This is a genomic window from Mesorhizobium sp. B3-1-9 (genome assembly GCF_006439595.1).
GTDB lineage: Bacteria > Pseudomonadota > Alphaproteobacteria > Rhizobiales > Rhizobiaceae > Mesorhizobium.
The window spans coordinates 169,081-223,794 of record NZ_VFTJ01000002.1 but is presented as its reverse complement, the minus strand read 5'-3'; the positions used below and the strand labels follow the sequence as shown (position 1 = coordinate 223,794).

The 54,714-nt window shown below is 64.4% G+C and carries 58 protein-coding genes (1 of these 58 only partly in view); 30 read left to right on the top strand and 28 right to left on the bottom strand.

The window, feature by feature from the left end; all coding sequences use genetic code 11:
* Positions 1-275: 275 nt before the first annotated feature.
* A complete protein-coding gene (locus FJW07_RS04415; protein ID WP_140854722.1) occupies positions 276-806 on the bottom strand; it encodes a DinB family protein in 531 nt (176 codons plus the stop codon).
* A gap of 102 nt (positions 807-908) precedes the next feature.
* Between FJW07_RS04415 and FJW07_RS04410 the strand changes: the two genes are divergently transcribed.
* The 3 genes from FJW07_RS04410 (at position 909) to FJW07_RS04400 (ending at position 3,296) form a co-directional block, all read left to right on the top strand.
* Positions 909-1,499: a TetR/AcrR family transcriptional regulator gene (locus FJW07_RS04410; protein ID WP_140855151.1), complete on the top strand. Its 591-nt coding sequence runs from the start codon at positions 909-911 to the stop codon at positions 1,497-1,499.
* 145 nt (positions 1,500-1,644) lie between these two features.
* The gene (locus FJW07_RS04405; protein ID WP_140854720.1) at positions 1,645-2,049 is read left to right on the top strand and encodes a YciI family protein; all 405 of its coding nucleotides are present in this window, start codon (positions 1,645-1,647) and stop codon (positions 2,047-2,049) included.
* On the top strand, positions 2,046-3,296 hold the full coding sequence (locus tag FJW07_RS04400; protein ID WP_140854719.1) for an RNA polymerase sigma factor: 1,251 nt from the start codon (positions 2,046-2,048) through the stop codon (positions 3,294-3,296). Before FJW07_RS04405 ends, FJW07_RS04400 begins: the two co-directional genes overlap by 4 nt.
* 61 nt (positions 3,297-3,357) lie before the next feature.
* Here FJW07_RS04400 and FJW07_RS04395 read toward each other — a convergent pair whose 3' ends face one another.
* The 3 genes from FJW07_RS04395 to FJW07_RS04385 all read right to left on the bottom strand — a co-directional run bounded on the left by FJW07_RS04395 (position 3,358) and on the right by FJW07_RS04385 (position 4,740).
* On the bottom strand, positions 3,358-3,810 hold the full coding sequence (locus FJW07_RS04395) for a hypothetical protein (protein ID WP_140644515.1): 453 nt from the start codon (positions 3,808-3,810) through the stop codon (positions 3,358-3,360).
* Positions 3,811-3,917: 107 nt separating this feature from the next.
* Positions 3,918-4,283 (bottom strand): DoxX family protein, encoded by a 366-nt coding sequence (locus FJW07_RS04390; RefSeq protein WP_140644514.1) that lies wholly within the window; start codon positions 4,281-4,283, stop codon positions 3,918-3,920.
* Positions 4,284-4,317: 34 nt separating this feature from the next.
* A complete protein-coding gene (locus tag FJW07_RS04385; protein ID WP_140854717.1) occupies positions 4,318-4,740 on the bottom strand; it encodes a VOC family protein in 423 nt (140 codons plus the stop codon).
* A 181-nt stretch (positions 4,741-4,921) separates the two neighbouring features.
* On the opposite strand from FJW07_RS04385, the gene FJW07_RS04380 reads away from it, so the two are divergent.
* Entirely contained in the window at positions 4,922-5,677 is a 756-nt protein-coding gene (locus FJW07_RS04380; RefSeq protein WP_140644512.1) for a helix-turn-helix domain-containing protein, read from the top strand.
* A gap of 13 nt (positions 5,678-5,690) precedes the next feature.
* Here the strand turns inward: FJW07_RS04380 and FJW07_RS04375 are convergent, their stop codons facing one another.
* Genes FJW07_RS04375 through FJW07_RS04365 form a run of 3 tightly spaced genes read right to left on the bottom strand, consistent with a single transcriptional unit; the run spans position 5,691 to position 7,880 of the window.
* Entirely contained in the window at positions 5,691-6,539 is an 849-nt protein-coding gene (locus tag FJW07_RS04375) for a 23S rRNA (adenine(2030)-N(6))-methyltransferase RlmJ (protein ID WP_140854715.1), read from the bottom strand.
* A 58-nt stretch (positions 6,540-6,597) separates the two neighbouring features.
* Positions 6,598-7,227: a hypothetical protein gene (locus tag FJW07_RS04370; RefSeq protein ID WP_140854713.1), complete on the bottom strand. Its 630-nt coding sequence runs from the start codon at positions 7,225-7,227 to the stop codon at positions 6,598-6,600.
* Positions 7,228-7,259: 32 nt separating this feature from the next.
* The gene (locus FJW07_RS04365) at positions 7,260-7,880 is read right to left on the bottom strand and encodes a TetR/AcrR family transcriptional regulator (protein ID WP_246680653.1); all 621 of its coding nucleotides are present in this window, start codon (positions 7,878-7,880) and stop codon (positions 7,260-7,262) included.
* Positions 7,881-8,015: 135 nt separating this feature from the next.
* On the opposite strand from FJW07_RS04365, the gene FJW07_RS04360 reads away from it, so the two are divergent.
* The 4 genes from FJW07_RS04360 (at position 8,016) to FJW07_RS04345 (ending at position 11,990) form a co-directional block, all read left to right on the top strand.
* Complete coding sequence (locus tag FJW07_RS04360) at positions 8,016-8,489, top strand: carboxymuconolactone decarboxylase family protein (protein WP_140854710.1); 474 nt, start codon at positions 8,016-8,018, stop codon at positions 8,487-8,489.
* 252 nt (positions 8,490-8,741) lie between these two features.
* Positions 8,742-9,659: a lysylphosphatidylglycerol synthase domain-containing protein gene (locus FJW07_RS04355; protein WP_140854708.1), complete on the top strand. Its 918-nt coding sequence runs from the start codon at positions 8,742-8,744 to the stop codon at positions 9,657-9,659.
* Between the two features lie 5 nt (positions 9,660-9,664).
* Positions 9,665-10,744 (top strand): glycosyltransferase family 2 protein, encoded by a 1,080-nt coding sequence (locus FJW07_RS04350; RefSeq protein WP_140644506.1) that lies wholly within the window; start codon positions 9,665-9,667, stop codon positions 10,742-10,744.
* A gap of 88 nt (positions 10,745-10,832) precedes the next feature.
* Positions 10,833-11,990 (top strand): hypothetical protein, encoded by a 1,158-nt coding sequence (locus tag FJW07_RS04345; protein WP_140854706.1) that lies wholly within the window; start codon positions 10,833-10,835, stop codon positions 11,988-11,990.
* A gap of 6 nt (positions 11,991-11,996) precedes the next feature.
* Here FJW07_RS04345 and FJW07_RS04340 read toward each other — a convergent pair whose 3' ends face one another.
* The 8 genes from FJW07_RS04340 to FJW07_RS04305 are packed head-to-tail and all read right to left on the bottom strand — an operon-like array spanning position 11,997 to position 18,829.
* A complete protein-coding gene (locus tag FJW07_RS04340; RefSeq protein ID WP_140854704.1) occupies positions 11,997-12,302 on the bottom strand; it encodes an addiction module antidote protein in 306 nt (101 codons plus the stop codon).
* A 2-nt stretch (positions 12,303-12,304) separates the two neighbouring features.
* Positions 12,305-12,592, bottom strand: coding sequence for a type II toxin-antitoxin system RelE/ParE family toxin (locus FJW07_RS04335; RefSeq protein WP_095767029.1), 288 nt, complete (start codon positions 12,590-12,592; stop codon positions 12,305-12,307).
* Positions 12,593-12,644: 52 nt separating this feature from the next.
* Entirely contained in the window at positions 12,645-13,640 is a 996-nt protein-coding gene (locus FJW07_RS04330) for a Rieske 2Fe-2S domain-containing protein (RefSeq protein ID WP_140854702.1), read from the bottom strand.
* A complete protein-coding gene (locus FJW07_RS04325; RefSeq protein ID WP_246680652.1) occupies positions 13,637-14,782 on the bottom strand; it encodes a GNAT family N-acetyltransferase in 1,146 nt (381 codons plus the stop codon). Before FJW07_RS04325 ends, FJW07_RS04330 begins: the two co-directional genes overlap by 4 nt.
* A complete protein-coding gene (locus tag FJW07_RS04320) occupies positions 14,779-16,035 on the bottom strand; it encodes a F390 synthetase-related protein (RefSeq protein ID WP_140854698.1) in 1,257 nt (418 codons plus the stop codon). Before FJW07_RS04320 ends, FJW07_RS04325 begins: the two co-directional genes overlap by 4 nt.
* Positions 16,032-16,856 (bottom strand): MBL fold metallo-hydrolase, encoded by an 825-nt coding sequence (locus FJW07_RS04315; protein WP_140854696.1) that lies wholly within the window; start codon positions 16,854-16,856, stop codon positions 16,032-16,034. The genes FJW07_RS04320 and FJW07_RS04315 overlap by 4 nt, the downstream gene beginning before the upstream one ends.
* On the bottom strand, positions 16,853-17,836 hold the full coding sequence (locus tag FJW07_RS04310) for an NAD(P)-dependent oxidoreductase (RefSeq protein ID WP_140854694.1): 984 nt from the start codon (positions 17,834-17,836) through the stop codon (positions 16,853-16,855). The genes FJW07_RS04315 and FJW07_RS04310 overlap by 4 nt, the downstream gene beginning before the upstream one ends.
* 3 nt (positions 17,837-17,839) lie before the next feature.
* Positions 17,840-18,829, bottom strand: a complete 990-nt coding sequence (locus tag FJW07_RS04305; protein WP_140854692.1) for a 3-oxoacyl-[acyl-carrier-protein] synthase III C-terminal domain-containing protein — start codon at positions 18,827-18,829, stop codon at positions 17,840-17,842.
* A 138-nt stretch (positions 18,830-18,967) separates the two neighbouring features.
* Between FJW07_RS04305 and FJW07_RS04300 the strand changes: the two genes are divergently transcribed.
* Complete coding sequence (locus FJW07_RS04300) at positions 18,968-19,534, top strand: T6SS immunity protein Tdi1 domain-containing protein (RefSeq protein WP_140703192.1); 567 nt, start codon at positions 18,968-18,970, stop codon at positions 19,532-19,534.
* Positions 19,535-19,539: 5 nt separating this feature from the next.
* Here FJW07_RS04300 and FJW07_RS04295 read toward each other — a convergent pair whose 3' ends face one another.
* Together FJW07_RS04295 and FJW07_RS04290 are read right to left on the bottom strand one after the other, a co-directional pair.
* Positions 19,540-19,989 (bottom strand): DNA polymerase III subunit chi, encoded by a 450-nt coding sequence (locus FJW07_RS04295; protein WP_140703190.1) that lies wholly within the window; start codon positions 19,987-19,989, stop codon positions 19,540-19,542.
* Positions 19,990-19,992: 3 nt separating this feature from the next.
* Complete coding sequence (locus tag FJW07_RS04290; protein ID WP_140854690.1) at positions 19,993-21,513, bottom strand: leucyl aminopeptidase; 1,521 nt, start codon at positions 21,511-21,513, stop codon at positions 19,993-19,995.
* A 378-nt stretch (positions 21,514-21,891) separates the two neighbouring features.
* Here FJW07_RS04290 and lptF point away from each other — a divergent pair, with 378 nt between their 5' ends.
* The 8 genes from lptF to FJW07_RS04250 all read left to right on the top strand — a co-directional run bounded on the left by lptF (position 21,892) and on the right by FJW07_RS04250 (position 30,383).
* Positions 21,892-23,088 carry an LPS export ABC transporter permease LptF gene (lptF, locus tag FJW07_RS04285; protein ID WP_140703184.1) on the top strand — a complete coding sequence of 399 codons (1,197 nt, stop codon included), beginning with the start codon at positions 21,892-21,894 and terminating at the stop codon, positions 23,086-23,088.
* Positions 23,089-23,090: 2 nt separating this feature from the next.
* Positions 23,091-24,173 (top strand): LPS export ABC transporter permease LptG, encoded by a 1,083-nt coding sequence (lptG, locus tag FJW07_RS04280; protein ID WP_140644493.1) that lies wholly within the window; start codon positions 23,091-23,093, stop codon positions 24,171-24,173.
* A complete protein-coding gene (locus FJW07_RS04275) occupies positions 24,173-26,584 on the top strand; it encodes an LPS-assembly protein LptD (RefSeq protein ID WP_181182560.1) in 2,412 nt (803 codons plus the stop codon). The genes lptG and FJW07_RS04275 overlap by 1 nt, the downstream gene beginning before the upstream one ends.
* Positions 26,585-26,798: 214 nt before the next feature.
* Positions 26,799-27,719: a peptidylprolyl isomerase gene (locus tag FJW07_RS04270; RefSeq protein WP_140854688.1), complete on the top strand. Its 921-nt coding sequence runs from the start codon at positions 26,799-26,801 to the stop codon at positions 27,717-27,719.
* A gap of 36 nt (positions 27,720-27,755) precedes the next feature.
* Positions 27,756-28,787, top strand: coding sequence for a 4-hydroxythreonine-4-phosphate dehydrogenase PdxA (gene pdxA / locus FJW07_RS04265; RefSeq protein ID WP_140854686.1), 1,032 nt, complete (start codon positions 27,756-27,758; stop codon positions 28,785-28,787).
* Positions 28,788-28,794: 7 nt separating this feature from the next.
* A complete protein-coding gene (gene rsmA, locus FJW07_RS04260) occupies positions 28,795-29,640 on the top strand; it encodes a 16S rRNA (adenine(1518)-N(6)/adenine(1519)-N(6))-dimethyltransferase RsmA (RefSeq protein WP_140854684.1) in 846 nt (281 codons plus the stop codon).
* 144 nt (positions 29,641-29,784) lie between these two features.
* Positions 29,785-30,093, top strand: coding sequence for a type II toxin-antitoxin system RelB/DinJ family antitoxin (locus tag FJW07_RS04255; protein ID WP_140651811.1), 309 nt, complete (start codon positions 29,785-29,787; stop codon positions 30,091-30,093).
* Positions 30,090-30,383 (top strand): type II toxin-antitoxin system RelE/ParE family toxin, encoded by a 294-nt coding sequence (locus FJW07_RS04250; protein WP_140651809.1) that lies wholly within the window; start codon positions 30,090-30,092, stop codon positions 30,381-30,383. The genes FJW07_RS04255 and FJW07_RS04250 overlap by 4 nt, the downstream gene beginning before the upstream one ends.
* Before the next feature lie 28 nt (positions 30,384-30,411).
* Here the strand turns inward: FJW07_RS04250 and gmk are convergent, their stop codons facing one another.
* The 8 genes from gmk to fabD form a co-directional block, all read right to left on the bottom strand.
* Positions 30,412-31,086, bottom strand: coding sequence for a guanylate kinase (gmk, locus tag FJW07_RS04245; protein ID WP_140651807.1), 675 nt, complete (start codon positions 31,084-31,086; stop codon positions 30,412-30,414).
* Between the two features lie 5 nt (positions 31,087-31,091).
* Positions 31,092-31,982, bottom strand: a complete 891-nt coding sequence (locus tag FJW07_RS04240; RefSeq protein ID WP_140651805.1) for a YicC/YloC family endoribonuclease — start codon at positions 31,980-31,982, stop codon at positions 31,092-31,094.
* Between the two features lie 190 nt (positions 31,983-32,172).
* Entirely contained in the window at positions 32,173-33,447 is a 1,275-nt protein-coding gene (mltG, locus tag FJW07_RS04235; RefSeq protein ID WP_140854682.1) for an endolytic transglycosylase MltG, read from the bottom strand.
* 168 nt (positions 33,448-33,615) lie between these two features.
* Positions 33,616-34,878 (bottom strand): beta-ketoacyl-ACP synthase II, encoded by a 1,263-nt coding sequence (gene fabF / locus FJW07_RS04230; protein WP_140651801.1) that lies wholly within the window; start codon positions 34,876-34,878, stop codon positions 33,616-33,618.
* A gap of 34 nt (positions 34,879-34,912) precedes the next feature.
* Positions 34,913-35,149, bottom strand: a complete 237-nt coding sequence (locus FJW07_RS04225; protein WP_006203723.1) for an acyl carrier protein — start codon at positions 35,147-35,149, stop codon at positions 34,913-34,915.
* Positions 35,150-35,347: 198 nt separating this feature from the next.
* Positions 35,348-36,085 carry a 3-oxoacyl-[acyl-carrier-protein] reductase gene (fabG, locus tag FJW07_RS04220; RefSeq protein ID WP_140703172.1) on the bottom strand — a complete coding sequence of 246 codons (738 nt, stop codon included), beginning with the start codon at positions 36,083-36,085 and terminating at the stop codon, positions 35,348-35,350.
* Between the two features lie 10 nt (positions 36,086-36,095).
* Positions 36,096-36,284, bottom strand: a complete 189-nt coding sequence (locus FJW07_RS04215; protein WP_140854680.1) for a hypothetical protein — start codon at positions 36,282-36,284, stop codon at positions 36,096-36,098.
* A gap of 30 nt (positions 36,285-36,314) precedes the next feature.
* Complete coding sequence (gene fabD, locus FJW07_RS04210; RefSeq protein WP_140854678.1) at positions 36,315-37,256, bottom strand: ACP S-malonyltransferase; 942 nt, start codon at positions 37,254-37,256, stop codon at positions 36,315-36,317.
* A gap of 277 nt (positions 37,257-37,533) precedes the next feature.
* Here fabD and FJW07_RS04205 point away from each other — a divergent pair, with 277 nt between their 5' ends.
* Positions 37,534-39,462 carry an LTA synthase family protein gene (locus FJW07_RS04205; protein WP_140703167.1) on the top strand — a complete coding sequence of 643 codons (1,929 nt, stop codon included), beginning with the start codon at positions 37,534-37,536 and terminating at the stop codon, positions 39,460-39,462.
* A gap of 101 nt (positions 39,463-39,563) precedes the next feature.
* Here the strand turns inward: FJW07_RS04205 and FJW07_RS04200 are convergent, their stop codons facing one another.
* Both FJW07_RS04200 and FJW07_RS04195 read right to left on the bottom strand, forming a co-directional pair.
* Positions 39,564-40,733 carry an NAD(P)/FAD-dependent oxidoreductase gene (locus tag FJW07_RS04200; RefSeq protein ID WP_246680651.1) on the bottom strand — a complete coding sequence of 390 codons (1,170 nt, stop codon included), beginning with the start codon at positions 40,731-40,733 and terminating at the stop codon, positions 39,564-39,566.
* Positions 40,733-41,437 (bottom strand): class I SAM-dependent methyltransferase, encoded by a 705-nt coding sequence (locus tag FJW07_RS04195; RefSeq protein ID WP_140644480.1) that lies wholly within the window; start codon positions 41,435-41,437, stop codon positions 40,733-40,735. Before FJW07_RS04195 ends, FJW07_RS04200 begins: the two co-directional genes overlap by 1 nt.
* Before the next feature lie 343 nt (positions 41,438-41,780).
* Between FJW07_RS04195 and FJW07_RS04190 the strand changes: the two genes are divergently transcribed.
* From FJW07_RS04190 to FJW07_RS04170, 5 genes are read left to right on the top strand one after another with little or no spacing between them, the layout of a single operon-like run.
* The gene (locus tag FJW07_RS04190) at positions 41,781-42,797 is read left to right on the top strand and encodes a type III polyketide synthase (RefSeq protein ID WP_246680650.1); all 1,017 of its coding nucleotides are present in this window, start codon (positions 41,781-41,783) and stop codon (positions 42,795-42,797) included.
* A complete protein-coding gene (locus tag FJW07_RS04185) occupies positions 42,797-44,014 on the top strand; it encodes a sulfotransferase (protein WP_140854672.1) in 1,218 nt (405 codons plus the stop codon). Before FJW07_RS04190 ends, FJW07_RS04185 begins: the two co-directional genes overlap by 1 nt.
* A gap of 6 nt (positions 44,015-44,020) precedes the next feature.
* Positions 44,021-44,638, top strand: coding sequence for an ABC transporter substrate-binding protein (locus tag FJW07_RS04180; protein ID WP_140854670.1), 618 nt, complete (start codon positions 44,021-44,023; stop codon positions 44,636-44,638).
* 16 nt (positions 44,639-44,654) lie between these two features.
* The gene (locus tag FJW07_RS04175) at positions 44,655-45,368 is read left to right on the top strand and encodes an ABC transporter ATP-binding protein (RefSeq protein ID WP_140644548.1); all 714 of its coding nucleotides are present in this window, start codon (positions 44,655-44,657) and stop codon (positions 45,366-45,368) included.
* Positions 45,369-45,371: 3 nt separating this feature from the next.
* Positions 45,372-46,493: an ABC transporter permease gene (locus tag FJW07_RS04170; protein ID WP_140854668.1), complete on the top strand. Its 1,122-nt coding sequence runs from the start codon at positions 45,372-45,374 to the stop codon at positions 46,491-46,493.
* A 153-nt stretch (positions 46,494-46,646) separates the two neighbouring features.
* Here FJW07_RS04170 and FJW07_RS04165 read toward each other — a convergent pair whose 3' ends face one another.
* Complete coding sequence (locus tag FJW07_RS04165) at positions 46,647-48,275, bottom strand: pilus assembly protein (protein WP_140854666.1); 1,629 nt, start codon at positions 48,273-48,275, stop codon at positions 46,647-46,649.
* Positions 48,276-49,301: 1,026 nt separating this feature from the next.
* Here FJW07_RS04165 and rpsF point away from each other — a divergent pair.
* The 7 genes from rpsF to FJW07_RS04130 form a co-directional block, all read left to right on the top strand.
* The gene (gene rpsF / locus FJW07_RS04160) at positions 49,302-49,799 is read left to right on the top strand and encodes a 30S ribosomal protein S6 (protein WP_140644474.1); all 498 of its coding nucleotides are present in this window, start codon (positions 49,302-49,304) and stop codon (positions 49,797-49,799) included.
* Entirely contained in the window at positions 49,799-50,047 is a 249-nt protein-coding gene (rpsR, locus tag FJW07_RS04155; protein ID WP_006203718.1) for a 30S ribosomal protein S18, read from the top strand. Before rpsF ends, rpsR begins: the two co-directional genes overlap by 1 nt.
* Before the next feature lie 211 nt (positions 50,048-50,258).
* Positions 50,259-50,843 (top strand): 50S ribosomal protein L9, encoded by a 585-nt coding sequence (rplI, locus tag FJW07_RS04150; protein WP_140651782.1) that lies wholly within the window; start codon positions 50,259-50,261, stop codon positions 50,841-50,843.
* Between the two features lie 244 nt (positions 50,844-51,087).
* Positions 51,088-52,374 (top strand): cyclopropane-fatty-acyl-phospholipid synthase family protein, encoded by a 1,287-nt coding sequence (locus tag FJW07_RS04145; RefSeq protein ID WP_140651780.1) that lies wholly within the window; start codon positions 51,088-51,090, stop codon positions 52,372-52,374.
* A gap of 67 nt (positions 52,375-52,441) precedes the next feature.
* Positions 52,442-52,765: a YnfA family protein gene (locus FJW07_RS04140; RefSeq protein WP_140854665.1), complete on the top strand. Its 324-nt coding sequence runs from the start codon at positions 52,442-52,444 to the stop codon at positions 52,763-52,765.
* A gap of 1 nt (position 52,766) precedes the next feature.
* Positions 52,767-53,732, top strand: coding sequence for a small ribosomal subunit Rsm22 family protein (locus tag FJW07_RS04135; protein ID WP_140854663.1), 966 nt, complete (start codon positions 52,767-52,769; stop codon positions 53,730-53,732).
* 293 nt (positions 53,733-54,025) lie between these two features.
* On the top strand, positions 54,026-54,714 hold the 5' end (the start) of the coding sequence (locus FJW07_RS04130) for a replicative DNA helicase (protein ID WP_140644469.1). The gene runs 802 nt beyond the window's last position; 689 of the gene's 1,491 nt are visible here — the first part of the coding sequence; its start codon is at positions 54,026-54,028; the stop codon falls past the right edge of the window.

Genomic DNA, 54,714 nt, shown 5'->3' with positions numbered 1-54,714 from the left:
ATGCATCTCATTGAAAAATTGTGAGCGAATCTGTCACTTTCGAAGTGACGGCCCGGCCCACAGATTTTCGCGCGGCTTCTATCGCACGATCCTCCACCGACCGGCGGCATAACCTTGCATCACAATGTGAGCAGAGTGCTCATAATAGACAAGAGGCCGTCGGACGTCGACTTTATCTTGTCCAGCAGAAACATCTACAGATGAACCGGCCATGCGCGACGACCAAAGCTTGAGCGCTTTAAAGTGAGCTTAAGGCTCATATTCAGGCACCACAATCAAGCGCCAGCCGGTTGGCGTCCGTGCAGCAGGCGGCGCGCCGGCTCGACCCGGTGCAGATGGACGGCGTAGGTGTCCCAGGGCGGCGAGTGCGCGATCTTGGCCAGCATCCGGCCGATCTCGCCGCGATGGTAGCTGCCGTGCAAGATGATATGGGTCAGCATCTCCTGCCTCGTCATGCAGCCCCTGTCGCCGTCGGTGAAGGTGAAGGCGACCGGGTCGGCAAGCTCTTGCTCTGCAACGGTTTCAAGATAGTCGAGATACCAGCCGTCGATCTCGGCCAAGGCGACGCGCAACGCGCGCGGTTCGGGCGTGTCCGGGGTATTGTCGCTCGCATAGCCATGGGCGACGCCCCTCAGATGCGCGGCAAAAATCCGCGACACGACATGGATATGGTTCATCAGGTGGATCGCGGCGCGCCGCTCCTCCGGATCGCGGGACGGATCCATCCCCGCAAGCTTTCCCGCGAGCTCATCATTCGCCCAGGCCTGATAGACAAGCAGGCTCTTCAGCAAGGTCTTGGCGCTCATGTTCCGGCCCATTTGCGTTGGTGAAATGAATGTGAGTATCCTGTTTATATTCTCGGGAGACGGGCCAGCATGTCTACTCGCATTGCAAAGCCGGCCGCGCGCATGCGCAAGCAGCCGCGCCAGGCGCGTTCGATCGCCACCGTCGAGGCGATCATCGAAGCCGGTGCTCGCGTTCTTAGCGAGCTCGGCTGGGCGGGCTTTTCCACGAACAAGGTGGCAGAGGCCGCAGGCGTCAGCATCGGCTCGCTCTATCAATATTTCCCCGACAAGCTCGCTCTGGTCGAAGCGATCCGGCGCCGTCACTTCGATCATGTGCTGTCGGTGATTCGCGAAGCGGCGGCCGACGAGAAGCCGCTGAGGCAATTCGCGCGCGAGCTGGTGCGCGGCATGATCGGCGCCCACTCGATCCATCCGACGTTGCACCAGGTGCTGCTCGACGAGGCGCCCGGCGACCGCGGCTCGCGTGCCGCGCATGCCTCGTTCCAGACGCGCTATCTCGAACATTACGCGGCGGCCGTCGCGCAGTACCGCAAGCGCCGCAAGGATACCGAGACGATGGCGCGCGTGCTCTCGTCAGCGATCGAAGGCGTGATCCACAACGCGGCACGGCGCAACATGCTCGACGCGCCGGAATTGCAGAAACAAATGGTCGAGCTGATCGAGGCTTACGTATCGGGCGGCAGGGCAACCTGAGGCAGCGACGGCTGAGAGGCTGGCGCCGGCCGCGTGCCCGCGCCTCCTCGGTTACCGGCATCGCAATTAAATTCATATCGCCTGTCGATTCCGACGATCGCCGTTCGTCGTATCATCGCATTCTGCAAACCGAAGGAACACAAAGATGCGTTTCATGATGCTGATGATCCCCGGCGGCTACGCGACCGCGGCTCCCGACGTCAGGCCCGAGGCCGAGACCGTGGCGACGATGATGAAATACAATGAAGAGCTGAAGCGGGCCGGCGTGCTGCTTGCGCTCGATGGGCTGCATCCGCCGTCCTCGGGCGCGCGGGTTTCCTTCAAGGGCGGCAAGCCAGCCGTCACCGACGGCCCGTTCGCCGAGGTCAAGGAAGTGCTCGGCGGCTATTGGATGATCGACGTGCGCTCGCCCGAGGAAGCCATCGAATGGGCATGCCGCTGCCCCGCGGGGGAAAACGACGTCATCGAGGTCCGGCGCGTTTTCGAGATGAACGATTTTCCCGAGGACGTCCAGAAGGTCGTCGACGGGTTCGACGAGCTCAAGGATTGACCGCGACTGCAACGATCGAAGCGGTCTGGCGGATCGAGCAGCCGAAACTCGCCGCCAGGCTCACCCGCACCCTGCGCGATGTCGGGCTGGCCGAGGAGGTGGTGCAGGATGCCTTTGTCGAGGCGCTGGAGCGCTGGCCCGGCGACGGCATTCCGCACAACCCGGCCGCCTGGCTGACCAGGGTCGCCATGAACCGGGCGCTCGACCGGCTGCGCCGCACCGTGCTGATCGACGGCAAGCATCGGCAGCTGGCCGTCGATCTCGCCGAGCTGGAATGCGCCATGCCCGACATCGAGGCGGCGCTCGACGAGGATATCGACGACGATCTGTTGCGACTGATCTTCTCCTCTTGCCATCCGGTGCTGCCGGCAGAGCAGCGCGCGGCGCTTGCGCTGCGGATGCTGGGCGGACTGTCGACGCCGGAGATCGCGCGCGCCTTCCTGGTGCCCGAGGCCACCGTCGCCCAGCGGATCGTGCGCGCCAAGCGGACCTTGCGCGACGCCGGCATCGCCTTCGAGACGCCGCGCGGGCAAGAGCGGCGCGAGCGCCTGACTGCTGTGCTGGAGGTGATCTACCTGATCTTCAACGAAGGCTACGTCACGTCCTCCGGACCGGACTGGCTGCGCGCCGATCTCGGCAACGAGGCACTGCGCCTCGGTCGCCTGCTGGCGACGCTGATGCCGGAGCAACCGGAGGCGATCGGACTGCTGTCGCTGATGGAACTCGGCGCCGCGCGCTTCGGCGCCCGCACCGACGGAGCCGGCAATCCGATCCTGCTGCTCGACCAGAACCGCGGCCGCTGGGACTGGTCGCTGATCCGGCGCGGCCTCGACCGATTGAAATGCGCGATGGCGCTCACGCCGACGCCCGGTCCCTATCAGCTGCAGGCGATGATCGCCGCCTGCCATGCCCGCGCGGTGAGCGCGGCCGACACCGACTGGATCGCCATTGCCGCCTATTACCAGGCGCTCGCGCTGGCGGCGCCCTCGCCCATCGTCGAGGTCAATCGGGCGGTCGCCGCCGGCATGGCGTTCGGTCCGGCGCAAGGGCTGGCCATCGCCGATGCGCTGCGGGACGAACTGCGGCTGAAAGAGTCGCACCTCTTGCCCACGGTGCGCGGCGACCTTCTGGCGAGGCTCGGACGGATGGAGGAGGCCCGCGCCGAATTCCGCCGCGCCGCCGAGCTGACAGCAAATGAGCGGGAGCGCGCGCTGCTGCTGGCGCGGGCTGGTGATGGAGACGGTTGAGAGAAAGAAAGGATAGGCCGGCGGGACAGCGCCCCTCCGGCCTGCCTATCAGCCGGAAAATTTACCTAAGCACGCGGCAGCGGCCGTTATAAACCAGCCAGCGGTCGAAGCCTGAGACGCAGAATTCGACATTGTCGCCGATCGAGGCAAAGCCTTGGCCTTCCTCGATCAGGTAGAAGATCGAGCGGTCGCGACCGTCCGACAGGTTGACGGTGGCGCGGCAATAGTGGCGGCCGATCGGCCATTCGTCGCTCGCCGGCTCGTAGCGGTGCTGGCGGATGTTGCGGAAATCTGTGATCGCGACATCCGGCAGGTGCGGCACGTGATGCACTTGGTAGGAGAAGCGGTCGGTGATCTTGCTCAGCACCCAGCTTTCGCCGCAGACGCTGCCATCGTCGCCGCTGTAGACGGAAAGGTCTGCGGCCTGCGCCGCCTGGGTGAAGCCCAGCGGAGCGGCAAAGGGAGTGGACAGCGCAACCAGCGCGGCAAGGGCGGAATGGGCGAAGCGAGTCATGACAGCCTCTCAAGGTCGGTTCCGCGCACTGTGCGGATTCGCTTGGCGGCGGTCAAGCGGTCGCGAAAACAATGGTTTCCGCAAAACTTCGTTCCAGACTTCACCAGCTAACCAAGAGTGCCGGCAAGCAGCAGCCCGCCGATGACCGCGATGTTGATCAGGAACGCGTTGCGCAGCACCTGGCGCTCCGGTTCCTCGCTGGCCCAGAAACGCAGCAGCATCGCGTTCGTCGCCAGCGTGAAGATGACCAGCGCGCCGGCGGCGAAGGGCCGGGCCATGCCAACGGCAAGCAGGAAACCCGCAACGATCTCGACCGCCGAACCGGCGGCCAGCATCAAGGCCGGAGCCGGAAATTTCTGCGCGGCCAGATAGCCGCGCATCGCCCCGAATTTCAGGAAATGTTCGATGCCGGCGAAGACGAACACGCCACCGATGAGGAGAGCGCCAAGCGCTTGAACGGTTTGACCAGGCATGGCGGCCTCCTCTCGATGATCTGCTTCGCTCCGCTCAGTCCTCGGGGACGAAGGCCGGGTTGTGGACGACCTCCCACAGGTGATCGTCGGGATCCTGGAAATAGCCGGCATAGCCGCCCCAGAAGGTTTTCTGCGCCGGCTTGACCACGCGCGCCCCGGCCTTGACGGCCTCGGCCATTACCGCGTCGACCTCGGCCTCGCTGCCGACATTGTGGCCGATGGTGAGCTCGGTCGGGCTGCGGCCGCTCTGCGGCACCGTGGCATCCCAGGCGATGTTGGCGCGTTCGTAGATGGCGAATTTCAGGCCGCCGGCGAGCTCGAAGAAGACGACGGCGCCATGCTCGAATTCCCGGCCGATGATGCCTTCGGTCGGCAGGCCGAGGCCGTCGCGATAGAATTTGAGCGACGCTTCCAGATCGTCGACGCCGAGCGTCAATACGGTGATGCGAGCTTTCATTTCTCTCACTCCTTTCTATATTCGAAACCAACATCCGAAATCGGATGTGGTTGGCAAATGCGCCGATGGGCGCCGTCAGGCTGCGTCTGTTCTGCCATGGATGAAGTGGCCGGCCTTGAAGATTTCGGCCAAATTGACCGTCGCACCGATCCGGCATCCGCCGGAGCAGATCGGAGAAGAGATGGAACCGGTCCTGGCGCAGACAACCGGCTTCTTCCGGGAACGGCCCGCTGGCAAAGGCCTGGCCGATGCCTTCTGTGCGATCTGGGTCCACCGCATGGACGAGCGCGCCGCTCCGCCCATCGTCATCACGCCTGACGCGACGATCGACCTGCAATGGATCGACGGCCGCTTCCGCGTTGCCGGGCCGGACAGGGAGCCACAGATCGAGACGCCTGCCGCCGGCGCGGTGATCGTCGGCTTCCGCTTCCGGCCGGGCGCGGCCGCCGGCTGGCTCGGCGTGCCGGCCAGCGAAATCGTCGGCGGGCGGCTGGACCTCCAGGAGTTATGGGGCATGCGTGCCCGCGAACTGTCGGATCGCATCAAGGCTGCGACCGATCTGCCGGCCATGCTGCGGCAGTTGGAAGAGACGGTCGGCATGCACACCGAAGGCCGCGATGCGCTGGACCCGCGGATGGGCCGGGCCTTTGGTGTCCTCGACGAGGGCCTGTCGCCGGAGACGCCGCTGGTTCCCTTCCTGCAACGCCATTTGCATATGAGCGAACGGACGCTGCGACGCCGCTTCGAGGACGCCTTCGGCTACGGCCCGAAGACGCTCGACCGCATCCTGCGCTTCCACCGGTTCCGGCGCCTGCAACGGCAGCAGGGCGAAGCTTCGACCGCGCTGCTCGCCATCGAGGCCGGCTATGCCGACCAGGCGCATCTGATCCGCGAAAGCCGGCGGCTGACCGGTGTGACGCCTACGGCGCTGGCTTAGGCGCGCGGTCGCCCTACTCGCCCGCCAGCCAATCAAGCGTCCATCGCGACGGCTGCCGGACTGCGAGCGCCTTGTGAAGGGCGGGCAACAGCACCTTCAATTCGCCTTCCAGCGTGTAGGGCGGATTGACCACCACCATCCCGCTGCCGTCGAGGCTGGGTTCGTTCGAGGCAGGCCGGATCTCAAAGGCAATGTCGAGCAGTTTTGGAATGCCGGTCTCCCTCAGCGCCGCGCGGAAAGCGGTCACCGCCCTGCGATCCTTGATCGGGTACCAGAGCGCATAGATGCCGCCCGGCCAGCGCCGATGCGCCTTCAGCAGGCCATCGACGAGCCTGGAGAACTCGCCCTCCTCCTCGAAGGGCGGATCGATGAGGACGAGGCCGCGCTTCTCCTTCGGCGGCAGTTGCGCGCCCAGCGCCAGCCAGCCGTCGAGCTCGATCACCCTCGCCTGGAAATCGCCGGCGAGGACGGATTTCAGCCGCGCGGCATCCTCTGGGTGTAGTTCGACCGCCGTCAACCGGTCTTGGTTGCGCAGGAGATGGCGCACGATCAGCGGCGAGCCGGGATAGTGCTTGAGGCCGCCGTCGGGATTTTGCGCGCGCACCGCCTCCAGATAGGGCTGAAGCAGTGCCGCCGCCCGCGGCTCGAGCATGGCCCCGGCCAGCCGGCCGATACCGCCCTGCCATTCGCCTGTCTTGCCTGCCTCGATCGAGGCGAGGTCGTAGCGGCCGATGCCGGCATGGGTGTCGATGACGCGGAAAGCCTTGTCCTTCTGCTTGAGGTATTCGACGAGGCGCGCGAGCACGGCATGCTTGACGACATCGGCGAAATTGCCGGCGTGGTAGGCGTGGCGATAATTCATGCGCGCCTACCTCTAGAGAGCATGATGTCGACCGAAAACCGCTTCACACTTTTCGGCATCATGCTCGTGGCGAGCCGTTGCGGCCCCAGCGTGGCGGTGGCGGCTGCGAATTGGGATTCTGCGGATCGCCTCCGCCGCGGCGCCCGAAGACCAGCGACAGCGCCAGTCCGGCAAGGCCGACGCCCATCAGCGTATAGCCGGCCGGCTGCGCGCGTTCGTCGATCGAGCCAGTGCCGGCGCGCAGGATGAGATCGACCGCGCGCATGTCGATGCCGTCGGCATCGCCGGGGCCGACGGTGAACACATAAGGACCGGGCGTGACCCTATCGATGACGCCGGCCTCGTCGCGAAAGATCTTGTCGGGCAGTTGCGGGCTCGCCTGGCGGGGATTGTCGGTGTGGTTGAAGGAGAGCGCCGACGCCAGGACTGTGCGGCCGCCGTTCGCCGCGGTCAGCGTCAGCACCGTGCGCTGCTGGCCCGCGACCCGTTCGGCCCGCGCGGTCAAGTCGACCAGCACCCGCACCGGCGCGTCGCTTGCGGCGAGTTGCACGGTGACCGGCCGGAAGCGGCCTCCCTCATAGACGCGGTAAGTACCGATCGCATGGCCGGAAAAATTGCTCATCGCCCAGGGATAGAAGATGCCGATGGCGGCACCGGCGATGAGGAGAAGGACAAAGAGGAAGCGCATTCAGAGCCTTGGTTTTCTGGGCGAGATCGCCGCTATTTCTTGGCGGGTTCGTTTCGGGCAGCTTCGCGGACCCGCTCCATCTCGTCCAGAAACATTTCCAGGCCAAGCTCGAAAGTCTTGTCGAAGCCGCCGGCGCCGAAATAGGCGCCGGCCTTAATGACGCTTGGATAGTCGCGCGCCAGTTCCTCGTCGCTGACGGTGGTGACCGCCGAAGGCCCCTTGGCGTAGCCGGCCGTCTCGTCGAGGATCGCGCCCATCAGATAATAGCCGGCGGCGCGGAACAGGCGGGCGCTGAGCTCGGGGCCGAAACCGCCATCCTCGAACAGGCCGATGATGGCGTTGAGCTTGGCGAGGCAGGGCGGCGAGTTCATGCGATAGACGACGATGAAGGGCGCGAAGGCCGGGTGCTCGGTGGCGACGCGGCGGAACTCCAGCATGCCGACGCGCGCCCGCTCGCGCCACGGCAGGCTGTTGTCAGGGATGACAAGCCTACTCATCTGCCGGTCGACCAGCGCCTCGTACAGATGCGCCTGCGAGGGGAAGTGGTGGTAGATGCTCATCGCCTCGCAGCCGAGCCTGGCGGCGAGCTTGCGCATCGAAAAGCCGGACAGCCCTTCCCGCTCGATCACCTCGAAGGCGGCGTCCTCGATCATCTCGCGGGAGAGCTTTCCGCGGGGTCGCTTTTTTTTGCTCTGTGCATCCATGGCGGCGCTTGACAACTTACACTGTAAGGTTCATCTTCCACATACCTTACAACGTAAGGCTAACAAAAACCAGAGGAGAAGATCATGTCAGTCATTCGCATCGTCTCAACCGCGCATTCCTGCCTTCGTTCCGCCTCGCTCATCGCCGCCGCGAGCGTGTTTGCCACTGCCCTGGCTTCCGCGCCCGCCCGGGCCGATGACTACGACGCCGCCCTCAAGGACATCCAGTCGACGATGGGCGGCGTGCCGAGCTTCGTGAAACAGTTCCCGAAAGCCGGTCTGCCCGGCGCGTGGGCCGAGGTCAAGGCCATCGAGCTCAGCGACAAAACGGCGCTGACACCGAAGGAGAAGTCGCTGATCTCGCTGGCGGTCGCCGCGCAAATTCCGTGCAGCTACTGTATCTGGTCGGACACCGAGAACGCCAAGCACGCCGGCGCCACCGACGAGGAGATCCAGGAAGCCGTCGCGATGGCCGCGCTGACACGCCACTGGAGCACCATCTTCAACGGCATGCAGGTCGATTTCGACCAGTTCAAGAAAGAGATGGCCGGGCAGTAAGACTTATCCCGGCATAGCTTACCCGGCAAAGCGGGCGGGCGCGAACCCCGCCCGCCTTTCGCCGCCTCGATCGACGCTCCAACCAAGCTTGTGGATTCGCCGCCGCCGCTGCTCTATAGGAACAGCGCCTTGAAAAAGCCGGCACGGATCCGATATCGGACCGCCGCCGGCCGGGCCGACATTCGAGAGTTGCCGCTTTGCAGGCCCTCGGATAGCACTTCCGCCCGGCCGTGCGGCCCATTGGAGACTTGATTGAAGCGAGCGATATCGATAATCGTCACTCTGGCGCTGCTGGCATGGCTTGCCAGCGACCAGCGCTGGAAGATGGTGGGCGATGCTTTCGCCTCCATCACGCCCGGCGCTTTCGTGGCGGTGGCGGCGGCGCTGTTCGTCACCTATGTGCTCAGGGCGCTGCGTGTCTGCGACGAGTTTCGCGACGATGTGAACGGCCGCTTCGGCGCCGTGCTTCGCGTCATCCTGATCCACAATGCGATGATCAACGTGGTGCCGTTCCGTGGCGGCGAGACGGCCTTCCCGATCCTCTTGCGCCAGGTGTTCGGCGTCTCGATCGTGCACGCCAGCGCTTCGCTGCTTTGGTTTCGGCTGCAGGACGCTTTCGTCGTCGGCGTGCTGGCCTGCCTGGTCTGGCCGGGCCTGCATCCGGCGCTCAGGGCCGCCGGCATCGCGGCGCTGATCGCCGCCGCATGGTATCTGCCGCGCTGGGCGCGCGCGCCGCATAACTGGACCACTGGCGGCAGGATCGTCTCGAAGCTCGGCAAATTGCGCGATATCTTCACCGAAGCGACGGGACGCTCACGCTATGGCTGGTGGTGGACGATCGCCAACTGGGCGCTGAAGCTCGGCGTGCAGGGATGGCTGCTCGCAATGCTGCTCAACATCTCCTTCCAGACCGCCTTTCCGGGCGCCGTCGGCGCGGAAGCCGCGGCCATCCTGCCGGTGCAGGGCGTCGCCGGCTTCGGCACCTATGAGGCGGGCGCCGCAGCCGCGTTGCTCTATTCCGGCATTGCCATGAAGGATGGCCTGCAGGCGGCGCTGGCGCTGCATCTCTTCATCCTCTGCTCGGCGGTCGCAACCGGTGCGATCGCCTGGCTGTTCCCCTCGAAATCGACGCTGCCGGAAACCCCGACGGCAGGACCGGCAAGGAAATGACCGCCATGAACGTGCTTCCCATTCCCGCATCGGGACTGCCCGAGGGCGCCGTCATGCCCGAGCACAAGCTCTCCATCGTCATCCCGATGTATAACGAGGCTGACAATGTCGAGCCGCTGCTCGTCCGCATCCATCAGGCGATGGAGAATTACAGCCAGCCCTGGGAAGTGGTGCTGGTCGACGACGGCAGCACCGACGCCACACCCGCCGAGATCCGCCGGCTGGCGGCTCAATACGGGCCGCATGTGCATGGCGTGGAACTGGTGCGCAACTACAAGCAGACCGCGGCCATGCAGGCCGGTCTCGACGCCGCGCGCGGCGACGTCATCGCGACACTCGACGGCGACCTGCAGAACGACCCGTTCGACATTCCACGCATGGTCTACCGCCTGCTGACCGAGGATCTCGACCTCGTCGCCGGCTGGCGCAAGGATCGCAAGGAAGGTTTCTGGATGCGCCGCTTGCCCTCGCGCATCGCCAACAGGCTGATCGCGCGCGTCACCGGCGTGCAGCTCAAGGACTATGGCTGCAGCCTGAAAGTGTTTCGTGGCAGCGTCATCCGCAGCGTGCGGCTCTATGGCGAGATGCACCGCTTCATACCGGCGTGGCTGGCGACGGTGACGACGCCGCGCCGCATCGCCCAGGAAGTGGTGACGCATCACGCACGCATCCACGGCCAGTCGAAATATGGCATCTCGCGCACCTTCCGCGTGGTGCTCGATCTCGTCTTCATGTTCTTCTTCCTGCGCTACCGCACGCGGCCCGGACATTTCTTCGGCGGCATCGGCATCGTGCTCGGCGTGCTCGGCTCGCTGATTCTTGCCTATCTCTTTGCGATCAAGGTTTTCTTGGGACAGGATATCGGCACCAGGCCGATGCTGATCACCGGCTTCTTCCTGGTGATCGCCGGGCTGCAGGCGGTGACGTCGGGCGTGCTCGCCGAGATGCTTTCGCGCGTCTATCTCGAGGCCAATGGCGCGCTCGCCTATGTCGCGCGGCCGCAGCCCGCGCATGGCGAGGGCGACGGCTGGCACTGGCCGAGCAAGCCGGCGGCTGTGGAAAAGCCGAAGGCGCGCCGGAAGTGATCGGGCAGACTGGCCGGCACCAGCTGCATTGCCAATCGCCTTGATTTCGCGCATCGGTCCCCGCGACGGGAACGACCGCGAATGACCGATGCCGAGGGCTGACAGATCCATCCTGATTACAGGGGCACGCGCGCCGGTGGCGCTGCATCTGGCGCGCCTTCTCCATGGCGCCGGGAAAAGGGTGATCCTGGCCGACACGCCGGCGCGGCTCATCGCGGCGGCGAGCAAGGCCTGCGCGCGCTATTGCCGGCTGCCGCCGCCGCGCTTCGAGCCGCAGGCTTATGCGGATGCGGTGGAGGCGCTGGTCCGAGCGGAAGGCGTCGAGATGGTCGTCCCGACCTGCGAGGAGGTCTTTCACCTCGCACTCGCCTGGCGCGGCAGGACCACGCCGGTGCGATTGTTCGCCCCCGATATCGGGTTGCTGGCGCAGGTTCACAACAAGCACAGCTTCATCCGGTTGGCTGAACAGCTTGGCCTGGCGGTGCCGGAGACCACGCTTCTCAATTCCCGCGACGATCTGGAGGCGGTACGTGGCCGCTCACGCGACCTGGTGTTCAAGCCGGTCTGGTCGCGCTTCGCCAGCCACGTTCTGCTGCGTCCGACACCGGATTTCCTCGATGCGATCGTGCCCTCGCCCGCCATGCCCTGGGTGGCGCAGCGTTTTGTCGAGGGCAAGGAGATCAGCGCCTATGCGGTGGCGCTAGAAGGCAGGCTCAAGGCGCTTGCGCTCTACCGCTCGCTCTACCGCGCCGGCAAAGGCGCCGGTATCTTCTTCGAGCGGGTCGAGGACGATGCGGCGCGCGATCTGGTCGAGCGCATCGTCGCCGGCACCGCATGGACCGGGCAGATCTCCTTCGACCTGATGCGCGAGGCGCGTGGCCGCGTGCTGCCGCTCGAATGCAACCCACGCGCCGTGAGCGGCCTGCATTTCTTCCGCGATCCGGCGCGCTTTGTGGATGCCGTGCTCGGCGACGGTCAGGAAGTCATTCCCGATGTGTCCGCGCCGCAAACCGTGCGACTCGCGATGTGGATCTATAGCCTGCCTGCGGCGTTGCGTTCAGGCGGCCTCGGCCGCTTTCGCAAAGCGATGCGCGTGGGCGAGGAATTGCTCGATTGGCCAGGCGATTCCGCGCCGGTGAAGGCACAATGGCCGGCGCTGCTGGAGGTTGCGCGAGTGGCATTGCGCCAACGCATCGGCCTGCAGGCGGCGTCGACGCGTGATATCGAATGGAATGGGCCTGGTTGAGGCGCTTCAGGCCCCGAGCGAGCCCGGGCCGATAGGCTTGACCTCAAGTTGCAAACCCAGCGCCTTGGTGACGCCCAACAGCGTGCTGAGGCGCGGATCGCCCTTTTTGCTCAGTGCTTTGTAAAGCGCCTCGCGCGTAACGCCAGCCTCTTTCGCCACGGCCGTCATGCCTATGGAGCGCGCTACGTCGCCGAGCGCGTGCGTAATGAGCGCGGGATCACCATCCTCGAAGGCAGCTTCGATGTAGGCCAAGCGATCCTCCGGAGTTTTCAGGTGGTCGAGAATGTCGAAGCGGGTGGTTTCGAGAGGCATCGTCATATCTCCTTTGCCATCTGTTTCGCCTTGGCGATGTCGCGCCTTTGGCTGGACTTGTCGCCGCCACAGAGCAGTATGATCACGGCGTTTCCAATCTTCACAAAGTAGAGCCGGTAGCCTGGGCCATGGTCGATCCGAAGCTCGCCGATGCCATCGAAGTATTTGACATCACCGATGTTACCGATCTCGACCCGACGGATGCGGGCGACGACGCGCTGTCGAGCCGCGGTGTCGCGAAGCGCGTCCAGCCAGTTGGTGAAATCGGCGGTCTGCCGGACCTCGATCATGCGTGAACTATAATTCACGAAAGCATTCAAATCAAGGTATGTGAACTATAATTCACAGCTCGATATAATGCACCCTTGCCTCACCTGCCGCCGCCGGCATCTTACCCTCCATGATCGCGGCGATGTCGCGGCGCAGGAAATCAAGCGGGCCGATCACCGGCAGGGCCTGCGGCGGCAGCCGAGCGTTGTCGCTGGCCGATTTCAGCACCCGGCGGTCCTGGTGCAGCGCGACGGTGAAGAGCGGCTTGAAGGCCAGCGCCTTGAGTTCGCCGAACAGGCCTTGGCGCCGGCCGATAAGCCAGCCGACGCCCTCGACGGTGCGTTCGTCGGCCTGGCGGAGGTGAAAGGTGGTGGCCAGGACCAGCCCGTCCTTGCCCCAATATTCGAGCTCGGCGATGCCGGGATGGCGGAAGCGGCCGATCGTTTTCGCGCGCTCGCCTTCGAGCAGCCGGCTGATGAGGCCCTGCTGGCGGTCCTCGCCGGTGTAGCTGGCCTCGACCCAGCCCTCGCCACCGGTCACCTCGACCCGCACCAGATGGCGCTTGGAGCTGAGGCCGCGCAGCAGGCCCTTATGGGTGAAATGAGTGTGCGTGGCGTCGAGGATGTTCTCGGCGGCGTCGATCACCGTCGACTGCGTCGATGAGCGCACCCGCCGCGCGATGATGTCCCTGCCCTGCATGCAGTGCAGGTAAGGCTCGCCCCGCGGCGTGCCGGACGAGATGAAGACGACGCCGTCGCGCTCGATCGCCGCGTAGCGGCGGACCCGGTAGTGCGGCATGGCGCCGACAAGGCCGGGGATCGCGGTGCAGCGGCCTTCGCCGTCATAACGCCAGCCGTGATAGGGGCATTCGATCTCGCCGCCGACGATTTTGCCGGTCGACAGCTCGACCAGCCGGTGCGGACAGCGGTCGAACAACGCGGCGATGCCCTGCGCCGAGCGGAACAGCACCACCGGCGCGCCGTCGAACAGAATGCGCTTCGGCCGCTTGCCGATATCGGCGGACAGCGCCGCCGCCTGCCAATGATCCTTCCCACGCCGCTCGCTCACAATTCGAACCTCCTGAGCAGGGGAATGCCGACCAGCGCCAGCACGGTCTCCATGACGCGGATCGCCAGGCGCCGGCGAAGCGGAAGATGCCCGGCATAGACGGCGTTGTATTCGATCGCGGCGACCGCGCCGCGCCAGCGTTTGAAATCGGCGGCACCCGCGCTCATGTTGAAGAACAGGCCGCGCGCCGTGGCGTGGTCCTGCGCCATCGTCATCATCATGCGATAAAGCCCGTCGGCCACCGGCAAGCCCGTGTCGTAGCCGACGATCGGCTGGGTCAGCGTACCGCCGTTTTCGAACAGGCCGGTGACGGCGACCAGCTCGCCGCCCGGCCTGCGCAGCCCCGCCAGGCCGATGATGCCGCGCCGGTGCATTTCAGCGATATAGCGAGCCGTGTAGTGCGGATTGAGCGGCGTGTATTTGTCGAGATAGAGCAGATTGTAAAGCTGCTCGGCGCGCGCATAATCGGCCTCGGTGAAATCGCCATTGCCGACCCGCTCGAACGGCGTCGCGCGCAGGCGGGCGCGATCGCGCTTCATGTCGCGCGTCATTGCGGGTGATGCGCTGCGGTCGGCGAAGATGTAGATCTGGCGCGCCGCCAGCATGCGGAACCCCTCGGCCTTCAAGGCGGCCATGGTCGCTGGATCGGCGATATCGTTCAACGAGCGGATGACGATGGCGCGATCGGGAAAACGCGCGGTCAGGGCCGCGCGCAGCGACGCGACCGCCGGCCGGTCGAGCAGCGGCACCGGGTTGGTCGAATAGAGCCAGTTGTTGACCTGCGCCTGATGGTCGAGGCCGCTTGCCCTGACAAGCGGCGCGCACGCCCCAATCAGGGCGTTGAGCGCGCGTTGCAGCAGCGGGTGGGCGGCGAAGTTGCGCGTCTCGTCCATCGCATAGTCGATATAGGCGCAGGTCGGGCAGCAGATATAGCAGTTGGGCGCTTCATCGGCGTCGTTCAGCGTCAGCGGAAAAATACGCCCGGCGGCTTCGAACGTCTCGACTTTCGTCTTCAGGTTGGCGATGAGATCGCGCACCGGCACCTCGTTGAAAAGCCTCACAAAAGCCTCGACCTTTGCCGGCTTGTTCTCGACCCGCTCGGCCTGCTGCGCAGGCCTTTCCGCCGTCGCCGCGCCGCTCACCGCGCCGGCTCCAGGCGGCATTCGACGCGGCGCAGCTTGCGGCCTGTTTCCAGAGGCAGCGGCGCGCGGATGAGCGTCACGGTAGCGACCGCCTTTCGCATTTCCAGCAGCGCGCGGACTGCCTGATGAGCGGCCTCCGCCGCTTCGTCCGCGAGCGTTGGTGGAAGCCGGAGCTCGACCCTGTCCGGCGCGGACTGGACGAGGCGAAAGTCGTCGATGCGGCGGTCGGCCTTGAGCACGGTGTTGCGCAACACATCCGGCGTGACCAGGATCGGGCCATCCTGTGACATGAGACGGAAAACATCGTCCATGCGGCCGACGATCTCATCGACGCAGCGCAGCGGTGAGCCGCAGCCGCAGGCCTGTCCGGACAGGCGCAAAAGGTCATTCATCCGGTAGCGCGCCATGATTTGGGTTTGGCGCCGAAAGGCCGTCACCAGCGGCGTCACCAGCCCCTCTCCCGCTGGCTCGAATTCGAAGAAGACGGAGTCTTCCGCAAGATGCAGTCCGCCCTGCCGGCAGGTCACCGCGAACAGGCCTTCGGTCGCCATGTAGATCTGGTCGAGCGGCAGTTGGAAGAAATTTTCGATTACCGGACGGTCGACCGGATCGAGCGTCTCGGCGGCGGAAAAAACCCGCTTCGGCCGGAGCCGGAAGTTTTCGGCCGCGAAATGGCGCAGGATTTTTGGCGGCGCGATGATGACCGTCGGGTCGAACATTTCGAGCGCGCCGCGCCAGCTCTCCGGCCCTGCGGTCAGATCGAAGAAGGCGAGCTGGATCAGGCGCGATTTGCGGGCGCTGTCGTAAAGCCCTGTGTTCTGCGGCAGGACGACGGCGACGCGCATGCCGCGCCACAGAAGATCCGGCGCCGCCTTGGCCAGAATCGCGCCCAGCCAGCGGTGTTTTTCGGCCCCGGAAATCACGAACAAGCCGCGATTGCCCGATGTTCCGGTGCTGGCGCCGACAGTGAGCGATCCGGCGCGGCCATCGCGCGCCAGGGCCGCCCAGGCTTGCGTGGCGGTGAGACCGTGGATGTTGAATTCGTCGAAGCGCGCCATCAGCAGCGCCTTGTCGGTGATCGGCAAGTCGGTGAGGTGCGCCGGCGCCTTGCCGTAAAAGGACGCGCGCGGCAGGTCGCGGTCAAGGAAGCGCCGCAAGGCGGCCGCCTGCCAGCGCTCGAAGCCGGGCCGGGTCTTGCGCGAGACCCAGCGTGTCAGGGCGAAGCAGCCTGCCGCTTCCGCCAGCCCGTTCATGCGGCCTCCGGCGCGAGATCATAAGATGTCGGAGCGGGATCATGGCAGAGCATCACCTCGCCGCCGACGGCGAGGAAGCGGCGCAGCATGGCACTGGTCGGCTCGATCGCCGCGGCATCCTCTGCGATCAGCGTGGCAGGGAAACCCGGCGTGCGGTTTTCGGTCAAGGCTGTGAGCAGCCATTGCACATCGACGGCGTAGAGCAGCGGCCGGTCGAGGCCATTGAACAGCAGGCCGAACTGGCCATCGGCATGTCCAGGCAGATCGACCGCGATCACGCTGCCGTCGCCGAAGAGATCGGCGCCGCCGGGTACATCCTCGCGCGCCTCGACCCTCCGCTTCGCGGACAGGCCCTCCAGCCTCGCCTCGAAATCCAGCGGGAAGAGTTCGGCAAAGACGCCATGGCGCAGATTCTGCCTCGGGCTGCGCGCCTTGACCCGCGCACAGGCGGCATCGCTGGCGATGAAGCGAGCGTTGCGGAACAGCGACAGGCCCGAAATGTGGTCGACGTGGAAATGAGTGACAATGATTGTGCGGATGTCATCGGGCGACAGGCCGAAACGCCGAAGCACCGGCAGGACCTGTTCGGCCGCATTGAGCTCGGGTTTCAGCAGCGCACCGTAGAGCCGCAGCATCCGGCCGCGTCGCGCCCCGCTCAAAGCTTCCTGCGTATAGCCGGTATCGATGAGCACCGGCCCGGCAGTTGGGTGAAAGATCAGCCCGTAGCGGACGCGCAGCTTGACACTTTGCCAACTGCCGCCGCGCAGGATCAATCGCTCGGCGGCGCTCACCCAGGCGCTGTTGGCGAAGACGATCCTCATGCCTGCGCCCCACCGGAAAACGTGCGGTCAAGCCCTTGCTCGAACGAGATCTTCGGTGCCCAGCCAAGCATCCGCTTCGCCTTGGAGAGATCGAGGCTTTGCGCATAGGCGAAGAGACCGAGCCCATAGCGCGTGACCGGCGGCTCGGGCAGGCCAGGCAACCGGAGCGCCACCGCTTCCATCAGGCCGGCCGCCAGCATCGCCGGCATGAGCGGCGTCGGCCGCCAGCGCGCCTTGATACCGGCGCGGGCGCAGGCCTCGTCGGCAATGCGGCGGACCGGCAGCATTTCGCCGCCGGAGATGTTGAAGATCTCGCACTCCGCTTCCCTGGGCGCGGCAAGCGCCGCCATCACCGCGTCGACGACATCGTCGATATGGGTGAGGTCGATGGCCGCCCGGCCATCGCGAAACAGTGGCAAAGGCCGGCTCCTCGCGGCCTTGATCAGCCGCGGCAGCAGCGCCCGATCGCCGGCGCCGTAAATGCCGCGCGGCCGCAGCACCACCGGATGGATGGCGGGCCGGCCGAGCACGACCTTTTCGGCCTCGCGCTTGGTGCGGGCATAGTGATTGACGGGCTCCGGCAAGGCCATATCCTCGGCGAGGCCAAGCTGGTCGCGGAAGGCAAAGCAGACGGACGGGCTGGAGATGTGGACGAAGCGGCTGACCCCTAGTCGCTCGGCGAAGTCGAGCAGGTTCCGTGTCGCCGTGACGTTCGCCGCCACGAAATCCGCGAGGCGGCCGAAGGGCGAAGAGAGCGCCGCGCAATGGATGATCCGCTCGACCCTGCCAAGTCTCGGATCGAGCGCGCCATCGAGCGGCTGCGCGAGATCGTGGCGGACGATGCGATGGCCGGCGGCCTCCAGCGCGGCGCAGCGCGCTTCATCGCGGCCGAGCCCGAGCGCCAGCGTGCCGGACGCGGCAAGCCGCTCGAGCACATGAGCACCGAGGAAGCCGCTGGCGCCGGTGACGAGCACAGGCATCCTTCAGGTCTCCAGCGCCATGCCGCCGAAGGAGACGCCGGCCGACGTGCCGAGGAAGAGCAGCTTCATGCCTGGCGCAACGCGCCCGTCGCGGCGCGCGACGTCGAGCGCGAAGGGAATGGAAGCCGCGATCTGGTTGCCGAAGCGGGCGGAGATGTCGACGAGCTTTTGCGGCGCAAAACCGGTCTGGCGCGTCATATGGGCAAGTGCGAAGGGGCTCGCCTGATGCGGCACGACGAGATCGACATCGTCATGCCGCCAGCCGGCGCGCCCGAGCAGAGCATCGACGAAGCCGTTGAAGTGGCGCGAGGTAAGCCGGAACAGTTCCTTGCCGTCCATGTGGAACAGGCTGTGCGCGGCAAACGCTTCCCGCTCCTTGCGGAAATCGAAGCGCGTGCCGCCCGAACCAATGCCGCAGGCTTCCCAGCCCGACGGATAAGTGCGCATCAGGCTCGCCGCCACCTTTCCCTCGCTTGGCTTGGCCTTGCGCAGCACGGCCGCCGCCGCGCCGTCGCCGAAGAGCGCGGCGATCTCCGGCGCGTCCTGCCATGGCAAAGCGCGCGAGGCGACTTCGGACGAGAAGACCAGAGCCGTCTCGCACTGCTCCGCCTCGATCATGCGGCCCGCGGTCTCGAAGGCGGTGAGGAAGCCAAGGCATGTGCTGTTGACGTCGAAGGCGGCGGCCGAGCCGTCTGCCAGCCCGAGGCGCTGCATGACCAGCGGCGCGGTCGCCGGCAACGGCTGGTAGGGCACGCCGCAGCCGCCGACGATCAGGTCCACGGCGCCGGCCTCTAGGCCGGCATCCTCAAGCGCAAGGCGCGCGGCGGCACAGGCGAGATCGATCTGCGATTCGGCATTGCAGACATAGCGCTCGACGACACCGGTGACGGTTTCAAGCGCGCCCTCGCCAAGGCTCAGCTTCGCCTCCAGGGCGCGTGTGGTGAGGCGCTCAGCCGGTACCGCCCTGCCGGTTCCGACGATCCTGATCCGCATTCTCCCCCCGCCGCGTGAGCTTGGCCCTATCTAACGCAAAAAGCGGTTCGAGGCGACGGCCATCATCGGCGTCTGCGCGACCATGTTTGATCGTCGATCATTCTGCTGTAAGTATGCGATGCTTCCAGGGGGTGAGGTATGGCTAATTCTTTTTCTCGCTTTATTTCTTTTGTCTTTGGGAATTCTGTTTCTAAGCCAAATGCAGACGCTGTCAGAAGCCCGTGGCCGAGCGGTCTCCAGCATCTGTTTATCGAGCCATCAAAGAAGGATATCTGGGAAGCGCTGGACGGCTGGAAGTGGATTGGGCTTGATGGCTTGGAGCCCGGCGCAGTCTCTGCGTTCGGTGACATTTTCTTCCGCGCTCCCGATGGTTCCGTCAAATTGCTGGACATGGTCGGAGGCCGATTGACCCAAGTGTCGGAAACGTGGCCGGAACTTACAACCCAGTTCAATGATCCTGATCGTCGCGAGGAACTGTTGCTGGCTGGATTAGTGACGACGGCACGAAAGAAGGGATTGGTCTTGGGGGTCGACGAATGTTACGACTTCGAAAAGCCGCCCGTGCTCGGTGGCGAAATGTCCGTTAAGCAAATCAACAAGACTTTCTTCGTGGTCAAAGTGCACATAGCCGGCCAGATTCACCGGCAAGTAAAAGACCTTCCGCACGGTACGAAAATCAACAAGGTAACGATCGGCGATCGCTGACGGCTCTAAGCCTTGCGCTCCCAGCGACGGTCGGGCGTCTGCTGCCAGTAGGTCACGGCGTGGCCGGCTTCCTTCAGCGTCTTCCAATGCGTCCGCGCGCCTTCGAGCTGCGCGGCGTCATGGCCATCGAAAAGGAAGACGGCGCGCTCGTAGCCCGATAGTTCGGGCGGGCTTGCGCCGTCGACCAGGAAGCGGATCTGCGCGGCGTTCTGGTTGCCCTGGCCCGTGGTGAGCAGGACCGGCTGTTCGGCCGGATAGGCCTCGCGGTCGGTGGCATGCGCCAGAAAGGAATCGTCGCGGAAAATCCACAGATGCTGGTCGAGCGCGTCGCGACGCTCCTCGGTGCCGGTCTGCACCACCGCGCGCCAGCCGCGCTCGACACTGCGCTCGAGCAGGCCGGGCAGCGCCTCCTCGAGCGTCGATTCGGTCAAATGGTAGAACAGGATTTCGGCCATCCCCTACCCTTCGTAGTGATCGCGCACCAGCCTGTCGAGCAGCCTCACGCCGAAGCCCGAGCCCCAGGACTGGTTGATCTCGCTCGACGGCGCGCCCATCGCGGTGCCGGCGATGTCGAGATGCGCCCAGGGCGTGTCCTTGACGAAGCGCTGCAGGAACTGCGCGGCGATGATGGCGCCGCCATAGCGGCCGCCGATATTCTTCATGTCGGCGTTCTTGGAATCGATCAGCTTGTCGTATTCGGGCCCGAGCGGCATGCGCCACAGCCGCTCCTGGCTGGCCTGGCCGGCGCCGAAAAGCCGGCCGGCAAGCTCGTCATTGTTTGAGAACAGGCCGGCATAGTGCTGGCCGAGCGCCACCATGACAGCGCCGGTGAGCGTCGCCAGATTGATCATGAATTTCGGCTTGAAACGGTCGTTGGCGTACCAGAGCGCGTCGGCCAGGACCAGGCGGCCTTCCGCGTCGGTGTTGAGCACTTCGATGGTCTGGCCAGACATCGATGTGACGATGTCGCCGGGGCGCTGGGCATGGCCGTCGACGGCGTTCTCGACCAGGCCGATGATGCCTACCACATTGGCCTTGGCCTTGCGCGCGGCGAGCGCGTGCATCAGGCCGGTGACGGCGGCCGCGCCGCCCATGTCGCCCTTCATGTCCTCCATTCCGGAGGCAGGCTTCATCGAATTGCCGCCGGTGTCGAAGGTGACGCCCTTGCCGATGAAGGCAAGCGGCGCGTCCTTGGCCTTGCCGCCGTTCCAGCGCATCACCGCCAGGCGCGCGCCGCGCGGCGAGCCTTGCGCAACGCCGAGCAGAGAACCCATGCCGAGCTTCTTCATCTCTTTTTCAGCCAGGATCTCGACCTCGACGCCGAGCTGCTCCAGCGCCTTGACGCGTTCGGCGAATTCGACAGGCCCGAGCGCATTGGCCGGCTCGTTGACGAGATCGCGCGCAAGCAGCACGCCATCGGTCACGGCTTCCTCGCCCGCAAACGCCTTCTTCGCGGCCGCGGGGTCGGCGCACTGGATGGTTATCCTCGCGGGCTTCGCCGCCTCGGCCTTCTTGGCGCCCTTCGCGTCAGATTGCCCGTCTTCCTTGTCTTTCCTGGTCTTGTATTTGTCGAAGGAATAACTGCGCAGCAGCATGCCGGCGGCTAGGTTGGCCGCCTGGCGGCCGTCGGGCTGCAGTTCGGGCAGATCGAGGATGACGGCCACCTCGGCCGCCTTGCGCAGCGAAGCGGCAATGACCCCACCGAGCTTCAGCCAGGCATTGTCGTCGAGGCTCGAGACCTTGCCGGCGCCGATCGCCACCAGCCGGTCGACCGAAGTTCCTTCCGGCGCCAGCACCTCGGCCGAGCTTGCGAACTTGCCGGAAAAATCCGCGACCGGAAAGGCGCGTGCCAGCGCGCCGGCCGGATCGCAGGCCTTCGCCGCCTCGCCGAGCCCGCCGCCATCGGCCGCGAACACGAAGACGCTGCCCTTTTTCGGCGCGGCAAGCTTGGCGAAAGAAATGGAAGGTCTCGACGTCATCAGGTCCTGCTTTCGGGGATGGCCGGAAGGTGCCGGCAAAGGGTATTTCTTGGCGAGCAACGCGTTTGGCAAGCGTGCGCGACATTTGGTCGTTTTCAGCCATTTGGCAAGACTTTGGCCGAAATCGCTGTCTATATCAGCGCCACCATAGACAAAGGATTCGCCCCGGCACGACCTTAGCTTGCTGCCGTAACGTGCTGTTAACCATCGATGTTTTGCATTTCTTATCCATTGACGCGGAGACTCCGCCGCGCCGGGGCACGCGGCGTGGGGCGACGAACCGGAGCGAGCCGCCTATGACCCAGTTGTGCGGGCGTTGCCGGATCACTACCTTGTCGGCGGGCATGATGCCGTTCGGCAAAATCGAGAAAAGCCTTCATGAAGGTCGTTGAACGCTACATCATGCGCCGCGCGCTGACGATGTTCCTCGCATCGCTGGTATGGACGCTGGCGATCGTGTGGACGACGCAGGTGCTGGCCAAGATCGATCTCGTCACCGACAACGGCCAGTCGGCGCTGACCTTCTTCGAGGTCGCGGCGCTCATCATCCCCTCCATCATTCCGATCGTCGTGCCGTTCGCCTTGGTGGTGGCGGTGGCGCAGACGCTGAGCGCGATGAACACCGATTCGGAGCTGGCCGTGCTCGGCGCCGCGGGCGCCTCGCGCTGGACGATCGCGCGGCCGATCCTGCTGCTCGCGGCTTTTGCCTGCGCGTTTTCCTTCATCGTCGACAACGCCGCCGACCCCTATGCCAGGCAGAAAAACCGCCAGCTGGTGGCGGCCTCGCGCGCCGACCTCGTGTCGCTGATCATCCAGGAAGGCACGTTCCGCAAGATCGACGAGGGCCTTTACCTGCAGGTCGGCGAACGGCTTCCCGGCAACCGGCTCGGCGGCATCTTCGTCGCCGATTCGCGCGAGGAAGGAGCCAGCCTCACCTATTACGCCAAGACCGGCAGCATCGTCGAAAAGGGCGACGAGAAGGTGCTGATGATGAATGACGGCGTCATCAACCGCAAGTCGGTGACCGGCGACCTCTCCGTCATCCGCTTCACCTCTTACGCCTTCGACATGTCGGCCTTCATGTCGGCGGCGAACGACATCACGCTTTTGCCCAAGGACCGGACGACGGCGTATCTGCTCAACCCGGATCCCAACGACAAGATGTTCCAGCGCGAACCCGGCAGCTACCGGGCGGAACTCAACCAGCGCTTCGCCGAATGGTCCTATTCGCTTGTGTTCGCGCTGATCGCGCTTGCGGTCGCGGGCGATGCGCGCTCGCATCGCGAGTCGCGCATCAATCCGCTGATCACGGCGATCGCAATCGCGCTTTTCGTGCGATGGCTTGGCTTCTTCGCCGCCGGCAAGGCCGACAAGGTCTGGTATTACGTCTACCTGCTCTACGGCATACCCATCATCGCCTCAGCGGTTTCGATCTGGTTCATCGTTTCCTCGCGCAGCATGGAACTGCCGGTCAGTTGGGCCGACTGGCTGACGGGTTTTGCCAAGCGCGCCGGTGACAATTGGACGGCATTCAAGCTCTGGCTCGCCCGGCGCACTTCCGGCCAGGGAGCCTGACCATGGGCTGGACACTGGGCCGCTATTTCTTCTTCCGCTACGTCTCGATCACCTTCTGGTTCTTCCTGGGCCTGCTGGCGCTGGTGTTCCTGATCGACTTTACCGAGCTTTCCGGCCGCACGACCGGGCTGCCCGGCTTCACCTACGGCATTGCCTTCGCCATTTCGGCGCTCAGGATGCCGATGATCATGCTGCAGACGGTGCCGTTCGTCGGGCTGTTCTCGGCAATGGCGACGCTGGTGTCGCTCAACCGCCGCTACGAGCTGGTGATTGCGCGCTCGGCCGGTGTCTCGGCCTGGCAGTTCCTGTTCCCCTGCTGCGTCGGCGCGCTGATGTTCGGCGTGCTGTCGGTCGCCATCATCAACCCGATCGCTGCGCATGGCTTTTCCTGGTCCGAGCAGATGGAGAACGACCTGCGGGCCGGCAAGTCGAATGCAGTCACCACCAATGTCACGCCGTGGCTTCGGCAAAAGACCGAATCGGGCGACACCATCATCGGCGCCCGTGCCATCCTCAACCAGGGGCTGGAGATGGCGGATGCGGTGTTTTTCGTCCTCGACCATGAGGGCAACATCACCGAGCGCAAGGATGCCGCCAAGGCCTTCCTGCGCGACGGCTATTGGGAATTGCAGGACGTCAAGGTCTTCAAGGGCGGCAATATCCAGACGCTGGCGTCCGACAAGGTGCCGACGAATCTCAAGCCGGAATTCGTGCAGGAGCGGCTGGCGCGTCCGGAAACCATCCCCTTCTACGAGTTGCCGCGCAAGATCGAGGTCGCCCGTTCCTTCGGACTCAAGGCAAACGCCTTCGCCATGCAATTTAATTCGCTTGTGGCATTGCCGTTCCTTCTCGTGGCCATGACGCTGATTGCTGCAACGGTTTCAATGAGATTTGCGCGAATGGGGCAGTCGGCAACGATGATTCTGGGTGGCGTCGTGGCCGGCTTTCTGCTTTATGTCGTTTCGGTACTGGTCAAGGCATTCGGTGTCGCCGGATTCGTGCCTACTGTGGTGGCTGCATGGGTTCCGGTTGTCGTGGCTATGTTCTTTGGGGTGACGTTTCTGCTATACAAGGAAGACGGCTAGTGAGGGAGGCGGTTTTGCGCAGCCATAGGCAGGCCGGTCTGGCACGCCTCTATGGGGCGACCGCCTTGGCGTGTCTGTTCGCCTGTGCGGTGCCGACGGCGCCCGCGCTGGCGCAGACGATCGCTGCCAAGTCCGTCCCTTCCGGCACGCAGATGCTGCTGGCCGCCGATACGCTTGTCTATGACAACGACAAGCATACGGTGACGGCCGTCGGCGGCGTGCAGATCGACTATGGCGGCAACAAGCTGGTCGCCCAGCGCGTGGTCTACAATCGCGACACCAAGCGCCTCGTCGCCAGCGGCGCCGTCGAGCTGATCAACAGCGACGGCACCAAGGTCAATTCCGACCATATCGACATCACCGACGATTTCGCCGACGGTTTTCTCAACGCGCTGCGTGTCGAGACGATCGACAAGGCTTATTTCGCCGCCGAGAGCGCCGAGCGCATGGGCGGCGTGCTCACCACCTTCCACAACGGCGTCTACACCGCCTGCGAACCTTGCGAGGACAAGCCGGACAAAGCGCCGACCTGGCGCGTCAAGGCGCGCAAGATCATCTGGAACGGCGAGAAGAAGACGGTCCGCTTCGAGAACTCGAATTTCGAGTTCTTCGGCTTCCCGCTCGCCTACCTGCCGGCCTTCGAGATCGCCGACCCGACGGTGAAGCGCAAGAGCGGCTTCCTGATCCCCGGCATCGTCTACAACAACCACCTCGGCGTCGGCGTCAAAGTCCCCTATTACTTCGCGCTGTCTCCGACCTATGACCTGACCGTCACCGGCAGCGGCTATACCAAGCAGGGTTTCCTCGGCGAGGCCGAGTGGCGCCAGCGCTTCAACAACGGCCAGTACACGCTGAAGATCGCCGGCATCAACCAGCAGGATCCCGATGCGTTTGTAGATTCGGCCGGCCATAATGTGAATTCCGGGCCTGCCAACGATCCGAACAAGTTCCGCGGCATGATGGGCACCAAGGGCCAGTTCGCCATCAACGAGCGCTGGAATTTCGGCTGGGACGTGCTGCTCCAGACCGACAAGGAATTCTCGCGCACCTACAACATCGACGGCTACAGCGACCTCGTCCACCAGTCGTCGATCTATCTGACGGGCTTGAGCGACCGCAATTATTTCGATGTCCGTGCCATGCGCTTCGAGGTGCAGGAAGACACGCTCTCCAGCGACCCGACAGCGCGCGCTGCCAAGCAACCCTGGGTGCTGCCGTCGCTCGACTACGCCTATATCCCCGACACCTCGGTGGCCGGCGGCCAGTTGTCGTTCAACGTCAACGCGCGCGTGATCAGCCGCAACCGGCTGGACGCCGTGCTCGCCGATGGCAGCGATCCGAATTCGATCAACAACGTGCGCGGCATCGAAGGCGAGTCGAGCCGGCTGACGGCGGAAGCCGAGTGGAAGCGCACCTTCACCACCGATAACGGCCTGCAACTGACGCCTTTGCTCGCGTTGCGCGGCGACGCCGGCTATGTCAACGCCAATTCGGCTTCGCTCGATGCCGTCAACCAGATGGCGACGAATCTCGGCCAGGACGTGGACATGCGCTCGTCGCTTGCCCGCTACATGGCCACGCTCGGGCTCGAGGCGCGCTGGCCGCTGTTGTTCTCGATGCCCAGTTCCAGCCACATCCTGGAACCGACCGCGCAGGTCTTCGTGCGTCCGAACGAGCAATATGTCGGCGGGCTGGCGATCCCCAACGAAGACGCGCAGAGCTTCGTCTTCGACGCCACCACGCTGTTCGAGCGCGACAAATTCTCGGGCTACGACCGCATAGAAGGCGGCACGCGCGCCAATGTCGGCTTCCGCTATTCGGGCGCCTATGACAATGGCTGGGGCACGAACGCCATCTTCGGCCAGTCCTATCAGCTCGCGGGCGAAAACTCTTTTGCCGCGCCCGATCTCGTCAATGTCGGGGCCGAGTCCGGTCTGGACAAGCCGACCTCGGATTATGTCGGCCTTGTCGGCTTCAACAGCCCGAGCGGTTTCTCCGGCTCGCTGAGCGGGCGTTTCGACGAGCAGACCTTCGAGGTCAGGCGCGCCGAAGTGAAGGCCGCCTATTCCAGCCTGCCGATATCGCTCAGCGCCAAATATGCCTTCATCGAGGCGCAGCCGCTCTATGGCTTCACCACCGACCGCCATGAGCTCACGCTCGGCGCCTCGACCCATGTGGCGCAGAACTGGCGGCTGTTCGGCACCGGCACTTACGACATCGAGACAAATGTGCTGGTCAAGGACGGTGTCGGTTTCGCCTACAACGATTCCTGCTTCACTTACATCATGACGTATTCGCAGACGCGTGACACCGTCACCAAGGAAGTGTCGCAGAACATCGGTTTCAACCTGTCGTTCCGCACGCTCGGCGATTTCGGTTCGTCAACAAGCGCGGTCGATACCATCCAGTGACCAAGGGTGGGCGTACGGAGCCGTGCGTCGCTCGGCGCTGATGGTGGTTTGGTCTTGATTTGGCGCCTGATCCCCTGAGTATAGGCTCGATTCTAGGCGTCATGAGCCGGCGACATCGTTTCGCCGCATAAGACGGGCAATGGGGTCGACCGCATCGCGCAGGCGTTCGGAGGACGCGCGGCGCCGTCATGGTGGGGAAGATTGGGAAGGTAAGATGAGGAAATACCTGTTTTCAGCGGGATTCGCGCTTCTGGTGGCGACCTCGGTTTCGGTCACGGCTGTCGTGCAGCCTGCTTTCGCCGCTGAGATCAAGTATGTCGTCAACAACATAGCGATCACCACCGGCGACATCGCGCACCGCGCAGCCTTCTTCAAGCTGCAGCACAAGAAGGGCGATGCCGCGCAGGAGATGATCGACCAGACGCTGCGGCTGGCCGAGGCCAAGCGGCTCGGCATCCGCATCAGCGACCAGCAGGTCGACGCCGCCTACCAGCGCTTCGCTTCGGGCAACAAGATGCCGCTGGCGAAACTCGACGCGATCATGGCGCAGTCGGGCGTCACCAAGGAACACTTCAAGGAATTCATCCGCGCCCAGATGGCCTGGAACCAGGCGCTCAGCGCGCGCTACCGCTCCGGTGAAGGCGGCTCGGTGACCGAGCAGGATGCCGTGCGGCGCATGCTGGACAAGGGCGGCGCCAAGCCGACCGCGACGGAATACATGCTGCAGCAGGTGATCTTCGTGGTGCCCGCGTCGGAGCGCGCCGCCACGCTCGCCAAGCGCAAGCGCGAGGCAGACGCCATGCGCGCCCGCTTCAGCGGCTGCAACACCACGCGCGACTTCGCCAAGGGCCTGCTCGACGTCACCGTGCGTGATCTCGGCCGCTTTCTGGCGCCACAATTGCCGTCCGACTGGGCCGAACAGATCAAGGCGACCAAGGTCGGCGCCGCGACGCCGACCCGCGAGACCGAGCGCGGCATCGAATTCATCGGCGTCTGCTCCTCGCGCGATGTTTCCGACGACAAGGCCGCGCAGATGGTGTTCCAGGCAGAAGGCAGCAACGACAAGGACGCCGACGAACTCAGCAAGAAATATGTCGCCGAGCTGCGCCAGAAGGCCAAGATCGTCGAACGCTAGAGCGACAAGCGTGCAATACCGCAGCCGGCCCACCGCATGAGCGCGCAGAAGACCGATGCGCCGCTGGCGCTCAGTGTCGGCGATCCCTCGGGCATCGGGCCCGAAATCGCTATCGCCGCCTGGCAGGCCGGCGACAGCGCCGGCGTGCCGCCCTTCTACCTGCTTGCAGACCCCGCTTTGATCGAAGCCCGCGCCCGCCTGGTCGGCGCAAATGTTGCGATTGCCGAGACGCTGCCAGGACAGGCAGCGCATCATTTTTCCCGCGCGCTGCCCGTCGTGCCGCTTTATGCGCGCCATGTCGACAGCCCGGGAGAGCCGGACCCGGCCAATGCCGCAGGCACGATCGAAGCCATCGACCGCGCCGTCGCGGACTGCCTCGCCCGCCGCGCCGCGGCGATAGTCACCTGCCCGATCGCCAAGAAGCCGCTCTATGATGCCGGATTTGGCTTTCCGGGCCACACAGAGTATCTGGCGCATCTGGCCTCGCGCCACACCGGCAGGGACGTGACGCCGGTGATGATGCTGGCCGGACCGGACCTGCGCACCGTTCCGGTGACCATCCACATCGCCTTGGCCGACGTGCCGAAAATGCTCACGACGGAGCTGATCGTCGCAACCGCGCGCATCACCGCCGCCAATCTCAAGAGCCGCTTCGGCATCGCGCGGCCAAAGCTTGCGATCGCCGGGCTCAACCCGCATGCCGGCGAAGGCGGCGCCATGGGGCTGGAGGATGCAGCGATCGTCGCTCCCGCCGTCGAGATGTTGCAGGCGGAAGGCATCGACGCGATCGGACCGCTGCCGGCCGACACGATGTTTCATCCGCGCGCGCGCGCCGCCTATGACGCGGCGCTCTGCATGTATCACGACCAGGCGCTGATCCCGGCCAAGACTTTAGCCTTCGACGAGGCGGTCAACGTGACGCTCGGCCTGCCCTTCATCCGCACTTCGCCCGACCACGGCACCGCTTTCGACATCGCCGGCAAGGGCATCGCGCGCGCCGACAGCCTGATCGCCGCGTTGAGGCTGGCGCGTCGGCTGGCCGACAGCGGACGGCAGACCGCCGGGTGAGGATGCATTGAGCGGACGCACCACAATCGACGGGTTGCCGCCGCTGCGCGAGGTGATCGAGCGGCATGGCCTGCAGGCCAAGAAGGCGCTCGGGCAGAATTTTCTGCTCGACCTCAACCTGACAGGCAGGATCGCGCGCGCCGCCGGGGATCTCTGCGAGACGACAGTGATCGAAGTCGGTCCGGGCCCGGGCGGACTGACGCGGGCACTGCTCTTCAACGGCGCGCGGCGCGTGATCGCCATCGAGCGCGACGAGCGCTGCCTCGAAGCGCTGGCCGAGGTTTCCAACCATTATCCAGGCCGGATCGAGGTCATTCCCGGCGATGCGCTGAAGAAGGATTTTGCCGCGCTCGCCGGCGCGGCGAACGGCGCGCCTGTGAAGATCGTCGCCAACCTTCCCTACAATATCGGCACGGAGCTTCTGATCCGCTGGCTGACGGTGGCCGACTGGCCGCCCTTCTACCAATCGATGACGCTGATGTTCCAGCGCGAGGTGGCGGAGCGCATCACCGCGGCCCCGGGCAGCGACGCCTATGGCCGGCTCGGCGTGCTTGCCGGCTGGCGCACCGAGGCGAGGATCGCCTTCGACGTGCCGCCGCAGGCGTTCACGCCGCCGCCGAAGGTCACCTCATCGGTGGTGCATCTGGTGCCTCGCCCATCTCCCCTGCCCGTGGACGCCAGAAAGTTGGGCCGCGTCACGGAGGCCGCCTTCGGCCAGCGCCGCAAGATGCTCAGGCAAAGCGTGAAGAGCCTGGGTGGCGAGGCGCTGCTGACCCGCGCCGGCATCGACTCGACGCGTCGGGCGGAAACGCTGAGCGTCGAGGAGTTCGTCAGGTTGACGAACGCGGTGTAGTTCTCTTCGCCCCGTTTACGGGGAGAAGATGCCGGCAGGCAGATGAGGGGCGGCGCGAACCTGCAAAAGTATGGCGCTCCTAAGGGAAAGTTGCGCTGGCAACCGTCATTCAAACGCATTACATTCATGGCAAAGGAGATGGCCATGCCAACGAACGCACTTGTCCAGACGCGTATCGACGCCGATATCCGGGATCGGGCTTCCGCGGTGCTCGAAAGCATGGGACTCACGGTTTCGGATGCGGTGCGGATACTTCTTACCCGAACCGCCAACGAGGGCGCGTTGCCCATCGATCTGCTCGCAAACAGTGAGGCTTACGATGTGTGGTTTCGCGCCAAGGTGCGCGAGGCTCTGGACGACACCCGAGCCGACATTCCTGACGAACAAGTCGAGTCGCACTTTGCCGAAAGACGCGCTGCAGCACGTCGCAAGGTCAATGAGCCTAGATCTTGAAGATCGTATGGTCGGCATTCGCACTTTCGGATCGCGATGGGATATTCACGCATATCGAGGCTGACAACCCTGCCGCCGCGGCCGCGATCGATGAGCGGATTGTCGCTGCGATAGGCCGTCTCCGTGACTTTCCCGAGAGCGGCCGTACCGGCAGGCTTTCAGGAACACGAGAGCTTGTCATCGTCGGCACGCCATATGTCGCGGCCTATCAGATAGCTGAGAGCAGGATTCGAATCCTGCGTGTGCTTCATGGAGCACAGCGCTGGCCGGACGATCTTGCAGACAGCTGACGCTATTTATCCGGCTTGTCCGGCCAGCCTACGTCGTCTTCTCGTCCAGCAACCCCGAAATGAAATCGAACAGGCCGGGGCGCCTGTCGCGCCGAAGCCGCTCCGCCGTGACGATGGCGCGGACCTCGGCGAAGGCGCGGTCGAGATCGTCGTTGACGATGACGAAGTCGTATTCCTTCCAATGCTCGATCTCGAGGCGGGCGTTCTTCAGCCTGGTCTCGATGACGGATTCCTGGTCTTCGGCGCGGCGCTTCAGGCGCGCCTTCAATTCCTTCATCGACGGCGGCAGGATGAAGATCGAAACGATATCGGCGCGCATCTTTTCCTTGAGCTGCTGTGCGCCCTGCCAGTCGATGTCGAAGAGCATGTCGCGGCCTTCGGCCAGCGCGATTTCCGCGGGCTCACGCGGCGTCGCATAGCAATTGCCGTGCACCTCGGCCCATTCGAGCAACGCGTCGGAGTCGCGCAGCCGCTCGAACTCGCGCATGGTGCGGAAATGGTAGTGGACGCCCTCGATTTCCGAGCCGCGGCGCGGCCTTGTCGTGACGGAGACCGAAAGCTCGAGACTTCCATCGCTTTCCAGAAGATTGCGCGCGATCGTCGACTTGCCGGCGCCCGACGGCGACGACAGCACCAGCATCAATCCGCGGCGGCGGATGCGGGACCCCAGATCCCTGGCGGCCGTCGGTTCCTTGGCAACCATCCCCGTCACTCCAGATTCTGGACCTGCTCGCGAAACTGGTCGACCACCGCCTTGAGCTCCAGCCCGATCGCGGTGACCGCGGCGGCGTTCGATTTCGAGCACAACGTATTCGATTCGCGGTTGAATTCCTGCGCGAGAAAATCGAGCTTGCGGCCAACGGCGCCGCCGCTTTTGAGCAGCGCCCGCGCCGAAGCGACATGTGTCTTCAGCCGGTCGATCTCCTCGCGGATGTCGGCCTTGGTGGCGAGGAAGGCCGCTTCCTGGTGCAGCCGGACGGCATCGAGATTGGCCGAGGCATCCATCAACAGACGCATCTGCTCGGCGATGCGCGCGCGGATCGCGGCGGGTTCGCGCGAGGGGTCGGCCTCCGCCTTCAGCGTCAGCGTCTCGATGGTGTCGACATGGCCGGAAAGAAGCGCGCCAAGTGCCGCGCCCTCACCGAGGCGCGCCTGTTCAAGGCCGGCGAGCACCGCCTCGAGCGCCGACAGGATCGTGGCATCGAGGGTAGCCCGCTCCTCCTCGGTCTCCACGGCCTCGGGGATGTCGAGCACCCCGCGCAGGGAAAGCAGGCCATCCGCGGTGGCGGGCTCGGTGCCGAACTGATCCTGCAAACGCTTGGCCAGTCCCGCCAGATCCTTGAGGAACGCCTCGTTGACCACCGGCTGGACTTGCCTGGCGGCGGCGCGGCCGACGGTCAACGTCGCCTGGAAGTTGCCGCGCGCAAAGCCCTTCTGAATCGTCTGCCGGACCGCCGTCTCCAGCCGGTCGAAACCCTGCGGCAACCTCAGCCTCACCTCGGCGCTCTTGCCGTTCACCGATTTCACCTCCCAGGCGATCGAGGTGCCATCACTTTCGGCGGCGGACCGCGCAAAACCGGTCATGCTTTGCAGGCTCATTGCCCTGTCGTCCCCCTGTCGCAGCCAAGGCATGCTTGGCCCAGCGCTGCGCGCCCCAAACATCGCCGGACGAAAGGCCGGCGCCCCCTCAAAACATGAATACGGCCTCGCGTCAAAGGACGCGTACTTCCGTTTGATGCATGTCGTTTTCCCAAAACCGCTGCGCACTTTTGGGCGACATGCAGTGCGCCTATTGCGCGCCGCCGCCGCCGGCGTCGCCGTTCTCGCCGCTGCCGCCATTGGCACCGGCATCGCCGCTGTCGCCGTTGCCATCGGGAGCGGCCGGCGCCGTCGTCTGGCCGGAAGCCTTGGCGGCGGCGTCCGCCTGCTTCTTCTGCAGCGCCCGGTAGCGGGCAACGTTCTGATTATGCTCTTCCAGCGTCGCCGCGAAGACATGGCCGCCATTGCCGTCGGCGACGAAATAGAGGTCGTCGGTCTTCGACGGATTGGCGACCGCTTCGAGCGCCGCGCGACCCGGATTGGCGATCGGCGTCGGCGGCAGGCCCTTGATCATGTAGGTGTTGTAGGGCGTCTGCTTGTCGAGATCCGACTGGTAGATCGGCCGGTCCGCCGGCTTTCCCTTGCCGCCGAAGAGGCCGTAGATGATGGTCGGGTCGGACTGCAGCCGCATGCCCTTGGCCAGGCGGTTGAGGAACACCGCGGCGACGCGCGAGCGCTCGTCGCTCCTGCCCGTCTCCTTCTCGACGATCGAGGCCAGCGTGACGAAGTCGTCGATGTTGGCGATCGGCAGGTCGGGCGCGCGGTGCGACCAGACGTCGTCGACCAGCTTCTTCTGGTCGGCGATCAGCTTATCGACCATCTGCTGCCTTGTGGCGCCGCGGGTAAAGCGCAGCGTGTCGGTGGCGATGCTGCCCTCCGGCGGCAAGGCCGGCGGCATATCGCCGGTCAGCGCCTCCTGATCGGCGACGCGTTGCAGCGCCTGCTCGACCGTCAGCCCTTCGGGAATGGTGAGCGAGTACATGACCGACTTGCCGCTCTTGAAGAGCTCCATGATGTCGCGCATCGAGGCGCGCGGCTTGATGGCGTACTCGCCAGCCTTCAGCGCCGATTCATTGCCCGTGGCGCGCACGCCCAGCCGGAAGACGCGGGCATCGCTGATCAGGTTGCGGCGTTCCAACTGGTCGGCGATCTCCTGCACGCCGGTGCTCGGCTTGATCAGGAAGGTGTCGCCATTGGCGGATGGGCCGGGCTCGACGAAAGCCTGCATGCCGAAATAGAGCGCGACACCCGAGGCGAGCACGACCAGGATGACCATGGAGAGGAAGAAATTGAGGAAGACGACGACTTGGCTGCGCGAGGCGCGCGAGCGCTTCGACGGCGGCGGCGTGCCGGCTTCCGGGCGCAACGCCTCGGCCGCGGTCTTCGGCCTAATCGGCCCCTTTGTGCCTTGCCGTCCGAATTCCCCGTCGCCGCCCGGATTTGTGCTGCCCGGATTTGTGCTCATGGCGCGCCCTACCGTCTGATCTTGCAACGAATCCCCCGGCAAAAAGCTAGGGGAGAATTTGGCAAAAATGACGGCAGGTGGCGGAACTGCCGGCTGGTTGTCTGTCTCTGAGCAATCCCGGGTAGAAAACCGCTGCGCACTTTTCCTAGGATTGCTCCGGCTGGCCCTTCAGCCATTGTAACGCTGGAACACGAGCGAGGCGTTGGTGCCGCCGAAGCCGAAGGAATTCGACAGCGCGACGTCAATCTGGCGCTGGCGTGGCTTGTTCGGCACAAGATCGATCGCCGTCTCGCGTTCCGGATTGTCGAGATTGATGGTCGCCGGCGCGATGTTGTCGCGGATGGCCAGGATCGAGAAGATCGCTTCCGCGGCACCCGCGGCGCCCAGCAGATGGCCAATCGACGACTTGGTCGACGACATCGAGATCTTCGAGGCGGCATTGCCGACCAGGCGCTCGACCGCGCCGAGCTCGATCGTGTCGGCCATGGTCGAGGTGCCGTGCGCGTTGATGTAGTCGATGTCGGCCGGCGAGAGCTTCGCCCGGTTAAGCGCCGCCGTCATGCAGCGGAAGGCGCCATCGCCGTCTTCTGCCGGCGCGGTGATGTGATGGGCGTCGCCGGTCAGGCCATAGCCGGTGACTTCCGCATAGATCTTGGCGCCGCGCGCCTTGGCATGCTCCAGCTCTTCCAGGACGACAACGCCGGCGCCCTCGCCCATGACGAAGCCGTCGCGGTCGCGATCATAGGGACGCGAAGCTGTTTCGGGGCTGTCATTGCGCTCGGTGGAGAGCGCGCGGCAGGCGGCGAAGCCGGCAATCGACAGCCGGGTGATCGGCGCCTCGGCACCGCCGGCCAGCATCACATCGGCATCGCCCCACATGATCAGCCGAGCGGCGTCGCCAATGGCGTGCGCGCCGGTCGAGCAGGCGGTGACGACCGCATGGTTCGGGCCTTTCAGGCCGTGGCGGATGGAGACTTGGCCCGAGACCAAATTGATGATCTGTCCAGGGATGAAGAAGGGGCTGATGCGGCGCGGGCCGCGCTCCTTCAGGATCATCGCGTTTTCGGCGATGCCGTCGATACCGCCGATGCCGGAGCCGATCAGCACGCCGGTGGCGCACTGGTCCTCATGCGTCTGGGGCTTCCAGCCGGAATCGGCCAGCGCCTCGTCGGCGGCGGCGATGCCATAGAGGATGAACTCGCCGATCTTGCGCAGTTCCTTCGGCTCGAGCACGGCCTCCGGATTGAAGGTGCCGTTCGAGCCGTCGCCGCGCGGGATGATGTGGGCGATCTTGCAGGCAAGATCGTCCACCTCGAATTCGGTGACGCGGCGGCAAGCGCTGCGGCCGGAGAGCAATTCCCGCCAGCTGTGCTCGACGCCCATGCCAAATGGCGAAAGCAGGCCAAGGCCCGTGACGACGACACGCCTCATCGCAGGTCCTCCCCGATAATGCCTGCGAAAGAACTCAGGCCGAGGCCTTGTCGATATACTTCACGGCATCGCCGACGGTCAGGATGGTCTCGGCCGCATCGTCCGGAATCTCGACGCCGAACTCTTCTTCGAACGCCATGACGAGTTCAACCGTGTCGAGGCTGTCCGCGCCCAGGTCGTCGATGAAGCTCGCCTGCTCCGTCACCTTGTCGGCGTCGACGCCGAGATGCTCGATGACGATCTTCTTGACGCGCTCTGCGGTGTCACTCATTTGGGGCAATCCTCGTCTTAAGTTGTCTATCTTCGTTAGCGGGCGGAATGCCGCTAATCAAGCTGAAAGATGGTCTTGCGGGCAACGCACGCTACAGGACCGGTTTTTGCCCGAACCGCCGGGTTGCGGGCCGCATTACACGAAAAATGGCAGGCGTCCAAGCCGAAATGGCTGTTTTCACAGGCGCCCGCCCATGCCTCAGATCATCGCCATGCCGCCGTTGACGTGAATGGTCTGGCCGGTCACGTAGGCCGCCTCGTTGGAGGCGAGATAGGCGACGGCCGACGCCACTTCAACGCTGGTGCCCATGCGTCTTGTCGGGATCGCGGCCATGATCGTCTCTTTCTGCTTGTCGTTGAGCTTGTCGGTCATGGCCGATTCGATGAAGCCCGGGGCGACGCAGTTGACGGTGATGTTGCGGGTGGCGATTTCCTGCGCAAGCGACTTGGAAAAGCCGATCATGCCGGCCTTGGATGCGCAGTAATTGGTCTGCCCGGGATTGCCGGTGACACCGACCACCGAAGTGATGTTGATGATGCGGCCATGGCGGCGGCGCATCATGGGATGGGTCAGCTCGCGGGTGAGCCGGAACACGGCGGTGAGGTTGACCTCGATCACAGAATCCCAGTCGGCGTCCGACATGCGCACGAACAGGCCGTCCTTGGTGATGCCGGCATTGTTGACCAGGATATCGACGCCCTCGAGGTCGGCTTCAGCCTTCTGTCCGAGCGCCTTGACCGCGTCGCGGTTGGCCAGGTCCGCTGGAAACAGTTTTACGCGGTCGCCCAATTCGCCCGCCAGGGCTTCCAGCTTCTCCACACGGGTGCCGTGCAGGCCGACGATAGCGCCCTGGCTGTGCAGCACCCTGGCGATCGCTTCGCCGATGCCCCCTGTTGCGCCGGTGACGAGCGCCTTGCGGCCGGTCAGTTCGAACATTTTCTCAACCTCATTTTTCCGAATGCGCCGCGGGCGATCCCGGTTCCGTATACGTCAAATCATCCAGGCCATGCCAGAAATCTTCGGTCGTCAGGACATCCTCGTCACCGCGCCGGATGCGTTCCACAACCTCAGCTGCAATGCGATAGTCCTCCGCCATGTGCTCGGTTTTGCTTCGACCAATCTTCGAAGGAGACATTCGACACCTCCGGTAACGTTCGAGCGATCCTTAGCCAAGCGCCGCCAGTGCCGCCTCGACTTCCGCCGCCGTGCCGATGGCGCCGGTGGCGAGGTCGCGGTTGATGCGGCGCGCCAGGCCCGACAGCACCTTGCCGGCGCCGACCTCGTAAAGCGTCGCGACGCCGTTGGCGCCGAACCATTCCACCGTCTCGCGCCAGCGCACGCGGCCGGTCACCTGCGCGACCAGGCGGCGAGCGATCTCATCAGGGTCGCTGGTCGGCGTCACCGTCACGTTGGAGACGACCGGAACCACCGGCACCTGCTTCGCCACACCCGCCAGCGCCTCGCGCATGATATCTGCCGCCGGCGCCATCAGCGCCGAGTGGAAGGGCGCGGAAACCTGCAGCATCAGCGCCCGTTTGGCGCCCTTTTCGGTGCACAGCTTCGCCGCCAGCTCGACCGCCGCCCTGGCGCCCGAAATCACCAGCTGGCCGCCGCCATTGTCGTTGGCGACCTGGCAGACGGAGCCTTTGGCCGCTTCCGCGCAAGCCGCTTCGACATCGACCTGCTCCAGCCCGATGATGGCAGCCATGGCGCCCTCCCCGGCCGGCACCGCAGCCTGCATGGCGTTGCCGCGGGTGCGCAAAAGCTTGGCGGCGTCGCCGACCGAAACGAAGCCAGCTGTGGCAAGCGCGGAATATTCGCCCAGCGAATGACCGGCCACATGGGCCACCTTGTCCTTCAGCGAGAAGCCGCGCGCTTCGAGCGCCCGCATCGCCGCCAGCGACACCGCCATCAGTGCCGGCTGGGCGTTGGCGGTCAGCGTCAGCGTCTCTTCCGGCCCTTCCCAGATGAGTTTCGACAGTTTTTCGCCGAGCGCGGCGTCCACTTCCTCGAAGACGCGGCGCGCTTCGGGGAATTGATCGGCGAGGTCCTTGCCCATGCCGACGGCCTGGCTGCCCTGTCCCGGAAAGGTGAATGCGACGGCCATTTTGGGTCTCTCCAGAGGCTGGTTTTTCCCTGCCTCTGGCGCAAGGCGCACAGCCAAGTCAAGCCCGCCGGCGCCTCTTCAGCCAGCATTTCAGCCGGAAAACCCAGCTGACTCCCTGTTCCGAAAGGCTTTTTGGCGATCACACCTGATGAAAACCGCTCACGTTTAGTTTGCTGGCTCTTCTTATTTCCGCCACAGGCGCTAGCTTTGCGTGACATTTCGATGACAGAAGCGTGACGGGCGTGGAAGGCGTGTCGCGTTGGCCGGGGGAAGTAGAGTGGCAAGGATCAGAAAAGGCGCGGCCAAGCCCGTGCCGCAGTTTTTGGAAGACGATCCGTCCACCGGCTACCTGCCGGGACGGGCCTGGCCGACTGTACGCTACGGCCTGACGACGCTTCTCGTCTCCGCCCTGCTCGTATTCGCGATCGAGTTGATCGTGCGCGGCGATTTCTTCGGCACGGTCGATTTCTTCCTGCAGCCGTTCAAGCCGGGCTGGACCACCATCATCGTCTTCGCCCTGGTGCTGGTCGGGCTGGACGCCATACTCGGGCGCAGCCACCAGAGCCTGATGATCGTGGCGCCGCTGACGCTGGCGCTGGCCTTTGTCGGCCACCAGAAATCGCACTATCTCGGCGATCCGCTCTATCCTACGGATTTCCTGTTCGCCCGCCAGATCGTGGCGCTGATGCCGCTTCTGGTGCGCGAGCGGCCGTGGACGGCCGTCATGCTGGCGGTCGGCATCGTCGGCGGGCTGACGCTGCTTGTCTACGGCTGGCGGACCTGGCGCAGGCGGGTGCCGATCCTCAGCCGCAAAGGCCGCCTGGCGCGGCTGGCGCTTGCCGTGCCGCTGCTCGCCTTCTTCGTCTCGATCATGGACTATGCCACCTTCTCGTGGACGCGCGACCGGCTGCAGATCATCCCGATCATGTGGGACCAGAAGGAAAACTACGCCTCCAACGGCTTTGCGCTGGCTTTCGCGATGAATGTGCCGATGGCGCATGTCTCGGCGCCGCCCGGCTACACCGAAAAGGCGATGGCCGCGATCCAGCGCCCCGACGTCGCCGCTTCGGTACCGGACGAGAAGCCGGATATCGTGGTGGTGATGAGCGAATCCTTCTGGGATCCGACGCAGTTGCCCGGCGTCACCATCAAGCCCGACCCGATCCCGACAGTGCGCGCCTTGCGCTCCGGCTCGATGTTCTCGCCTGAGTTCGGCGGCATGACCGCCAACATCGAGTTCGAGGCGCTGACCGGCTTTTCCAACGCCTTCCTGCCGGCCGGCTCGATCCCCTATCAGCAATATGTGCGCACCCCGACCCCGTCGCTGGCCACCTTCCTGAAGAGCGAAGGTTACTATGCGCGTGCCATCCATCCTGGCACCAACTGGTTCTGGAACCGCGGCGCGGTCTATGCCGATTTCGGCTTCAAGGACTTCAAGTCTGAAGAGACGCTGCCGCCGATGGAAAAGCGCGGCCCGCTTGCCTCCGACGCGGCAATGACCGACGAGATCATCCGCGAGGCCGATGCCAGCGACGACCCGGTGTTCTTTTTTGCGGTCAGCCTGCAGAACCATGGGCCTTACGAGCCTTACCGCTACAGCAACCCGACGCATTCGGTCGATGCGCCGATCAGCTCCTGGGCGCGGGAATCGCTGCTCTCCTATGCCGAAGGCTCGGCCGACGCCGACCATGGCCTTAAGCGCCTGATCGACTGGGCGAAGGCGCGCCAGCGGCCGACGATCATCGCCTTCTTCGGCGACCATCTGCCGCCGCTGGGACCGGTCTATGTCGAGACGGGCTATCTCAAAGACAACGTCGCGCCGCGCAGGGAACCTAACGCCGGCGCCGCGATCGAGCATCACGACACGCCGCTGGTCATCTGGTCGAACCGCTCCGGTCCGGTGCAGAACCTGGGCTCGGTAAGCCCGGCCTTCCTGCCCTACCATATCCTGACCACCGCGGGCATCACGCACCCCTATTACACCGGTTTCCTCGGCGCGCTGCGCGAACACTACCGGGTGGTCGACCGCAACCTGCTCCTGTCGCCCTCGGGCGAAGCCACGCCGGACTGGGCGAGGCAGAAGCAGATCGACCCGAAGATCAACGATTTCCGGCTCATCCAATACGACATGATGTTCGGCAAGCGCCGCTCGGCGCCCGATTTCTTCCCCGAGACGGTGGACAAGCTGGTCGCGCATACGAGCTGAGGCGAAGGCGGTCAAAGCTGATCACAGCCATCCCGGCCATTGACGGGAAGCGATGCTCTAATTCCGGAGCCTCGGAAGGTTTCGTCGCCGCAATCTGGACATCAAAAGCCTGGAACGGGCTGGGTCTTTCCACTCAGTCGCGCGCCAATCGTCAAAGCCGCCGGAAAACTCTTGATCACGGCGCGCATGGCCGTCGCGCCACCTGGCCCAAGCGCTATCCGGGCAATCAAGGCCGCGGCACGCAGACGCGTCGAGAATTGCCGACGCCATTCGCGTTCGTAGCGATGACCGGCGGCGTCGCGGCCCTCGTGACCTTTGCCCGATGCGATCAGTTCTCGCGCAAGCAGCCAGCCCGATTGCAGCGCCATCGAAATCCCTTCGGCGATGACGGGATGCGACTCACCCGCGATGTTGCCGACGCGGAAGATGCCCTGATCGTAGCCGGCCCGGATACCGGGATGAATCGGTCCCGCAGCCAGCCAGGGGCCATCCAATTCGGCACCGGCCAGCACAGTTGCTACGCCTCGGCATGAGGCCAGGACATGGCGCGATACCGCATCCGCCGCCGCAATATTTCCAAAGCGCTGGCGAAGCCCGGATAGAACATCGCGGCGGATGCAGCAGGAGATTGAAACCCGGCCATGGTCCGCCGTCACCATCCCGCCGTATCCGCCTGGGAATACGAGCAGCGGCATCAGGTCGGGCGCCAGCGCGGCGCCGGTAAAATGCGCCTTGAACCCGAAAAGGTCGGAAGGTTGGCTCGTTCTCTCAAGCTGGCTCGGGAGTTTCCCGCTTTCCCAGGATCCGTGCGCGGCAATGATGACAGATGCGCTGAGGACCTTCTGTTGCTGGCCCGACTCCACAGTCACAAATTGCAAGTCATCACGCCGACGAACAGCGACCGCCTTGCAAGGCTGGAGAATTTCGACGCCCGCACGTTCGGCAGCCTGCAGCAGGATGGTGTCCAAACGATCGCGGCCGAGCGCGCGGCCAAGACCCGTCCTGGCGGTCGGCATTCGGGCCTGCGCAGAGACATCGCCCGAAAAGAACCCGACCCGACGTATTTCGGGGCCGGCTTCCGCGCGCCAGCTTTCGCCAACACCCAACTGATCGAGCAAGGCAAGGCTGGTGCCTGACATAAACTCGCCGCAGACCTTTCGGCGAGGAAATACCACCTTCTCCACCATTGCCACCGACCAACCCCGTTGGGCGAGCGCAATGGCGGTGGAGCTGCCGGCAGGGCCGGCGCCGATGACAATTGCGTCATGCATCACTTCGTGTCGGGCATGCTGCCACCGACAAAACCTTGCGTGAACAGGCCTCTGCGGCCCTCCATCACAGGCATTCCACCTGACAGTTGCCACAATTGTGAAAGTTCCGTGCCGCGAAAACCGGCGCGGACACTTTGCGCCGCATCGTTCAGCGTTACTGCGCAAGCGCCGATCAATCGCAGGAACCGTGTCGCCACAAGTGGCACCTTGGCTCTCAATGGCTCCGTCGCGACGAGTATCGGGGCCATCGTCATGATCCGAGAAAATAGCTCCAGCAGGCGCATGTCATCGAAGTGATGGAGGATAAGGTTGGCGCAAACAAGGTCGAAGGGCCTGTCCTGTGTCCAATCGAACAGATCTGCAGTTACGGGTTGCGCCCGCCAACCCAATTCAGCGAAAGAGTTGCGCAAGTCCTCGCCTATCAGGCCGATCCTGTCGACCATGACGATCTCGACGTCGGGCCAATAGCGCGCCATCAGCCGCGCCACCGTCAGCATGAACTTTCCGTCGCCGGCGCCTATTTCGAGGATACGCAGCGGTGGCTTTTGCACATTCGCTCGCATCAGCGATGCCATGATCCTGGCCTGGAACATCAATGCATTGATGCGAACGAGGTCGCGACGGGATGCAATCGCACGGGGATCATCGGCCGGGAGGCCGTCAAGGAGTTCTGGCTCTAGATGCCGGATGTTTATGTCGGTCATGCGCTGGATCGGAAATCTAGGGCCTCAGCGGGGCAATCCGGCAATAGAATTCGGTCGTACCTTCATGGCCGCGCGCACTGTTCATCGCGGAACTCGCATGTGAACTCAACCCGGATGACGAAGCGAAGGTCGGTCCCTTATGCAAGATCGGAGGCTGATATCACAGTTTGCTAATGAGAAATATCGGCGCCGCGCAATAAAATGCCCTATGCAGGCGTTTACCTTATGAACGCTTCCCCAATACGCAGACCTCTTATGAGACCCGATTGGGCTCATTCTCGGAGCTATCTTGTCCCCACAAGCGTATCTGAATGGCATTGCCACGTGTGTCCCCGAACACGACGTGCATCAATTCTTCCTCGGCTATGGAGCCTCGCTGCTTGAAAACGATGCGCAAAGCCTTGCGCTCTTCGAGCGGATGGTCGCTCTGGCCGGGATCGAACATCGCTATTCCTGCTTTGCGCCTGCCGACGATCCGCACGGCGGGGCAATAGACCGCGACGGCACCTCGGTCAAAGGCTCGTTCGCCAGCACCGCAATCCGTATGCGGATGTACGAAGCCGCCGCGCCGGAGCTCGCGCAAAAGGCCGTCGACAAACTTCTGGCGAACGACGACCGCTCGCTGATCACGCATTTGATCGTGACAAGTTGCACCGGCTTTTCAGCGCCTGGCATCGATCTGGAGCTGGTGCAGCGATGCGGCCTGTCGACGTCGGTCGAGCGTACCATCGTCGGCTTCATGGGATGCCATGCCGCCATCAATGCCCTGAAGCTTTCACGCCACATCGTGCGCTCGGATCCGAGCGCACGCGTGCTGGTCGTCAACATCGAATTGTGCACGCTGCATTTCAAGGAAGCCACGAAGTTCGAGAAGCTGATCTCGTTCTGCCTATGGGGCGACGGTTGCGCGGCCTCGCTGGTGACGGCCGAACCGCATGGCATCCTGCTCGAAAGCTTCCACGCCATCGTGGCGGCGGAGCGCAAGGAGCTGATGAGCTGGCACATCCGCGACGACGGGTTCGACATGGTGCTGTCCGGCCAGGTTCCCGGCGCCGTCCGGGAGACGCTGCGCAACGAGCATCCGGCCATCCTCGGCGGCAGGCCCGCCAAGGAGATCGATTTGTGGGCGGTGCATCCTGGCGGCCGCTCGGTGCTCGACGCAGTCGAGCGGGCACTCAAACTGGAGCCGACCGCGCTAGCAGCATCGCGCGAAGTGCTCCGGCGATACGGCAACATGTCGTCAGCAACCGTGATGTTCGTGATGGCCGAAATGCTGAAGGAGCCGTCGGGCCTGCTCGGCTGCGGCATGGCGTTCGGGCCCGGATTGACGACAGAGACCATGATGTTCCGGACTGCCTGATGAAGTCGAACACTATCCGGCACCGCGTCCGTGCTTTCGCAGCCCGCTGGCTGGTGCCCTACTTGCCGTATCCGCACTTCATGTGCGTGGCGCCGCTTGACGCCGTATTGCGGGTCTTGTGGCGCGCGGAAGGCCAGTTCCCTCCCGCTTACTGGCCACGCCTGGTGCTCCTGCTCCTGCTTTCCGGCATCAACACGATCGCCTCCCTGCCGGAGCGCCTGATCCTTGCAGCATGGCTGCGGCTGCGGCCTCCCCGGATGGAGCGGGACAACGCGCCCGTGTTCGTTCTTGGTTACTTCCGATCCGGGACGACGTTTTTGCAGAACCTGCTGGCAGCAGACCCAAGTTTGAGATCGCCGAGCTGGCCGCAGGTCCTGGCGCCTCAGACATTCGTCCTTGGCTGGGCTCTCCTGCGCATCCTTTTCGGGCCCTTGCTGCCGTTGACGCGCCTCGACGCGGTCGTGCCGGTGGGCGCCAGGCTGCCGGCGGAGGACGACTTCGCATTGAACAATCTGGGTGGGATGTCGATCCTGGCTGGACGCGCCGTGCTTCCCCGCCGGCAAGCCTTCTTCAATCGATATCACGATCTCGACGCGCTTTCGGCGGACGAGCTGAGCCGCTGGCGCTCACATCAATTCGCATTCGTCCAGAAGCTCACTCTCGTCGCAGGCGGGCGGCGACTTCTGCTCAAGTCGCCGAGCCATACGGCCCGCGTCCGCACCCTGCTGGAATTGTTCCCGGGTGCCAAGTTTGTCCACATCTCCCGTTCGCCGGAAGCGGTATTCCGGTCCAACATCTTTCTGGTGCGAGAATTGCAACGGGCATTCGCCCTGCAGTCGCCGCTGCCCGAGGACGAGCAGGAGGAGATCATCACGCGCGACTATCTCGCGACGGAGATGCACTATCTGGCAGATAGAGCCCGGATTCCAGCCGCCGACTTCGCAGAGGTGCGGCTACAGGATCTCATTGCCGACCCGATGGGCGAGATGAAGCGGATCTACCGCGAACTGGACCTGCCATTTTCCCGCGGCTGCGAGGAGCGCATGCTGCAAGTCGCCGCGACGTTTGGCAAACAGCTGCGCAACCGCCATCCCGACCTGACGGAAGGGCAGAAAGCGCGCGTAGCCCGCCTCGAACCGCTCGCTTCCAGCTTCGGGAATGCACCTGCGCTGGCTCGTGAGACGCTCAATATTGACAGTCAACCGCGCATTGGGTGACATGGGATGATGACAGCAGGCCTATGGTCGCAGACAAGCTGGGCAGCTTTGGCGCGGCTGCTCGTTGTCCCTTTGTTGCTCGCCATCTGCGCCCCACCGCTTTCGGCATCTGCCGATGAGCAGAGCGATGCTGCCAAGCTGGTTGAGACCGTGCGCCAGGCGGCGATTGTGCTTGGGCACGGTGGACCCGCCAAGGCGCAGCTGCGTTCGATCTCCGCTGCCTTCGACGGAAAGGGGATCGCCCAAGCCGTGCTCGGGGCGCATTGGCGCAGCGCCAGTGCGGACGACCGCGCCGCCGTGGTCGATGCGCTGCTTTATGTCATCGCCCACAGGCTGGCCGACAAGCTCGAGCGGACGCAGGACAAGAGTTTCACCGTGCTCGGCACAAAGGCCCTGGCCAACGGCGACATCCTCGTGCGTAGCGAATTCCGCCGGCCGCTCCACGGCCCGACCTCCGTGGACTGGCGTGTGCGCCACTGCCGCGGACAATTGTGCATCGGCGATGTCTTTGTCGACGGCGGCTCGGTGACCGTGCAGCAGCGGGATCGCATTGGCCAGCTGCTCGCCGGCAATGGCGGCTCGATCCCCGCGCTTGTCGCCGATCTCAGGAAAGGCCGAGTATGACTCCTCGCCGGTGCTCATGTCCGCCCTCGTCGAATTGAGCAATGTCGGCCGCGACTTCGACGGCGGCCGCATTGTCGCCGTTGAGGATGTGTCGCTGGCGATCGGGACCGACGAGACCGTCGCAATTGTCGGCCGCAGTGGCAGCGGCAAGTCCACAATCCTGAACCTTATCTGCGGGCTCGACCGGCCGACCCGCGGCGAAGTCCGGTTCGAAGGACGGGCCGTCAATGGAAGGGCTGCCTGGGCAGCCGTCCGGGCCAGCAGGATCGGTATCGTTTTCCAGAATTTCTCCCTGCTCCAGTCCTTGTCGGCGCGCGAGAACATCGAGGTGGCGCTGTTGGGAAACCTCGGCGGAGCGCGGCAGCGCAGCGTTCGCGCGCTGGAACTGCTGGCGCATTTCGGTCTTGCCGATCGCGCTACGCTACGGCCGGCCGAGCTTTCCGGCGGCGAACGCCAGCGGCTTGCAATTGCGCGGGCGCTTGGCAACCGTCCGAAGCTTCTCCTTGCGGACGAGCCGACAGGAAGCCTCGACGTGCAGACGGGCCAATCGGTCATGGGCATCATCGGCGATGCGCATCGCGAATTCGGGACCGCAGTGATCGTGGTGACCCATGACGAGGACGTGGCCGCATTGTGCGGCCGGCGCGTCGAGATCTCGGATGGACGCATCCGTTCGGACAGCCGAATGGCGGCGATGTCGGCGCCTGCGCCGGCTTCGCGGATCCGCTAAGCCATGACAGAGCTGACACTTCCCCTGCGCGGTCTCATTGCGCGTCCGCTTCGCACCCTGCTCACGGTGCTCGGCATCGCTTTGGCGGTCGCTGGCTTTGTCGCACTTACCGGCCTGACCGCCGGCGTTCAGCGATCGTTTGCGTCGGGAATCGACGAGAACGGCGCGGACCTGGTGGTAAGCCAGCGCAGCTCGTTCAACCTGGTGAGCAGCACCGTGCCCAGGTCGCTAGGCCAGGCGCTTTCCGCTGTGCCTGACGTCGAGGCCGTGTCGGGCGTTCTCCTCAACATCACCACCGCCGACGAGGACGCGAATATCGTGATGGCCGGCTGGCCGAGCGGCAGCTTCCTATGGAAAGGCGTGCCCCTCGTGGCGGGGCGAATCCCCGCGCCGGGAGACCAGTGGCCCGTGGTCCTTGGCCAATCCATTGCCAGCGCATTGGGCAAGCGGGTCGGCGAAACCGTCGAGCTGCAGTTCCAGCCCTATCAGATCGTCGGCATCGCGTCGTTCTCGTCCATGCTGAACCAGAACAGCGCCATCGTTCCGCTCGAAGGGCTGCAGCAACTCCTGTCGCGGGAGGATGTGTTCACTCTGTTCGAGGTGAGATTGAAGCGCCCGCTCGACAACAACGACATCGCTGTTGCCCGCACCCGGCTTATCGCAGCCGCACCGGGGTTCGAGGTGGGCGACACCGAGCAGTTTGCCAACAGCATTCGCGTCTTCGATCTGCTTCAGGCGATTGCCCGGACAATTTCACTGGTTGTCATGATGATGGCCTCTGTCGCCGTTGCCAACACACTTCTGATGGCCGTGAACGAACGGACGTTCGAGATTGGGGTTCTCGCAGCACTGGGCTGGTCACCGGGGCGGATTCTTCGGCTCATTCTCATCGAAGGCGTTTTCATGAGCGCAGCCGGCGGCGTCATCGGCATTATTCTCGGCGCCCTTGCCATGGAATTGGCGGCGAAGACAAAGTTCGCGGCGGGCCTGATCGTCCCTTATTTTTCAGGCTGGTCGATCGCGCAGGCGCTGATCTTCGTCTTCATCGCCGGGCCGCTCGGCGCGCTCTACCCTGCCTGGCGCGCCACGCGCCTTCTCCCCGCTGAAGCGCTCCGCAGGCTCTGACGCGACTTGCCTTGTCGGCCGGGCGGGCGTTCCGGTGCCGATGGCGCCGGCAAAAGCATCGACCTGTGCGGCGGAGGTCTGGCTCTGTTCGCCGGACGGGCGCATAGAAGCGACCGGTATATGACCGTTCCCGTGCCACGGCGCCAACCCTCGTCAGTTGGTGAGCTGCAGCCTGGAGAACTTGTTGGCGATGGTCTGGAAGACGTTGGGCAGCTTGGCCGGGTCCTCGACGGCGTAATAGTCGCTCGGGTCGGAAGCGCAGGCGCTGTAGAGCGAACGATTGGCCGCCGTGTCGGCCTGCAGCACCATGGTGTAGATCTGCACGCCCTGGTTCTTCAGCTGTGTGCAGACATCCTTGGTCCAGCCGTCGACATTGCGCGCCGCCGCCGTCTGGTTGCTCGAACCGAAACGGCCGCTGGCGAGGTAGCCATAGGAAGTGTAGTCCGATTTCTGCGGCGTGTTCGATGCGCCGTAGACGACGTTCTCGCCATCGGTCAGAAGCATCACCACCTTTGTGACGCCCGCCGTCTTATAGGGGGCGGCGGCGGTGTAGGGTGGCTGCGGCGACAGCACCCGCTGGCCCCAGCTCAAGCCCTCCGACACGTTGGTGCCGGAGCCGTTCCATTCGCTCATCTGGCTCGCTGCCTGGCGAAGCTTGTCGAAGTCGTCGGTCAGCGGAATGATCGGCGTCGGGCAGGCGCGGTTCGGGCCGATGGTGATCGGATTGCCGGCCTCGGTGATTTCCTTGCCGGTCGAGGCGACGTATTTGGCGATCGTCGTCAAATCCGCGTTGAGCAGCGCGTTGAGCACGCCCGTCAGCAGCCCGCTCAGATCTATGCCCAGTATGTTCTGGTTCAGCTTGGTCTTATCGATAGTGTCGTTGAGATAGGAATTGTTGTAGCCGGTCGACGAATTGCCATACGAGGCCGACGGCTTCCTGGCGACGTCCGGGTCGTCCGGCGCGAAATAGGGCACGAACAACGTATCGGGCTTCGACGGGTCCGGCGGCGTATCGGAAATGTTCAAGGCGCCGGGCCGCGCCTCGACGCAGCCCTTCCAGCCCGTATTGTTCCAGCCGCCCGTCTGTCCGAGCTGCTTGAACAGCGCCATGTGGTTCGGCCGCTTGCCGTCGATGACCGGAAAGTTGACGCCGTTGGTGGACGACTTGCCGTCCATATCGATCCAGGACGGATCGAATTCGGGGCCGTTGACGTCGACGGCGGTGACGAAGGGCACCAGCGAGGCCCGCACGGACCGGGTCGGCGATTTGACCGCCTCGAGATAGTCGAGCAGCGACTTGGTCGCCGTCCGGAGCGCGGTGATACGCGCGCCGGCCATCGAGCCGGTGTTGTCGAGCACCAGCACCACTTCGAGCTGATTGTTCGATTCGACCGCCGAAGCGTCGACGCTGATATGCTTTTCGGCGCCAAACAGGAACGCGAAGTTGAGATTGACGTCGGCCGAGGCCGTGGCCCTGGTCTTGACGAAGTTGACGCCCCTGTCGACGGTGAGCGTGGCCTTGACGTTGGAGAGTTCACCGTGGCTGGCGACATTGGCCTGGAAATAGCTGTTGAAGGCATCATTGCGTGTCGTCTCGGCGTCGCCGAGATGCGAAGAGGCGAGGTTCGCGGCGTCCAGCGCGTTCTGCAGATTGCTTTTTGCCCGCATCAGGGTGGAGACATCGGTGGCAAACGCCACCGCGCCCAGCATGGCCGGCACGCCCACCGCCAGCATCAACGAGAAATTGCCGCGCCTTGAGCGCCAAAACTGCCTGAGAAGCATTCCCTACCCCTGGAATTGCTCGATTTTCCGCCGCCTTGCGGCCCGCGTGCCTCTCATGCGCCTTTCATGATAAACGGGTGGTTACAACCCGTTACAACCTTATGGGGGTGGTTAAAGTTCGATTACTGGAAAATCGATAAAATCGGGCAACGGCCGGCGTCTTCCGAAACTGCGGCACCTTCTCCAGCCATGCAGGGAACTCCCGACTTTGGCCAGTGCCTCAGTCTGAAATTCAACCCGTCGCTCGCGGTGCAAAGAAGCACGTCCATCTCATTCGATATCTGCCTACGCGAAATGTCGGGTAGAGATTTTCGCAGATATAATACTGGTCATCAGGCGCTGCCTGCACGCGGTTCCATGGAATGAACCACTCGCCTGTAGGCGGATCGTTCCGAGAGTAAGGCTCGGGTTGCTTGACGTAATAGCCCTGTCTGGCAGATCTGACATCGCTTGATGCGATAGGACGGCAATCATGATCGTCGCAGCATTTGAGATTAAGAACAGGATCAGTCTTGCCCGAATACCAGCTATGGGCGTTGGCGTCGCCCACCAAGATAAGACATATAAAGGCGATACGCCGTTGCAGCCGCCCCATGGATTTCAGACCCTCACATTTTGCCTATAGCATATTATGGATGGCTAATATTTGTACTGAGGTCGCATCGATAGGCGCATAGGTCCGGTCGGCTGCCGTCACTCGGCAACTCGCTTTTGCAGGACCGCGCGTTCCCGGCTTCGGCAACGGCCCCCGCTTAAGGTTGAGGCACTACGTGGCCTTGCCTTCGCTGGAAATTGCTGTATAGACCCCCGCAATCTGCCGGTCCTTGCTGGGGGCTGAACGGAGGGCCGTGGCCTTCGAAGGTCGCGACACGAAGCCAGAAGGGCTTCCAGCCTCCCGTGTCTCCGCTCTCGACCGTCTCGTGATGCTCCTTTCTTCCCCGCTCTTTCGCGACCGGGTCAGACAAGTTGCAGAGGCTTAGCCGCGAGGGCCGGTGTGAGAGAAACGAAGAAAGGCACTAAAACATAATGGCTCTTTACGAACATGTGTTTCTTGCCCGGCAGGACCTGTCGCAGCAGCAGGTTGACGCGCTTGTCGAACAGTACAAGGGCGTCATCACGGCGAATGGCGGATCGGTCGGCCGGATCGAGAACTGGGGACTGAAGTCCCTCACCTACCGGGTCAAGAAGAACCGGAAGGCTTACTACACGCTGATGGACATCACCTGCCCGCCGGCCGCGCTCAACGAAATGGAGCGCCAGATGGGCCTGTCGGAAGACGTCCTTCGCTTCCTCACCATCAAGGTGGAAGCGCATGAGGAAGGCGTCTCGGCGATGATGCAGAAGCGCGAAGAGCGCTCCGAGCGCGGCGGCTTCGGCGACCGCGACCGTGGCGATCGCGGCCCGCGTTCCTTCGGCGACCGCGACCGTGGCGACCGTGGTCCGCGTTCGTTCGGCGACCGCGATGGCGGTGGCGATCGTGGTCCGCGCCGTCCGCGCGAAGGCTTTGAAGGAGCTGCAGAATAATGGTCGACATCAACCAGATCCCGACCCGGCGTCCGTTCCATCGCCGCCGCAAGACCTGCCCGTTCTCCGGCGCCAACGCTCCGAAGATCGACTACAAGGATGTGCGTCTCCTGCAGCGCTACATTTCCGAACGCGGCAAGATCGTGCCCTCGCGCATCACCGCCGTCAGCCAGAAGAAGCAGCGCGAGCTCGCCAAGGCGATCAAGCGCGCCCGCTTCCTCGGCCTGCTGCCCTACGTGGTTCGCTGATATTTCGAGCGGGCGGTTTGCCGCCCGCTCTTTTCACCGGTGCGACGGGCGTATCGGATTGAGCATCAAAATCCCGAGTTGGGGCCAATTGCCTCTAACTGCCCAGACAGGCAGGACAGCGACAAGAGCGGCTATGCCGCACCAAGCTTCCTGACCTGTTCCAGATCATTGCGCCAGTCTTTCGGCCGGCGCCAACCGAAGGAACGAAACCATGGAAGTCATTCTCCTCGAGCGCATTTCCCGCCTCGGCCAGATGGGCGAGACCGTCAAGGTCAAGGACGGGTTCGCCCGCAATTTCCTGCTGCCGCAGGGCAAGGCGCTGCGCGCCAACGAAGCCAACAAGAAGAAGTTCGAGGGCCAGCGCGCCCAGCTCGAAGCCCGCAACCTGGAGCGTAAGTCGGAAGCCACGCAGGTCGCCGAGAAGCTCGACGGCAAGAGCTTCATCGTCGTGCGCTCGGCCGGCGAGACCGGCCAGCTCTACGGCTCGGTGTCGACGCGCGACATCGCCGATCTGCTGATCGCCGAAGGCTTCACCGTCAACCGCAACCAGATCGAGCTCAACCAGCCGATCAAGACCATCGGCCTCTCCAATGTGGCGATCGCGCTGCATCCGGAAGTCGAGGTCACGGTGACCCTCAACGTCGCCCGTTCGGCCGACGAGGCGGAGCGCCAGTCCAAGGGCGAGATGCTGACCACGGCCGAAGCCATCTATGGCGACGACATCAACGACAACGCCCGGCCGGAGAATTTCTTCGACCCGAACGCCGAATTCGAAGGCGGCGAAGAGAACGCCTGATTTTCGGGGTCTGACCGGCACATCCTCCGAAGCGTCGCTTCGGTTCGCAGGCGTCCAGGATTTCTGGACCAACGCCCGGGTCTCCGACCCGGGCTTTTTTGTGCCAAAAGGAACTTTTCGACACCCTATATCTTGTGCACATTACAGCGTGGCGCGTCGATTGGACGCGGGCGACGCGCTGAGGCATTTCGATCTGGCATTCCAGTCCGATTACCGGGTGATCCGACTGAGGGGACATTTGGTCATGAATATCCTGTTGAAACACGTTCTTGAACGCCTGGTTCGGGTTGGCGACCTCAAGGTGACTGGCCCAAAGGGCACGACGCACAAATTCGGCGACGGTAGCGGCGAGCCGGTGCATATCCATATCAAGACCATGCATGCCGAGCGCGCCATCACCTTCGATCCGATGCTGGCGGTGCCCGAAGCCTATATGGACGGCGAGCTGGATGTTCCCGAGGGCGGCGTTCTCGGGCTGATGCGCATCGCTTTCCAGAACATGGGCTCGAGCGGCATCGACGTGTCGTGGTCGAAGGCGATCGAGGGGCTGCGCCACGCCTTCCGCCGGCTGCAGCAGATCAATACGGCAACACGCTCGCGCCGCAACGTGCAGCGCCATTACGATCTCTCCGGCGAGCTCTACAAGCTCTTCCTCGACGAGGACATGCAATATTCCTGCGCCTATTTCGAGCAGCCGGACATGACGCTGGACGAAGCGCAGGCCGCCAAGAAACGCCATATCGCCGCCAAGCTCCGGCTCAAGGCAGGCCAGACCGTGCTCGACATCGGCTCCGGCTGGGGCGGCCTCGGCCTCTATCTCGCCAAAGCTTTCGACGTCGACGTGCAGGGCGTCACGCTGTCCACCGAACAGCATGGTGTCGCCACCGACCGCGCCCACGCGCTGGGTCTCCAGGACCGGGTGCATTTCGAGCTCAAAGACTACCGCGCGCTGAACGAACGCTTCGACCGCATCGTCTCGGTCGGCATGTTCGAGCATGTCGGCGTCAACCACTACCGCACCTTCTTCGACAAGGCCTCAACTCTGCTCAAGCCGGACGGGGTGATGCTGCTGCACACGATCGGCCGTTCCGGCGTGCCATGGGCGACCAGCGCCTTCGTCCGCAAATACATCTTCCCAGGCGGCTACATCCCGGCGATGTCGGAGGTGATGCCGGCGATCGAGAAGTCGGGCCTCGTCGTCACCGACATCGAAATCCTGCGGCTGCACTATGCCGACACGCTCAAGCACTGGGGCGAGCGCTTCGCCGCCAACCGCGACAAGGCCAAGGCGATCTATGACGAACGCTTCTGCCGCATGTGGGAGTTCTATCTCGCCGCCTCCGAAGCTGCCTTCCGCTGGCAGGACCTGGTGATCTTCCAGTTCCAACTCGCCAAGGTGAACGACACGCTGCCGGTGACGCGCGACTACATGGCCAAATGCGAGAAAGCCCTGGAGCTGCGCGATATCGGGCACAAGGAGCCGGCGGCGCCGGCGCCCTCCAAGCCGACCCGCCGCAAGAAGGTGGAGTAGACACGCATTGCCGCTTGCCATTGCGGCCTGACGCCATGAAAAAGGTCTCGTTCGCGAGACCTTTTTCATGACCTATCTCATCTACATCGCAGCCGCGCTTGCCGAAATCGCCGGCTGCTTTTCCTTCTGGGCGTGGTGGCGGCTGGAAAAGTCGGCGCTCTGGCTTCTCCCCGGTCTCGCCTCGCTGGCGCTGTTCGCCTTGCTGCTGTCGCTGGCCGACACGGACGCGGCTGGCCGCGCCTATGCCGCTTATGGCGGCATCTACATCTCCGCCTCGCTCGGCTGGCTGTGGCTGGTCGAAGGCGTGCGCCCCGACCGCTGGGATCTGGCCGGCGCTGCGCTCTGCATCGCCGGAGCCTCGGTCATCCTTCTCGCGCCGCGGGGAGCCTGAGATGGAACTGCCCGCCCCGCTCCGCCAAGGCGTCGACGGCTTGCTCGAGAAGGTGCCGCTGCCGGCGCTGAAGCAGGCCGCCAAGACGCTGTCGGATCGCTACCGCGCCGAGCTGCGCGACGGCCGCCTGCATATGGGCGAGGAGATGGCGGTCAAGGCCTATCTGGCGACTCGGCTGCCCGCCACCTATGCCGCCGTGCGCGCCAGCCTCGAGGCGTTGAGCGAGGCCCGCCCCGACTTTCGGCCGGCGAGCCTGCTCGACATTGGCGCCGGACCTGGCACCATGCTTTGGGCCACGACTGACGCCTGGCCTGAACTGGAACGGGCGGTGCTGGTCGAGGCAAGCGCTGCCGTGCGCAAGGTCGGCCAGTCGCTCGCGGAAGGCGCAATTACCGCCCGCACCGAATGGATCGCCGGCGACGTCACCATCGATCTCGACGGCATCATGCCCGCCGACCTCGTCAGCGCCGCCTATGTGCTGGACGAGATCGTGCCTCTGTCACTGCCGAAGCTCATCGACCGCCTCTGGCGGCTCACGGCCGACACGCTCATCCTCGTCGAGCCCGGCACGCCCGCCGGCTGGCGGCGCATCGTTGCGGCACGGCAACAGCTGATCGAGGCGGGAGCGCACCTGCTGGCGCCCTGCCCGCATGCGGTGCCCTGCCCGCTCACGCCGCCCGACTGGTGCCATTTCGCACGCCGCGTCGCGCGTTCGCGCCTGCATCGTCTCGTCAAGGAAGCCGAGGTGCCGTGGGAAGACGAGAAGTTCATTTATCTCGCCGCTTCCCGGCAGCCGGCGCCCGCGCGCGCCGCACGGGTGATCGCGCCGCCTAAAGGCGGCTCCGGCAAGGTGGTGCTGAAACTGTGCCGGCCTGACGGCAGCGCCGGCGAGCGCCTGTTCAGCAAGCGCGACGGCGATGCCTTCAAGGCGGCGCGGCGGGCTGACTGGGGCGACACGCTGGACTGAGCCGCGTAGGCCGACGGCACCGCGTCGTCGAACCACTGAGCCACTGGCAGGCGCGCCCCCATGCGATCTTGTTCGATGAAATTGTTCTTGCTTTGTTCGGCAACCGCCGATAGGAATCACGGCTTGCCGAGTCAAACGGAATCGGGCCACCGGAATACTGTCCTGTGGATGGTTTGCTGATCCTGTGAACATTGGGGCATCAAGCTGGTTGGACCGAGGAGTGTTGCAGAAAGGTCAGCACCGAATCTTCCCGTTCTGGTATCGAGGAAAGCGGGATCGAAATCGGGGATATCATGGCAGAGGCGGCACTGAAATTCGGCGCGGCGGAAACGCCGCTTTATCGCGAGGCACCGAACAACATCGAGGCCGAGCAGGCGCTGCTCGGCGCCATCCTCGTCAACAACGACGCGTTCTACCGCGTCTCGGATTTCCTGAAGCCGGCGCATTTCCACGAGCCGTTGCACCGCCGCATCTTTGAGGTCGCGGCCGAGCTCATCCGCATGGGCAAGATCGCGACGCCGATCACGTTGAAGACCTTCCTGCCGGCCGACGAGAAGGTCGGCGACATGACGGTGGCGCAATATGTCGTGCGGCTTGCTGTCGAGGCCGTCACCGTCGTCAACGCCACCGACTATGGCCGCGCGATCTACGACCTCGCGACGCGCCGCGCGCTGATCACCGTCGGCGAGGACATGGTCAACATCGCCTATGACGCGCCGGTCGACATGTCGCCCTCCGACCAGATCGAGGACGCCGAGCGGCGGCTGTTCGAGCTCGCCGAGACCGGCCGCTATGACGGCGGCTTCGAAAGCTTCAACGACGCGGTCAAGACCGCCGTCGACATGGCCAACGCCGCCTATATGCGCGACGGCCATCTGTCGGGCATCGCCACCGGGCTGCGCGATCTTGACCGCCGCATGGGCGGCCTGCAGCCCTCCGACCTGATCGTGCTCGCCGGACGTCCGGGCATGGGCAAGACCTC

Coding starts and splice junctions, on each gene's coding strand:
- FJW07_RS04415 (WP_140854722.1), bottom strand. CDS start 806: ATGAGCGCCAAGACCTTGCTGAAGAGCCTGCTTGTCTATCAGGCCTGG.
- FJW07_RS04410 (WP_140855151.1), top strand. CDS start 909: ATGCGCAAGCAGCCGCGCCAGGCGCGTTCGATCGCCACCGTCGAGGCG.
- FJW07_RS04405 (WP_140854720.1), top strand. CDS start 1,645: ATGCGTTTCATGATGCTGATGATCCCCGGCGGCTACGCGACCGCGGCT.
- FJW07_RS04395 (WP_140644515.1), bottom strand. CDS start 3,810: ATGACTCGCTTCGCCCATTCCGCCCTTGCCGCGCTGGTTGCGCTGTCC.
- FJW07_RS04390 (WP_140644514.1), bottom strand. CDS start 4,283: ATGCCTGGTCAAACCGTTCAAGCGCTTGGCGCTCTCCTCATCGGTGGC.
- FJW07_RS04385 (WP_140854717.1), bottom strand. CDS start 4,740: ATGAAAGCTCGCATCACCGTATTGACGCTCGGCGTCGACGATCTGGAA.
- FJW07_RS04380 (WP_140644512.1), top strand. CDS start 4,922: ATGGAACCGGTCCTGGCGCAGACAACCGGCTTCTTCCGGGAACGGCCC.
- FJW07_RS04375 (WP_140854715.1), bottom strand. CDS start 6,539: ATGAATTATCGCCACGCCTACCACGCCGGCAATTTCGCCGATGTCGTC.
- FJW07_RS04370 (WP_140854713.1), bottom strand. CDS start 7,227: ATGCGCTTCCTCTTTGTCCTTCTCCTCATCGCCGGTGCCGCCATCGGC.
- FJW07_RS04365 (WP_246680653.1), bottom strand. CDS start 7,880: ATGATCGAGGACGCCGCCTTCGAGGTGATCGAGCGGGAAGGGCTGTCC.
- FJW07_RS04360 (WP_140854710.1), top strand. CDS start 8,016: ATGTCAGTCATTCGCATCGTCTCAACCGCGCATTCCTGCCTTCGTTCC.
- FJW07_RS04350 (WP_140644506.1), top strand. CDS start 9,665: ATGAACGTGCTTCCCATTCCCGCATCGGGACTGCCCGAGGGCGCCGTC.
- FJW07_RS04345 (WP_140854706.1), top strand. CDS start 10,833: ATGCCGAGGGCTGACAGATCCATCCTGATTACAGGGGCACGCGCGCCG.
- FJW07_RS04340 (WP_140854704.1), bottom strand. CDS start 12,302: ATGCCTCTCGAAACCACCCGCTTCGACATTCTCGACCACCTGAAAACT.
- FJW07_RS04335 (WP_095767029.1), bottom strand. CDS start 12,592: ATGATCGAGGTCCGGCAGACCGCCGATTTCACCAACTGGCTGGACGCG.
- FJW07_RS04320 (WP_140854698.1), bottom strand. CDS start 16,035: ATGAACGGGCTGGCGGAAGCGGCAGGCTGCTTCGCCCTGACACGCTGG.
- FJW07_RS04315 (WP_140854696.1), bottom strand. CDS start 16,856: ATGAGGATCGTCTTCGCCAACAGCGCCTGGGTGAGCGCCGCCGAGCGA.
- FJW07_RS04310 (WP_140854694.1), bottom strand. CDS start 17,836: ATGCCTGTGCTCGTCACCGGCGCCAGCGGCTTCCTCGGTGCTCATGTG.
- FJW07_RS04305 (WP_140854692.1), bottom strand. CDS start 18,829: ATGCGGATCAGGATCGTCGGAACCGGCAGGGCGGTACCGGCTGAGCGC.
- FJW07_RS04300 (WP_140703192.1), top strand. CDS start 18,968: ATGGCTAATTCTTTTTCTCGCTTTATTTCTTTTGTCTTTGGGAATTCT.
- FJW07_RS04295 (WP_140703190.1), bottom strand. CDS start 19,989: ATGGCCGAAATCCTGTTCTACCATTTGACCGAATCGACGCTCGAGGAG.
- FJW07_RS04290 (WP_140854690.1), bottom strand. CDS start 21,513: ATGACGTCGAGACCTTCCATTTCTTTCGCCAAGCTTGCCGCGCCGAAA.
- lptF (WP_140703184.1), top strand. CDS start 21,892: ATGAAGGTCGTTGAACGCTACATCATGCGCCGCGCGCTGACGATGTTC.
- lptG (WP_140644493.1), top strand. CDS start 23,091: ATGGGCTGGACACTGGGCCGCTATTTCTTCTTCCGCTACGTCTCGATC.
- FJW07_RS04270 (WP_140854688.1), top strand. CDS start 26,799: ATGAGGAAATACCTGTTTTCAGCGGGATTCGCGCTTCTGGTGGCGACC.
- pdxA (WP_140854686.1), top strand. CDS start 27,756: ATGAGCGCGCAGAAGACCGATGCGCCGCTGGCGCTCAGTGTCGGCGAT.
- FJW07_RS04255 (WP_140651811.1), top strand. CDS start 29,785: ATGCCAACGAACGCACTTGTCCAGACGCGTATCGACGCCGATATCCGG.
- gmk (WP_140651807.1), bottom strand. CDS start 31,086: ATGGTTGCCAAGGAACCGACGGCCGCCAGGGATCTGGGGTCCCGCATC.
- FJW07_RS04240 (WP_140651805.1), bottom strand. CDS start 31,982: ATGAGCCTGCAAAGCATGACCGGTTTTGCGCGGTCCGCCGCCGAAAGT.
- mltG (WP_140854682.1), bottom strand. CDS start 33,447: ATGAGCACAAATCCGGGCAGCACAAATCCGGGCGGCGACGGGGAATTC.
- fabF (WP_140651801.1), bottom strand. CDS start 34,878: ATGAGGCGTGTCGTCGTCACGGGCCTTGGCCTGCTTTCGCCATTTGGC.
- FJW07_RS04225 (WP_006203723.1), bottom strand. CDS start 35,149: ATGAGTGACACCGCAGAGCGCGTCAAGAAGATCGTCATCGAGCATCTC.
- fabG (WP_140703172.1), bottom strand. CDS start 36,085: ATGTTCGAACTGACCGGCCGCAAGGCGCTCGTCACCGGCGCAACAGGG.
- FJW07_RS04215 (WP_140854680.1), bottom strand. CDS start 36,284: ATGTCTCCTTCGAAGATTGGTCGAAGCAAAACCGAGCACATGGCGGAG.
- fabD (WP_140854678.1), bottom strand. CDS start 37,256: ATGGCCGTCGCATTCACCTTTCCGGGACAGGGCAGCCAGGCCGTCGGC.
- FJW07_RS04200 (WP_246680651.1), bottom strand. CDS start 40,733: ATGCATGACGCAATTGTCATCGGCGCCGGCCCTGCCGGCAGCTCCACC.
- FJW07_RS04195 (WP_140644480.1), bottom strand. CDS start 41,437: ATGACCGACATAAACATCCGGCATCTAGAGCCAGAACTCCTTGACGGC.
- FJW07_RS04185 (WP_140854672.1), top strand. CDS start 42,797: ATGAAGTCGAACACTATCCGGCACCGCGTCCGTGCTTTCGCAGCCCGC.
- FJW07_RS04180 (WP_140854670.1), top strand. CDS start 44,021: ATGATGACAGCAGGCCTATGGTCGCAGACAAGCTGGGCAGCTTTGGCG.
- FJW07_RS04175 (WP_140644548.1), top strand. CDS start 44,655: ATGTCCGCCCTCGTCGAATTGAGCAATGTCGGCCGCGACTTCGACGGC.
- FJW07_RS04170 (WP_140854668.1), top strand. CDS start 45,372: ATGACAGAGCTGACACTTCCCCTGCGCGGTCTCATTGCGCGTCCGCTT.
- FJW07_RS04165 (WP_140854666.1), bottom strand. CDS start 48,275: ATGCTTCTCAGGCAGTTTTGGCGCTCAAGGCGCGGCAATTTCTCGTTG.
- rpsF (WP_140644474.1), top strand. CDS start 49,302: ATGGCTCTTTACGAACATGTGTTTCTTGCCCGGCAGGACCTGTCGCAG.
- rpsR (WP_006203718.1), top strand. CDS start 49,799: ATGGTCGACATCAACCAGATCCCGACCCGGCGTCCGTTCCATCGCCGC.
- rplI (WP_140651782.1), top strand. CDS start 50,259: ATGGAAGTCATTCTCCTCGAGCGCATTTCCCGCCTCGGCCAGATGGGC.
- FJW07_RS04145 (WP_140651780.1), top strand. CDS start 51,088: ATGAATATCCTGTTGAAACACGTTCTTGAACGCCTGGTTCGGGTTGGC.
- FJW07_RS04140 (WP_140854665.1), top strand. CDS start 52,442: ATGACCTATCTCATCTACATCGCAGCCGCGCTTGCCGAAATCGCCGGC.
- FJW07_RS04135 (WP_140854663.1), top strand. CDS start 52,767: ATGGAACTGCCCGCCCCGCTCCGCCAAGGCGTCGACGGCTTGCTCGAG.